58 protein-coding genes and 1 tRNA gene (2 of these 59 cut by a window edge) are annotated in these 56490 nt (G+C 43.9%); 24 read left to right on the top strand and 35 right to left on the bottom strand.

What is annotated here, in order from left to right:
• The 5 genes from FGL37_RS21920 to FGL37_RS21900 all read right to left on the bottom strand — a co-directional run.
• On the bottom strand, positions 1-879 hold the 5' portion of the coding sequence (locus FGL37_RS21920) for a flavin reductase family protein (protein WP_160169495.1). The gene continues 189 nt to the left of window position 1, outside the view; 879 of the gene's 1068 nt are visible here — the first part of the coding sequence; it begins with the start codon at positions 877-879; its stop codon lies beyond the left edge, outside the window.
• A gap of 535 nt (positions 880-1414) precedes the next feature.
• Positions 1415-1660 (bottom strand): heavy-metal-associated domain-containing protein, encoded by a 246-nt coding sequence (locus tag FGL37_RS21915; protein ID WP_051606962.1) that lies wholly within the window; start codon positions 1658-1660, stop codon positions 1415-1417.
• A 98-nt stretch (positions 1661-1758) separates the two neighbouring features.
• A complete protein-coding gene (locus FGL37_RS21910; protein WP_037533505.1) occupies positions 1759-2265 on the bottom strand; it encodes a plastocyanin/azurin family copper-binding protein in 507 nt (168 codons plus the stop codon).
• Positions 2266-2301: 36 nt separating this feature from the next.
• Positions 2302-2811, bottom strand: coding sequence for a hypothetical protein (locus tag FGL37_RS21905; protein ID WP_028070250.1), 510 nt, complete (start codon positions 2809-2811; stop codon positions 2302-2304).
• A 127-nt stretch (positions 2812-2938) separates the two neighbouring features.
• Positions 2939-3343 (bottom strand): hypothetical protein, encoded by a 405-nt coding sequence (locus tag FGL37_RS21900; protein WP_028070251.1) that lies wholly within the window; start codon positions 3341-3343, stop codon positions 2939-2941.
• A 267-nt stretch (positions 3344-3610) separates the two neighbouring features.
• Here FGL37_RS21900 and FGL37_RS21895 point away from each other — a divergent pair, with 267 nt between their 5' ends.
• Entirely contained in the window at positions 3611-4123 is a 513-nt protein-coding gene (locus FGL37_RS21895; RefSeq protein WP_138097028.1) for a hypothetical protein, read from the top strand.
• On the opposite strand, the gene FGL37_RS21890 is transcribed toward FGL37_RS21895, so the two are convergent.
• Positions 4120-5322 carry a hypothetical protein gene (locus FGL37_RS21890; protein ID WP_028070253.1) on the bottom strand — a complete coding sequence of 401 codons (1203 nt, stop codon included), beginning with the start codon at positions 5320-5322 and terminating at the stop codon, positions 4120-4122. The two genes, FGL37_RS21895 and FGL37_RS21890, sit on opposite strands and share 4 nt — an antisense overlap.
• A gap of 122 nt (positions 5323-5444) precedes the next feature.
• On the opposite strand from FGL37_RS21890, the gene xth reads away from it, so the two are divergent.
• On the top strand, positions 5445-6215 hold the full coding sequence (gene xth / locus FGL37_RS21885; RefSeq protein WP_028070254.1) for an exodeoxyribonuclease III: 771 nt from the start codon (positions 5445-5447) through the stop codon (positions 6213-6215).
• 179 nt (positions 6216-6394) lie between these two features.
• On the opposite strand, the gene FGL37_RS21880 is transcribed toward xth, so the two are convergent.
• Positions 6395-8596 carry a hypothetical protein gene (locus tag FGL37_RS21880; protein ID WP_037533508.1) on the bottom strand — a complete coding sequence of 734 codons (2202 nt, stop codon included), beginning with the start codon at positions 8594-8596 and terminating at the stop codon, positions 6395-6397.
• A gap of 224 nt (positions 8597-8820) precedes the next feature.
• Here FGL37_RS21880 and FGL37_RS21875 point away from each other — a divergent pair, with 224 nt between their 5' ends.
• Complete coding sequence (locus FGL37_RS21875; protein WP_037533511.1) at positions 8821-9264, top strand: hypothetical protein; 444 nt, start codon at positions 8821-8823, stop codon at positions 9262-9264.
• 260 nt (positions 9265-9524) lie between these two features.
• On the opposite strand, the gene FGL37_RS21870 is transcribed toward FGL37_RS21875, so the two are convergent.
• On the bottom strand, positions 9525-10043 hold the full coding sequence (locus tag FGL37_RS21870; protein ID WP_081817886.1) for a YciE/YciF ferroxidase family protein: 519 nt from the start codon (positions 10041-10043) through the stop codon (positions 9525-9527).
• 123 nt (positions 10044-10166) lie between these two features.
• Positions 10167-10240 (bottom strand) — tRNA-His (locus FGL37_RS21865).
• A gap of 201 nt (positions 10241-10441) precedes the next feature.
• Between FGL37_RS21865 and FGL37_RS21860 the strand changes: the two genes are divergently transcribed.
• Complete coding sequence (locus FGL37_RS21860) at positions 10442-11002, top strand: DUF4230 domain-containing protein (protein WP_028070257.1); 561 nt, start codon at positions 10442-10444, stop codon at positions 11000-11002.
• A 235-nt stretch (positions 11003-11237) separates the two neighbouring features.
• Here FGL37_RS21860 and FGL37_RS21855 read toward each other — a convergent pair whose 3' ends face one another.
• Entirely contained in the window at positions 11238-11459 is a 222-nt protein-coding gene (locus tag FGL37_RS21855) for a hypothetical protein (RefSeq protein ID WP_138097026.1), read from the bottom strand.
• 229 nt (positions 11460-11688) lie between these two features.
• On the opposite strand from FGL37_RS21855, the gene FGL37_RS21850 reads away from it, so the two are divergent.
• Both FGL37_RS21850 and FGL37_RS21845 read left to right on the top strand, forming a co-directional pair.
• Entirely contained in the window at positions 11689-12345 is a 657-nt protein-coding gene (locus tag FGL37_RS21850) for a response regulator transcription factor (protein WP_028070258.1), read from the top strand.
• Positions 12346-12358: 13 nt separating this feature from the next.
• Positions 12359-12562 carry a hypothetical protein gene (locus FGL37_RS21845; RefSeq protein WP_028070259.1) on the top strand — a complete coding sequence of 68 codons (204 nt, stop codon included), beginning with the start codon at positions 12359-12361 and terminating at the stop codon, positions 12560-12562.
• Between the two features lie 66 nt (positions 12563-12628).
• Here FGL37_RS21845 and FGL37_RS21840 read toward each other — a convergent pair whose 3' ends face one another.
• Positions 12629-12868 (bottom strand): Rho termination factor N-terminal domain-containing protein, encoded by a 240-nt coding sequence (locus FGL37_RS21840; RefSeq protein WP_197734501.1) that lies wholly within the window; start codon positions 12866-12868, stop codon positions 12629-12631.
• 104 nt (positions 12869-12972) lie between these two features.
• Positions 12973-13512: a type 1 glutamine amidotransferase domain-containing protein gene (locus FGL37_RS21835; protein ID WP_028070260.1), complete on the bottom strand. Its 540-nt coding sequence runs from the start codon at positions 13510-13512 to the stop codon at positions 12973-12975.
• 132 nt (positions 13513-13644) lie between these two features.
• Here FGL37_RS21835 and FGL37_RS21830 point away from each other — a divergent pair, with 132 nt between their 5' ends.
• On the top strand, positions 13645-14643 hold the full coding sequence (locus FGL37_RS21830) for a glycosyltransferase family 9 protein (protein WP_081817887.1): 999 nt from the start codon (positions 13645-13647) through the stop codon (positions 14641-14643).
• Here the strand turns inward: FGL37_RS21830 and FGL37_RS21825 are convergent.
• From FGL37_RS21825 to FGL37_RS21805, 5 genes are read right to left on the bottom strand one after another with little or no spacing between them, the layout of a single operon-like run.
• Positions 14573-15664 (bottom strand): glycosyltransferase family 9 protein, encoded by a 1092-nt coding sequence (locus FGL37_RS21825; RefSeq protein WP_051606965.1) that lies wholly within the window; start codon positions 15662-15664, stop codon positions 14573-14575. The two genes, FGL37_RS21830 and FGL37_RS21825, sit on opposite strands and share 71 nt — an antisense overlap.
• A gap of 1 nt (position 15665) precedes the next feature.
• Positions 15666-17159 (bottom strand): PfkB family carbohydrate kinase, encoded by a 1494-nt coding sequence (locus FGL37_RS21820; RefSeq protein WP_028070261.1) that lies wholly within the window; start codon positions 17157-17159, stop codon positions 15666-15668.
• Entirely contained in the window at positions 17137-17718 is a 582-nt protein-coding gene (locus FGL37_RS21815) for a D-glycero-alpha-D-manno-heptose-1,7-bisphosphate 7-phosphatase (protein ID WP_028070262.1), read from the bottom strand. Before FGL37_RS21815 ends, FGL37_RS21820 begins: the two co-directional genes overlap by 23 nt.
• 3 nt (positions 17719-17721) lie before the next feature.
• Positions 17722-19578 (bottom strand): glycosyltransferase, encoded by a 1857-nt coding sequence (locus FGL37_RS21810; RefSeq protein WP_081817888.1) that lies wholly within the window; start codon positions 19576-19578, stop codon positions 17722-17724.
• A gap of 12 nt (positions 19579-19590) precedes the next feature.
• Positions 19591-20532 (bottom strand): glycosyltransferase, encoded by a 942-nt coding sequence (locus FGL37_RS21805; protein WP_028070263.1) that lies wholly within the window; start codon positions 20530-20532, stop codon positions 19591-19593.
• Between the two features lie 182 nt (positions 20533-20714).
• On the opposite strand from FGL37_RS21805, the gene FGL37_RS21800 reads away from it, so the two are divergent.
• A complete protein-coding gene (locus FGL37_RS21800; protein ID WP_028070264.1) occupies positions 20715-22208 on the top strand; it encodes an MFS transporter in 1494 nt (497 codons plus the stop codon).
• 31 nt (positions 22209-22239) lie between these two features.
• Here the strand turns inward: FGL37_RS21800 and FGL37_RS21795 are convergent, their stop codons facing one another.
• Positions 22240-22974: a metallophosphoesterase family protein gene (locus tag FGL37_RS21795; protein WP_028070265.1), complete on the bottom strand. Its 735-nt coding sequence runs from the start codon at positions 22972-22974 to the stop codon at positions 22240-22242.
• A 2-nt stretch (positions 22975-22976) separates the two neighbouring features.
• The gene (locus FGL37_RS21790; RefSeq protein WP_232048759.1) at positions 22977-23798 is read right to left on the bottom strand and encodes a nucleotidyltransferase; all 822 of its coding nucleotides are present in this window, start codon (positions 23796-23798) and stop codon (positions 22977-22979) included.
• Between the two features lie 199 nt (positions 23799-23997).
• On the opposite strand from FGL37_RS21790, the gene FGL37_RS21785 reads away from it, so the two are divergent.
• The 3 genes from FGL37_RS21785 to FGL37_RS21775 are packed head-to-tail and all read left to right on the top strand — an operon-like array spanning position 23998 to position 25461.
• Positions 23998-24480 carry a DUF421 domain-containing protein gene (locus FGL37_RS21785; protein WP_028070267.1) on the top strand — a complete coding sequence of 161 codons (483 nt, stop codon included), beginning with the start codon at positions 23998-24000 and terminating at the stop codon, positions 24478-24480.
• A gap of 33 nt (positions 24481-24513) precedes the next feature.
• Positions 24514-25185 carry a DUF6766 family protein gene (locus tag FGL37_RS21780; RefSeq protein ID WP_028070268.1) on the top strand — a complete coding sequence of 224 codons (672 nt, stop codon included), beginning with the start codon at positions 24514-24516 and terminating at the stop codon, positions 25183-25185.
• Positions 25186-25218: 33 nt separating this feature from the next.
• Positions 25219-25461 carry a hypothetical protein gene (locus FGL37_RS21775; RefSeq protein ID WP_138097024.1) on the top strand — a complete coding sequence of 81 codons (243 nt, stop codon included), beginning with the start codon at positions 25219-25221 and terminating at the stop codon, positions 25459-25461.
• A 25-nt stretch (positions 25462-25486) separates the two neighbouring features.
• Here the strand turns inward: FGL37_RS21775 and FGL37_RS21770 are convergent, their stop codons facing one another.
• The gene (locus FGL37_RS21770; RefSeq protein WP_028070270.1) at positions 25487-26560 is read right to left on the bottom strand and encodes a glycosyltransferase family 9 protein; all 1074 of its coding nucleotides are present in this window, start codon (positions 26558-26560) and stop codon (positions 25487-25489) included.
• Positions 26561-26808: 248 nt separating this feature from the next.
• Here FGL37_RS21770 and FGL37_RS21765 point away from each other — a divergent pair, with 248 nt between their 5' ends.
• Together FGL37_RS21765 and FGL37_RS21760 are read left to right on the top strand one after the other, a co-directional pair.
• The gene (locus FGL37_RS21765) at positions 26809-27030 is read left to right on the top strand and encodes a hypothetical protein (RefSeq protein WP_138097022.1); all 222 of its coding nucleotides are present in this window, start codon (positions 26809-26811) and stop codon (positions 27028-27030) included.
• A 17-nt stretch (positions 27031-27047) separates the two neighbouring features.
• Positions 27048-29192 (top strand): mechanosensitive ion channel family protein, encoded by a 2145-nt coding sequence (locus tag FGL37_RS21760; protein ID WP_081817889.1) that lies wholly within the window; start codon positions 27048-27050, stop codon positions 29190-29192.
• Between the two features lie 18 nt (positions 29193-29210).
• Here FGL37_RS21760 and FGL37_RS21755 read toward each other — a convergent pair whose 3' ends face one another.
• Together FGL37_RS21755 and FGL37_RS21750 are read right to left on the bottom strand one after the other, a co-directional pair.
• A complete protein-coding gene (locus tag FGL37_RS21755; RefSeq protein WP_028070273.1) occupies positions 29211-29708 on the bottom strand; it encodes a hypothetical protein in 498 nt (165 codons plus the stop codon).
• 77 nt (positions 29709-29785) lie between these two features.
• Positions 29786-30406, bottom strand: coding sequence for a DUF4142 domain-containing protein (locus tag FGL37_RS21750; RefSeq protein WP_081817890.1), 621 nt, complete (start codon positions 30404-30406; stop codon positions 29786-29788).
• Between the two features lie 376 nt (positions 30407-30782).
• Here FGL37_RS21750 and FGL37_RS21745 point away from each other — a divergent pair, with 376 nt between their 5' ends.
• Positions 30783-31439 (top strand): response regulator transcription factor, encoded by a 657-nt coding sequence (locus FGL37_RS21745; protein ID WP_028070275.1) that lies wholly within the window; start codon positions 30783-30785, stop codon positions 31437-31439.
• 84 nt (positions 31440-31523) lie between these two features.
• Here FGL37_RS21745 and FGL37_RS21740 read toward each other — a convergent pair whose 3' ends face one another.
• The gene (locus FGL37_RS21740; RefSeq protein ID WP_028070276.1) at positions 31524-31847 is read right to left on the bottom strand and encodes a hypothetical protein; all 324 of its coding nucleotides are present in this window, start codon (positions 31845-31847) and stop codon (positions 31524-31526) included.
• A 322-nt stretch (positions 31848-32169) separates the two neighbouring features.
• Between FGL37_RS21740 and FGL37_RS21735 the strand changes: the two genes are divergently transcribed.
• Positions 32170-32400, top strand: a complete 231-nt coding sequence (locus tag FGL37_RS21735; protein ID WP_028070277.1) for a hypothetical protein — start codon at positions 32170-32172, stop codon at positions 32398-32400.
• Positions 32401-32498: 98 nt separating this feature from the next.
• On the opposite strand, the gene FGL37_RS21730 is transcribed toward FGL37_RS21735, so the two are convergent.
• The gene (locus FGL37_RS21730; RefSeq protein ID WP_028070278.1) at positions 32499-33023 is read right to left on the bottom strand and encodes a low affinity iron permease family protein; all 525 of its coding nucleotides are present in this window, start codon (positions 33021-33023) and stop codon (positions 32499-32501) included.
• A gap of 125 nt (positions 33024-33148) precedes the next feature.
• Positions 33149-33922 (bottom strand): SDR family oxidoreductase, encoded by a 774-nt coding sequence (locus FGL37_RS21725; protein ID WP_028070279.1) that lies wholly within the window; start codon positions 33920-33922, stop codon positions 33149-33151.
• Between the two features lie 216 nt (positions 33923-34138).
• On the opposite strand from FGL37_RS21725, the gene FGL37_RS21720 reads away from it, so the two are divergent.
• Positions 34139-35662 (top strand): FAD-dependent oxidoreductase, encoded by a 1524-nt coding sequence (locus FGL37_RS21720; protein WP_028070280.1) that lies wholly within the window; start codon positions 34139-34141, stop codon positions 35660-35662.
• Here FGL37_RS21720 and FGL37_RS21715 read toward each other — a convergent pair.
• Positions 35647-36513: an AraC family transcriptional regulator gene (locus tag FGL37_RS21715; RefSeq protein WP_028070281.1), complete on the bottom strand. Its 867-nt coding sequence runs from the start codon at positions 36511-36513 to the stop codon at positions 35647-35649. The two genes, FGL37_RS21720 and FGL37_RS21715, sit on opposite strands and share 16 nt — an antisense overlap.
• A gap of 297 nt (positions 36514-36810) precedes the next feature.
• Here FGL37_RS21715 and FGL37_RS21710 point away from each other — a divergent pair, with 297 nt between their 5' ends.
• The 4 genes from FGL37_RS21710 (at position 36811) to FGL37_RS21695 (ending at position 44272) form a co-directional block, all read left to right on the top strand.
• Positions 36811-37980, top strand: a complete 1170-nt coding sequence (locus FGL37_RS21710; RefSeq protein WP_028070282.1) for an alpha-hydroxy acid oxidase — start codon at positions 36811-36813, stop codon at positions 37978-37980.
• Between the two features lie 175 nt (positions 37981-38155).
• On the top strand, positions 38156-38479 hold the full coding sequence (locus FGL37_RS21705; RefSeq protein WP_028070283.1) for a DUF6660 family protein: 324 nt from the start codon (positions 38156-38158) through the stop codon (positions 38477-38479).
• A gap of 142 nt (positions 38480-38621) precedes the next feature.
• Entirely contained in the window at positions 38622-42953 is a 4332-nt protein-coding gene (locus FGL37_RS21700) for a CusA/CzcA family heavy metal efflux RND transporter (protein WP_028070284.1), read from the top strand.
• Between the two features lie 8 nt (positions 42954-42961).
• Complete coding sequence (locus tag FGL37_RS21695; protein ID WP_028070285.1) at positions 42962-44272, top strand: efflux RND transporter periplasmic adaptor subunit; 1311 nt, start codon at positions 42962-42964, stop codon at positions 44270-44272.
• 147 nt (positions 44273-44419) lie between these two features.
• Here the strand turns inward: FGL37_RS21695 and FGL37_RS21690 are convergent, their stop codons facing one another.
• The 3 genes from FGL37_RS21690 to FGL37_RS21680 are packed head-to-tail and all read right to left on the bottom strand — an operon-like array spanning position 44420 to position 46781.
• The gene (locus tag FGL37_RS21690) at positions 44420-44704 is read right to left on the bottom strand and encodes a hypothetical protein (RefSeq protein ID WP_028070286.1); all 285 of its coding nucleotides are present in this window, start codon (positions 44702-44704) and stop codon (positions 44420-44422) included.
• Positions 44705-44739: 35 nt separating this feature from the next.
• The gene (locus tag FGL37_RS21685) at positions 44740-45534 is read right to left on the bottom strand and encodes a TIGR03915 family putative DNA repair protein (protein WP_028070287.1); all 795 of its coding nucleotides are present in this window, start codon (positions 45532-45534) and stop codon (positions 44740-44742) included.
• Complete coding sequence (locus FGL37_RS21680; RefSeq protein ID WP_028070288.1) at positions 45534-46781, bottom strand: putative DNA modification/repair radical SAM protein; 1248 nt, start codon at positions 46779-46781, stop codon at positions 45534-45536. Before FGL37_RS21680 ends, FGL37_RS21685 begins: the two co-directional genes overlap by 1 nt.
• A gap of 144 nt (positions 46782-46925) precedes the next feature.
• Here FGL37_RS21680 and FGL37_RS21675 point away from each other — a divergent pair, with 144 nt between their 5' ends.
• Positions 46926-47975, top strand: coding sequence for a sensor histidine kinase (locus FGL37_RS21675; protein WP_051606968.1), 1050 nt, complete (start codon positions 46926-46928; stop codon positions 47973-47975).
• Positions 47976-47992: 17 nt separating this feature from the next.
• Positions 47993-48697, top strand: a complete 705-nt coding sequence (locus tag FGL37_RS21670) for a LytR/AlgR family response regulator transcription factor (protein ID WP_028070289.1) — start codon at positions 47993-47995, stop codon at positions 48695-48697.
• 12 nt (positions 48698-48709) lie between these two features.
• Here the strand turns inward: FGL37_RS21670 and FGL37_RS21665 are convergent, their stop codons facing one another.
• From FGL37_RS21665 to FGL37_RS21645, 5 genes are all read right to left on the bottom strand, one after another.
• The gene (locus FGL37_RS21665) at positions 48710-49429 is read right to left on the bottom strand and encodes a phosphatase PAP2 family protein (protein ID WP_051606970.1); all 720 of its coding nucleotides are present in this window, start codon (positions 49427-49429) and stop codon (positions 48710-48712) included.
• Positions 49430-49618: 189 nt separating this feature from the next.
• A complete protein-coding gene (locus FGL37_RS21660) occupies positions 49619-51226 on the bottom strand; it encodes a sulfatase family protein (RefSeq protein WP_211253636.1) in 1608 nt (535 codons plus the stop codon).
• A gap of 99 nt (positions 51227-51325) precedes the next feature.
• On the bottom strand, positions 51326-52561 hold the full coding sequence (locus FGL37_RS21655; protein WP_322784020.1) for a TCR/Tet family MFS transporter: 1236 nt from the start codon (positions 52559-52561) through the stop codon (positions 51326-51328).
• 86 nt (positions 52562-52647) lie between these two features.
• Positions 52648-53118 carry an OsmC family protein gene (locus FGL37_RS21650; protein ID WP_171019316.1) on the bottom strand — a complete coding sequence of 157 codons (471 nt, stop codon included), beginning with the start codon at positions 53116-53118 and terminating at the stop codon, positions 52648-52650.
• Positions 53119-53162: 44 nt separating this feature from the next.
• Positions 53163-53636, bottom strand: coding sequence for a DinB family protein (locus FGL37_RS21645; protein WP_028070293.1), 474 nt, complete (start codon positions 53634-53636; stop codon positions 53163-53165).
• A 478-nt stretch (positions 53637-54114) separates the two neighbouring features.
• Between FGL37_RS21645 and FGL37_RS21640 the strand changes: the two genes are divergently transcribed.
• Entirely contained in the window at positions 54115-54765 is a 651-nt protein-coding gene (locus tag FGL37_RS21640) for a DedA family protein (protein WP_028070295.1), read from the top strand.
• Positions 54766-54838: 73 nt separating this feature from the next.
• Here the strand turns inward: FGL37_RS21640 and FGL37_RS21635 are convergent, their stop codons facing one another.
• On the bottom strand, positions 54839-55249 hold the full coding sequence (locus FGL37_RS21635; RefSeq protein WP_028070296.1) for a DUF6157 family protein: 411 nt from the start codon (positions 55247-55249) through the stop codon (positions 54839-54841).
• 980 nt (positions 55250-56229) lie between these two features.
• On the opposite strand from FGL37_RS21635, the gene FGL37_RS21630 reads away from it, so the two are divergent.
• Positions 56230-56490 carry the 5' end (the start) of an aminotransferase class I/II-fold pyridoxal phosphate-dependent enzyme gene (locus FGL37_RS21630; protein ID WP_028070297.1) on the top strand. It continues 1014 nt past the right edge of the window, so 261 of the gene's 1275 nt are visible here — the first part of the coding sequence; the start codon lies at positions 56230-56232; its stop codon lies off the right edge, out of view.

Genomic DNA, 56490 nt, shown 5'->3' with positions numbered 1-56490 from the left:
CCGAAGAGCATCTAATAGCGACTCCCCGGGTTTTACGGAAATGAGTGAAGTACATTCAAAAGTAACTATTTTATCATTATGACAGACTTGGTCATAATATCGTACAAGTACATCTTTGATCGTGTCGCCTGTTTGTTGTAAGGCCGCATTTTGAGGGGCTGGATGGAAGTGCTCAAAATGGATATTTTTCTCAGGAATTCTGAGGTTTTTGAGCACATTCTGGTATAACTCCATTAAAGCCATTGGGCCGCATATATAGAAATGTGCTTTAAGTGTTGGCACAAATTTTTTGATGAGTGATTGCAGAATGGGTACCGAAAATCTACCGCCAAGCTGATTGTTTTTTTGGGGAACATATTCCGGCGCTGTAAAAGAATAATACGTTTGTAGTTCTCGTGCCTCCTCCAAATCCGTAAGCTCATTGAAAAAAATGGTATCCTCCGGCGTTTTATTGCTGTAAAACAGTATCGGAATACTCGTTTTAGTATATGCGCTGCGCAACATGGCAAATAGTGGGGAAATGCCACTTCCACCCGCTAACAGAACAATAGGCTGCTGATCGATAACATGGCTATCTAAAACGAAATTTCCAAATGGCCCTTCGATGGCCCAATATTCAATGATGGAGGCGTTATCTACTATGTAGTTGCTCACGACGCCACCTTCAACCCGTTTGACGGTAATGGCGGGGTAGGGATCTGACGGGACTGAACAGAAAGAATATGGGCGGATAATGATTTCACTTCTTATGGTCAGTTTGATGTTTAAATATTGCCCCGGCAGATAGTGTATCTTATGCTGTCCAACATCAAAGTAGATGGTTAGTGCGTCTTTTGTCTGTCTGACAAGCTTGCGCGTGCGCCAGATATATTTCTTCATATACATTCGATTCATTGTGGCGGCAGTTAGCAACGAAGATTTCCTATCAACGCTTGTCCTTCCGTGTTACTGTTTTTGCCGTTTTTTAATCATATCAAGTTTGGCTTTTCGTATTCTCCTGAAGTGGCCAGATGGTAATCCCGTATAATTTAGAAGGAGCTTCGATAGTTCGGTTGCTCTGTTATAGCCCAATACCTTCGCTATCTGTACTATGGAATGTTCTGTGTACACAAGCAATTCTTTCGCTTTTTCGAGATTTTGTTGAATTTGGACAATCTCGAAGTCTGTTTGCTCTTTGTCTGGCGAAAACGGACGCCAGTTGGGACCACTATTTTTGAATTCATTTGATAACTGTACAGCACATCTGATGCACTTTCTAGAATCAAGCCGGATTTCCATTAGTCTGTCCGTTGTATGAGATAATTTTGTCATGACATCCAAAGATTATTTATGGGCTTATTCTCCGTTTAGTTTGGTTATATTCCTTTTTGCCGGAGATGGGTAAAACCTTGTAGAGTTCCGTCTCCGGCAAAAATTATCCGCAGCAACCGGTTGAACAGGTAGATGTTTTTGAACCGTTTCCACCATCAACTTTGTACCCAGCTTCTTCTATTGCAGCTATGACTTCGGCTTCGATCTCGTCGTTTTCAGGTGAAATAGTAAGGAAGCCCGCTTCTAGCTTTTCGATCCTGACGTTCTGAAGTTGTTGAATTACATTGCTGACCCTGGTCTGGCAATGTGTGCTTTGCATATCTGGTATGCTTAAAATTATATTTTTCATGTTAAATTTAATTTGTTATGCAAATATGTCTCTTTAATAGGATTGTGGTATTACGACATTCCGGTTAAATTTTGCGAAATTTCTATTCAGACAACACCTCATCGATGAACGACTAGCTTGCCTCGCATGTAGAGGTAATGGCCGGGGAATGAGCAAAGGAAATCATACGAGCCTGTTGGCGGAGCGACAAATTCCATTACGGTCGTCTCTCCGCCTCCGATCATGCCTGTCTTGGCGATCACGGCGTGTTCCATGGCCTTGGGGATATAATTATTGTCTTCCGCGTCTATTGCTGCATGTGCGAATGCATTAAAATCTGTTCCGCTTGCGAGAATGACTAGGTTATGCCCCATTGCGTCGACTGTAGCTTTCCCCACGTGCTTAAGAATAACCTTCACATGCTGCCCTTGTGCTACACCGATTTCCGTTTTGTCAAAACGCATGTTGTCATCAGCATGAATGATGATTTCCACTTCTTCATTGTTTGGAGCCTGCTTTACTGGATCTTCCATTTGGCCGGTGATCTTTTTGACTTTTTTCGTATCTGGAGAATAGTTACAGGCTGTAAAGATTATTGCTGGTAGCAGGAATAACAAGTTCTTCATTGGATAAACTGGTTTAATTTGCTTGAAAAGGGTTAATTAGTGCTTTGCAAAACTTTTAGAAATATTCAACCGTTTATTATCTGGAGTTTCAGGTCGTTTTATAAAGCCGCGATCTTGATGGTTATGATATTTTCCCAGCAATGCATCATAGAGTTGTTTGTCTTTTACGCTGATTGAATCTATCAACGATTTGTATCTCAGCGGCAGCGATTGAATACAGCTATAGTAATTGTTTAATATAAGATTCTTCTTGAAATAGATGATTCGAAGCAGATTGATCTCGGCCAGTGCATAGTTTTTATTTACATCTGGGGAAAGACTATTTGCCATTAAGTCATAACTTTTTTCTAATTCCTCGGAGACCACAAGCTCCAAAATCGTGTTTATTGTACCGAAAAAGCGAAAAAACCTGCTCTTCGAAAGCTTAGTCGCTACTAGGATATCGGAGACTTTCAGATGTTGAAGTCTTATTGACAGCAGCATACATCTTGTTACTTGCATAGACTTCCGTACAAGATTAGCGTTTTTATTATCATTTTTATTCATAAATTACCTATTCTAATTATTAGAAAACCGGATTGCTTGTCCTCTTATCGATACTTAAGAAAGGCATACTGCGACCGACGCGATAAAACAAGTGATCCGGAAGCACCGATTCGTGTTTATTGGAGAATTAACGCGCTTTACGTTTGTCTCCGGGCGGATTATAGTCGGGTAAGCTGGTCACGCGTACTGTATCAACGCCAGTAATATCCCATGTAATTGGAATCATAGTCATATATCCGCATTTTGGACACATATCGCCCTTTGTGCCTATCATTTCTTTATGGGAGGGACAGCCCATGATAAGGTTACCGGCCGCATCTATTAATTCGCCCTTGTCGTTTCTTTGAGCATTCTTTTTTGAGTTTATCTGGTGTGCATGATCATGTGTATGCGCATGGACGTCTGGACTAGTGTCTGTTTTCGTTGATGTATGTTGTTCCTGATTTTTGTGGGATTCGGAACTGTTGGAGCAGGAACTGACGATAAGGGCCAGCCAACCGAGTAAACAGATAGAGAATTTGTTTGTTTTCATTTCTTTGATCAAATTAGTTGAATATCAGTAGACCTTATATGTAATCTGATACCCAAAGTTCGCCAAAGCGGTAAAAATAGCCACTACATAATTATCGCTGAAAGTTGTAATATTTTATAGAGTGATATAATAAAAGTAGGCTTGGGGCAAATGGTTTTGGCATCTTTGCGAGAAATTGCTAACTTTAGACAAGCGCTTTATAGCTCATCTGGAAAATGGCAGCAGTGTGCCTGGGCTAAGGTGTAAAGCCAAGCCATTCTTGAATAAGTGAAAAATATAGTTAAATATTACCTTGCCTTAACTGCATTCTTATATGTACTATTGACCTCTTGTGACAACACGAGGTCAGATAAGTTGGCTGTTGAACAGACGTTTCAGCAGCAAGCTGCACCGATGGTAACAAAATCATATTTTCTGCATCACGAGATAAGGGACGTTGATTACAAAATATTTGTTAATGACGTTCTGATTGGACAATCGCATGAGAATAGAGGAATACCTGGCCCCTATAAATTGACTCCTTATCTTAAGCCTCAGGACATCCAAACGGTCAAAATCGTACTTGCCGCCAATACGATCCAGCCTGAACTGACAAATGCCGTGCTGCAAGAAATTAGCAAAAATGCAGGGGTGTATATGTTGCAAAACGATGATTACGCGAATATTACTGCTGTTGCAAGGTTTTTGTTTCCCAGCATTAAAAAACCAGTGACAACCTATGAGACGCAGTGGGAATTTAACACTGGATACAAGGCTAGCACTAGACCACCAGCTGATTAATGCCCAGCTTTCCGTTTGAATACTTTTAAATCAGAAAAACTTCCATCCTTAATATTCCATACATATTCGAATGCTATCGAGTAACTCTTGGACTGAACTCGCCAGCAGTACTTGCCTGCCTTGCCCATACTATAGTTAAAGAAGCCCAGCATAGCATTTTTTCCTATTTCCTGATAATCGCTGTTAAAAAGAGGCATTGCGTTAGCGCTGGAGAACAGGTGAAAGGCAACTTCATTAGGATGGATAATATAGGGCATCAGGGCGCGCTTTGTCGCTGGGTACTCGTGCAGCATCATATCTTTACATTGCTGCCATGTAGAATCCAATGGAACACCAGTTTCCAGATCGTCGAGTAGCTCGCGTTGTACCTTTAGGAAGCGGAACTGATTTTTTTGATAAAAATCGGCCAAGCTTTGTGCTACTGAATCTTGCGAAATATAGTATGGGAATCGTACGGGAAAATGTTCGGAATAGCTGTTCCAGCGGATCCTATCCATTTCCTGATAAAGTTTATCCAATTCGTATTTGCGCTTTTGGATAATATAAGGAAGCTTCAGAGGTAAATGTCCCGATTTGCTGGGTTTACTATATGCAATAGATCCCACCTGCATAGTGTTGAGATCTAAGTTGAACCGTAGACCGTATAACCTATTTATCGCCCAAATTTCCCAGACGTTTTTGCCGAGGTCATTTACAAATACTTGACTGCCAAAAGTATGTACGATCCCTGCTTGGCTTATTTCTACATTGTTCTGCTGATAAATCAAAGGCTGTGTTAAACCCATGATTACGCTGGTTATTTCCATCGGCTGGTAACATTGTAATAAGGATATCGTCGTGAACTTCCTGTCCTGTAACATGGCTGTTACCTCATTTTTTGCTAATGTGTCAAAGTTTAGGTTATGAAGGAAAGCTGGAGGGCTAGCTATATTCTGAAAATATGCCCTTCTAAGTCGTGTAAACTCTGCTTTTTCCCGATCAGCGTAGTCAATTATAGGGTCGAGTAAACTATAATGCTTTTCTACGGTTAATGTGGTATCGGTCAATTGATTTGACACCTCGGACAACAGGCGGAGGAAAGCGATCTTTGTATTTTTCCTATGCATTTCTAAAGCCTGATCGTAAATCTGTGCTTTCACATGTAGGGTAATAAAGAGCAGTAGGAGAACGAAGCTTGCGGCCGCTTTGTAATTATTCATAACACATTGCTAACAAAAATTGGGCCCATTCAGGTGGTTTTTCCATCATGCCAAAACAATTATCCGCCTGTCGGGGTTTTGTACAAAGACATCCTTATCGAAAACTTGAATGTATAGGCTTCATGAAAATTGCAACGTATAATATCAACGGCATAGGTAGCCGCCTCCCTGTATTGCTGCGCTGGCTCGAGGAAGAATCGCCAGATGTCGTTTGCCTTCAGGAACTGAAGGCACCACAACAGCGTTTCCCACTGGCAGAGATCAATAAGGCAGGATATCATGCGGTCTGGCATGGCCAGAAGAGCTGGAACGGCGTGGCCGTCTTGTCAAAAAGTGCCATTACGGAAGTATCACGGGAGCTGCCCGGGGATCCTGAGGACAGCCATAGCCGCTATCTGGAGGTCATGGTCGCAGGAGTTGTTGTCTGCTGCCTGTATCTTCCTAATGGGAATCCTTATCCGGGGCCTAAATTTGATTACAAGATGGCGTGGATAAAGCGTTTAACCGATCGCGCAAAAGTACTTCTTGAAATGAATGCACCTGCTATACTCATAGGCGACTTTAATATTATCCCGACGGCATTGGATACCTATAAACCCGAGAAATATGTGAATGATGCATTGTATAGGGTAGAGGTTAGGGAAGCCTTCGAGCAGCTTTTGGCGCAGGGCTGGCTGGATGCAATCCGGAAGCTCTTTCCCGGACAGGATGTCTATACATTTTGGGACTACTTCAGGCAGGCTTATAGCCGCAATGCGGGGCTGCGCATCGATCATATTTTACTAAGCCCTTTGTTGCAGCATAGATTAGCTGAAGGGGGAATTGACCGCAATGTGCGTAGTTGGGAGAAAACCAGTGATCATGCTCCTGTTTGGGTCCGGTTGACGAACTAAATTCTAGATAAATACTATAATTCCTTCGGGTAGCGTCCGGGAGAAGTTTCAACACGGTTCGAGACAGCTTCGGGACTGCCGAAGCTGTCTCGAAGCTGTCTCGAAGAGCGCTCGAAGGCGCAATTTTAAATATTAGTTTTTTACAAGAGCCGTTCAGGAACGAATAAGTGGAAGGGACTTTACGATCTATCATCCCACCTTATCCGGATGGTACCAGACCCTTTCACGATGAACTCCCCAGGAGACGTTGCCTTCACTTTTTGATAACTTGATGCAGTTTTCTGCTCAACTTGCAGGTTCCTTTTTCGCGCCGATAATTGGATTACTTTTATGTTGGAAGTCAGGCGGGGATCACCTTCGATGCGAAATGTTATCGTATTTTTACCATTTCTGATGGTACTGACCGGGTAATCAACAAATAGGATAAGGTCAGAGTTCTTGGTCCGGATATACTGCCTTGGAATAATTCCAAAAGCGAGGCCTGCACCATATACTTCCTGCCCCACCTCGCCGCTCTTTTCCCATCCATCGTGTATATCCTCCAACGGAATCCACAGGTCTTTTTGGACTTCTCCCGTTTTAGCCTTTTCAGCAATCATTTCTTTGGGGAGAAGTGCTGGGTAGTAGTATGCCAGCCGACCTAGGGCATATTTGATAAATTCAGGGATTAGAACTTTTAAAGAAGCTGGGATCTCCATATCTTTTGTGACTTCAAGGTAATGATGGAGGGCAGCGAACACCTCCAGCTCTTCATAAGCAGCTGTATACGGAGCATCATTTAGTGGAAATACAGAAAAAAAATAGGGGAAATGATGGCCATATCCATAATTGCAGTCCCATAGCTGACAATTTTTGAAAATGCCGGCAAGGCAGCGGTAACTAAGGTCCAGGTAATGTTGTTCATTGGTTACTTTGTAAAGTTCTGCTAGTGCACCTGCGGCAAAAGCGGTATTATTGGCTTGATAGAAGATGTCAAAAACAAGTCCATCCAAACTTTTCAGTGCTTTCCTTGCTTCGTTTAGATATTGTTTTTCACGAGTAAGCTGCCATGCCATTAACATTACATGTGCATAGGATCCGGGTACGTCTTTTTCACCGCCCTCGCCGGGAGAAGTTTCCGCTTTGAGGGCTTCGAGGGTTGTCATTTTATAGAAGACAGGCCAATGATAATCGAAGTGCTGAGCCACTTTAATCGCATAATCTATAGAATTGAGAAAAAGATCTTTTGCTGTGCTGTCGCCCCGCAATGCGAGACGGGCAAGGTTCAACAAAGGGTGGTGCAAATACCAGGAGTCCATGACCATTTCACGCTTCTGCTCCTCGGATTTGTCGAGCTGATCTTCCAACGCCGGCAACCAACGGACTATACTCTTAACTGTCTTGTCATAAAACGCGCTTAAACCCCGGTTGAGGTCATTATATAGGTGGTGCTCTCTGTCCTCCCAGATAAGATACTCCTGGAGGGGCAATAATACCGCAAGTTGTACCATGATTTCTGAAAGAGTCGCGTAATCGGCAACATAAGCATTGAGATACGGCACGCCGTCGGTCTGCGTCCAGCAGCCTTTGTTCGTGTATAGGTCTTCTAGTACTTTTTCTGCCGTTGGAAGCCAGTCGTGTTGCGCTGGAGCAGGTTTGGGAATTAGCAGGTATATGATAGCTAAGAAGTCTAAAAAATTAGCGGTAATCTGCTCCTCGCTATCTGGTATATCGGCGTCGAGCAAAACGAAGGCGTCAGAGATAATAAATTCTTTATCCTCGGGGAGCGCCGTCTGGGCATTGACAGGGAACTGGAACCCTATTTCGGGCCACTTACCGCCTACGGTCTCGCGAAGGGAAACCTCCGTTGCCTCGCAATAAGGCGACATCGCCGTAAGATTTTGTAAGTAAAAAACAGAACCCGTACGCGGCTTTGTCATACTGAAATAAAGCTGTCCGGATCTCGAACCTATTTGTTTGGCGTAAATGGTGCCACTTGTGTTTTCTACCCGACCGCCTTTGGTTAGGGGGACAATATCCCGGGGCCAAAAAGGAATCAGCATTGGAAATTTGGCCCGAAATGAGGTTGTATAACGAAAGACTGTTTCTGTGCTTTCCGGTAGAAAGAGTACAACACGGTAAGCGCCTAACCTGGTTGAGACGGTCAGCAGCGTCTCGCGCCCCGCTTCGGTAACAGAGACCTTTCCAAACTGGCTATTCATGCCGAAAGCGAGTCGGAACGCTATTTGGCCCCCATCGGGCCATTCAGCTACCAGCCATAGCGAATCACCTGTGTTGTATAGTTTGAGCACATAAGCATTTAGCCTTATCATAAAAAACGGTTCGCTGGAAGCGATATCCTCTTGGACAGTTGTTGTCCACGGTGTGACTGTGGTTATCATGGTTTTGTGACTGAAATATTGTTATACAATGAATGACTGTGTCGGGTTGTTGGTTTTAAATTTTTAAGGGATTTGTCATTAGTACGGTGAGATCAAGTATTAATCCTTAATATATCTGATACAAGGTTTAATCAAACTTTTCAAAAACAGGTTTTGTTCTCCCATCAGTAGAGCTGATATACACTGGTATATAAGTTATTTGTGAATAAAATAGAGTTTTGACTATGAATTTAATAAGTAAAAACATGCTTGGCGGACTCGTCGGCGCCGCTGCACTCAATCTTATACATTCAGTTGCAAAGAGGCTGGACCCGCAAGCACCTGAGGTTGATAAAGTCGGAGAAGAGGCAATGGTGAAAACCGTTCGTGCTGCCGGTTACGTTGCTCCAAAAGGAAATGCACTTATTGCTGCTACCTTTGGTGCCGATGTAGCGTCAAATGCAATGCTTTATACGCTGATTGGCTATGGCGGGGAAAGGCATATTTTACTGCGGGGAGCTCTTTTGGGGGCTGTCGTTGGCCTGGCTACATTAACTGTTCCCGGGCAAGCGGGGTTGGACGATCATCCAATTAAAAAGAGTCCACGCACAAGATTTATGACGGTGGCCTGGTACGTCATGGGTGGACTTGCTGCAGCGGGTGCTATCAAAGTGCTGAAAAATAGATAAATCGAATTGCCGTTATGATCCAAAAAATTCAAGGGATATATTATTGCCTCACGGGAATATGGCCAGTGATTCATATCAGTAGTTTTATGGCAGTTACAGGACCTAAAACGGATCTATGGCTTGTGAAGATGGTGGGCCTGTTATCGTTAGCTATCGGTCTTAGCCGTCACTAAATTAATTTAAGCTTCACTTTCCATAGAACCTACGGATTATCAAATAAGTGAATACACAAAAATGCCCGGCAGGCCGGGCATTTTTGTTTAAGATGCGGACTCGTTCACGCCTGACATGGCGATTTCCGTCAATAAGGTATCGGTTTGTTTTTCTTCGTCCAGTGTTTGCTGTAGCAGCTGTTCAGCTTCGGTATGTTCCATCAGCTTCGCGTAGGTGACTAAGCAGCCATAGCTTGCTATTTCGTAGTGTTCTACTTTCTGTGCAGCAGAGATAAGCGCAGCATCCAATGCAGGGTCGCCCTCGAAGCTCTCGATAATCTCGTCCGCTTCACTTAATAAGCCTTCCATCGCTTTACATTTTTTACCTCGAGCTGTCATGCCTAAGGACTGAAACACCTCTTTTAGGCGGTCGATCTGTCCTTCAGTTTGAGCGAGATGCTCCTGGAAAGCCTGTTTAAGTTCGTCGGTTTCCGCAGCTTTGCTCATTTTCTTTAGCCCTTGCAGTAGCTGTTTTTCGGCACCAAGGATATCTTTTAGTTCGTCCACGAATAACTCATGTAGATGCGCATTAGGCATCTCTTGGTTGTTTTGATTTGATGTTGCCATAACTTTGATTTTTCTAAAAGAACAGTGCTGAAAAGTCGATCGTTTGAACTTTATGAAATTAAAAATACGACAGGGAAAGAGATCAAATAGAAAAGGCAGACCGTTCTTTGATCTGCCTTTTCGGGTAAGTAATCGGGCTCGAACCGACGACCCCTAGAACCACAATCTAGTGCTCTAACCAACTGAGCTATACCTACCGTGATTTTGATGTCACAAAAGTAGTATTATACGCCATATGTTCCAAATGTTTTTTAAACTTTTTAACTAAACGATTGTCTATCAAATGGTATATTTTTTGTCAGTGTAGGCAAGGAGGGGGCATTTGGATCTTACGTAATATTTATAAGACTAAAACTGCTGAAACCTGACCTTGGTCTACAATTTGTATCGTATTGTTTATGGGAAAATTTTTAAAATTTGTAATCGTTGTGGCCATTTTGGCAGTAGGTGGTTGGTTTGTATATCAAAAATATGCGAGTGGGCCACGGGTAGAAAGTAAACATCAGCTACTTGTTGACCGCATTGAGGCCATGGGAAAGCTGGAATTGGTTAAGTATCGGTATAGTGATGTAGTGGAGCATAAAAATATCAGCACGTTTCTGCCCGAAGCAAGCGTGTTACTGATTGTCAAAGCGGACGCAGTCGGCTGTATTAATTTGAGCAAGGTAGCTCCGGAAGACATACAGGTAACAGGGGATTCGGTTTCCATTAAATTACCTGCTCCGGAGATTTGTTACATCAAAATAGACCATGAAGCCTCCAAAGTTTACGACACGAAAATGGCATTTCTTAGGGAAGCTGAACTCGTAGATGAAGCGTATAAAGCTGCCGAGAAAGCAGTGGCTGATGATGTTAAAAAGTCCGATATCTTGTCTCAGACCAGAGCTAATGCAATTACTGTATTTCGTCCGCTTTTACAGGGGCTTGGCTTTCCGAAAGTACATTTGACTTTCGAGTAGTAGCAGCTGTGAAAGTCCTCGGCACAAATAGTTTACAGAGACGTAGAGCAGGCTTAGAAAATCTAACCAATCGAATTGGCCTGTTTAAAGTAGATAAAAGGAAATTGCGAAAATCAAAAATAGGGCTGCCCATTAGTTGGACAGCCCTTTTCTACAATAAATCTAATCTCTGCCATCTCACGACGCGAGAGAATCATAATTATGCTATTATCAAGTGGTGAACATTGGTCGAAGGCTATTCGTTTGATTTATTTGACGATGTATCGGGCTGTGGAGTCGGAGGGATTTCTCCCCGGGATTCACTGGATGTAGTATCCCGATATTGTATGGTAGTAGTATCATTTTCAACAGAATCGCGCATTAACTCCCTTGATTTCTCGTCCTCGGACTGTGTTCCGTTGCATGCCGACGCCATCAGGGCGGCACACGTCAAAATTGTCATTAGTTTCCTGTTCATAGTTTCGTTATTTTATTATTAAGTGTGCTTAATTGCAGCTATATCTTGGGTAGAACGCCGCATAAGGCAAAACTGTTGTTATTTTTTGACTTTTTCGCTGCCGCTTAATGTTCTTGAATAAGCATAATACTTGTACTTTATTGACAGTTACCTTTTTGTAAAAAACTTTTTACCTGTGGGGGCTGTTCCTAGAGGGATAGACGATTAAGTACATAAAAACGAAGAAGATATGATTCAGTTAATGCTCGTAGACGATCATCATTTGGTCCGGAATGGTTTCCGCCTGATTTTGGAGTCGCAGCCTGATATGGCAGTACTGGCTGATGTGGAAAGTGGTGACGCAGCGCTGCATTTATTGGCACAGCATCAGCAGCCGGATGTACTACTGACAGATATTCATATGGATGAGATGAACGGAATTAAGCTTATCGAACTTGTAAGAGAAAAGTATCCGGGCATCAAAGTTATGGCTCTGTCAATGGTAGATGATATTCATACTGTATTCGAAGTGCTTCATGTCGGCGGACGCGGTTATCTCGTGAAGGACAGTTCCTGCGACGAGGTGCTCTTCGGAATCCGGCAGGTCGCCAATGGAGAGAAGTACATCAGTGTGTCTTTGGGGATTTCTTGTATCAACAATTATAAGCAGTATACCGACAGTATACCCGACCGAAATTATATCCTCTCAAAATATGATATTTCTGAGCGTGAACTGTCCGTACTTGAACTCATTGCCGAAGGTTATACTAACGCGGAAATTGCGGACAGGATATTTCTGAGCAAACGCACTGTTGAGGGACATAGACAGCGTTTAATAGAGAAAACTCGTACCAAAAATACCGCAGGTCTTGTCCGCTTTGGTTTTCATAACATGCTTTTACACTAATAAATAATAAGATATGGCAACAAAGAACGAAAATAGACTGGTCGGACGAGAGATGGAAAAAAAGAAGAAGACCAAATTAGGTGTCGACGGCGAAAGCCTCCGGGATGTCGACCAAAAAGACAAGGGAGATGCCGAGGCTGGGGTAGATCCTCAAGCAGAGCAATTGAATGATATGCCAAATGATCCCACTGATCGTCCAAAAGAAAAAAGAGAATAAACAAAAATGACCCGCATTTTGCGGGCCATTCTTTTCAGCCTATTTTTGATTACTGTAGCACATAACTTATTTTTTTTCCTGTTTTCCGATCGCTTTAATCAATTCATCTTTCGTCATGTCATGCCGCCCAGTAATCTGTAGTTTTTTTGCCACCTCCAGGAGCTCAGTTTTTGTCTTATCGGCATGTGCTTCCTGCATGCCCTTACGGGACGAGGTATTGTTTCCATTTCCTTTTTCTTTGTTCATGCTACCTCCGCCTGACTGGCTTTTGTTGGCGGTGCTGGATTTACTTTTTGTTGTGTTCATAGTATGTTGATTTATCATGTTATTGATTAGTGAACCTTATATATCTCTCAAAAGTTGACCGTCTAAATACGGGAATCAATTGTAGTATTACGTGCGATAACAACTTAGAGTTTCGAGAATACTTTAATAATTGCCTTGTTAAAGGCCGGCAGGTCCTCCGGTGTACGGCTGGTGATCAGCCCATCGTCCACGACGACCTCGCTATCTTCCCAATTTGCTCCCGCGTTTATTAGATCCACTTTAATGGCTTCCACGGATGTCATCTTCTTGTCGCGCACTAGATCGGCATTGATCAGTAACTGCGGCCCATGGCATATTGCAGCAATAGGTTTGTCGCGTTCCCAGAACGCATTGACCAACGCAATGGCTGTCTTGTTGGTCCGAAGTTTATCAGGATTAATAACACCGCCAGGCAGCAACAGCGCATCATATTTATCTTCCTCTGCTTCTTGCAGGTCCACATCTACTGAATAGTTTTTGGACCATTCGTCACCGTTTTTGGACCGTACCTGTCCTTTTGAGGGTGAAATAATTGCTGTTTTGGCGCCGGCGTGTTCAAGCGCTTCTTTAGGACTGCTGAGCTCTATTTCTTCAAATCCGTCTGCCACTAATATGGCGATCCGTTTGTTTTTCAATTTTTCCATATTACGATTATGTTTGTGTCGGCTATGAGTTGAACTGTTCTGTGGATATTATCGTTTGAAGGAATATGAAATTTGGGTCAAAGCGCGCAAACTCTTTGGGATTGAGCGCTGTCCCCTTCATAAAACGAATATATGTTTAAAATCGCTGTTTTCAGGGCGCTACAACTAGGGGATATACTTTGCTCGATGCCCGCAGTTGCCGCATTAAAATATAATTATCCACAGGCGCAGCTTTACTTTATCGGGCTTCCTCATATGCGCCCGTTGATCGAACGTTTTGGTTTTATCGACTTCTTTGTTGATTTTCCAGGGCATCCCGCGCTTCCCGAAATTGCCTGTGACGAGCAGGAGCTTGAAAAATTTGTTTGCCAGATGCAAATTGAGCAATTTGATCTATTGCTGCAAATGCACGGCAATGGTACAGTCGTTAATGATTTTCTGACAGGTTTGCGTGCAAAGCGTCTGGTCGGCTTTCAGCCCTCTGACCATAGCAGTCAGGACTGGTTAGCCTATCCAACGCATCTTCATGAAGTGGACCGGCATCTGGAGCTGATACGTTTTTTGGGTTTGGAGATCCAAAATTGTTCCCTATTCTATCCGCTTTTTGAAAGCGACTGGAATGCGTATCACAGCATAAGGTCACGAATATCGCCTCCATTTGTTATTGTACATGTAGGCAGCCGCGATGCCCGGCGGCGCTGGCCTATAGCCAATTTTGCTTATTTGGCGAAATTGTTACTGGAAAAGAAATATCAGGTGGTTCTCACAGGAGTCGCTATTGAGCAGCCGCTTGTGGACGAATTGCTTGATCATTTAGATGGAAGGGCCGTTTCGCTATGTGGTCAACTTGGACTTGGAACTCTTGGCTGTCTAGTGAAGGAGGCGAGTCTGTTATTATGCAATTGCACGGGCATTTCCCATATTGCTGCAGGCTTAGCCACGAAAAGCATTGTGCTGAGCATGGACGGTGAGCCCCAGCGTTGGGGCCCTAAGAATAAAGCTCTTCACAAAACCTATGATGCCCGTGGGGCTATTAATCTTGAAATGCTTTCAAGGGAAATCAATTTACTGCTAGAGCACCGTCCGCCCGCCGATTCTGCTGTTCAAGCAGGAAGCCAAGCTTCTTCATAATCACGGAGACACGCAGTGCGGCCGTCTTGGCCGGACTATGCTTTTTATCGACAAAGATGTTAATTGTGTTTTTCGATTGCATCGTCGCTGGTATCGGATATAATATAAAGTCCGAATTTTGAGACCAGGGGATATGCTGAGGATTGGTCTGCGCATACAATACCAGAATTGTTTTTTTCAGCGCGCAAGCGATATGTGCCACGCCAGTATTCACACTGACCACGGCATCGCTGTCTGAGATCAGAAGCAGCAACTGTTTTATATCCGTAACGCCAATGAGATTAATAAGCTGTTCTGAGCGGATGTCGCTACGGCAGGACCGTAAGTAATCATTATCTTCTTTTCCGGCCATGACGACCTGATGCCCTTGGTTTAGTAGTTCTTGAATCAGCTCTTTTCCGACGTTAGCAGGAATGCGTCGCTTTTCTTCGGAGACATCAAGATTCAGCAAGATACGTTGGTTGAACGCAGCTGGAAGTGTCAATGTTTCGCTTTTAGAAGGCAGTATCAGTTCAGGAAGCCGGTTCAGATTATGTGATATGCCGACATGTCCCAAAAGGGCGAGGTCGCGACTGATTTGGTGCTGTACATAAAATAGCGGCTCTTTGTCCGGTATCCAATCCGTTAAGAGCGTGTAGGGGTTTTCCCTTAAGTATGCCGCGCGTTTTGGTATTCCCGCCAGGTATGCCAGCATAATAGCTGGCATGGGGTTTTGTGAGTAGACATTAAAGATTAAGCAACCATCGAATTTGCGTCTTCTGAGCTCGGCAACCAGCGATTCGGTATGGGAAACGTCAGCACGGTCAAGCAACTTCATCCATGGAGCATCGTATTGAATAGATTCGTCCACAGTACCAAGATACGGGACTATGGGTAGCGCCATGGCTGAAGTTAGCAGTGTGATTTTGCATTGAGGCATCTGTAGCTTGATTTCCTGAAGTGCAGCGTTGGTCATGATGAGGTCGCCCATATTATCAAGCCGTATGACCAATAAATTTTTACAGTCCTTCCATTTGCTCATATCAGCCAATCTTTTTTAGCACCTGATCACTATTTTGCTGTACTCTCTGTATAATTTTTGTCGTGGACTGTTGGTGAACATGGGGTACAAAGACCATTTGGGTACCTAGGATGTGGAGCAAGCCCTCTTCTGGGAGCGGTTCATGCTGATAAGCCTCACCTTTAACAAAAACGTGGGGTTTTACAATTTCCAGAATCGGGATGGGGTTATCGGAAAGATTATCCCCGAATGGTACGATATAATCTACTGCTTCCAGTGCCCTGAGTACCTCGATGCGGTCGGCGAGTTTGTTTACGGGGCGTGAAGACCCTTTGAGGCGCCTGATACTTTCGTCTGTATTGATACCGACAATAAGGATGTCGCCCTTCGATTTTGCCTCACCGAGATAGTGTGCATGGCCAGCATGGAAGATATCAAAACAGCCATTTGTGAATACAATTTTATGATCTTTCCGTAACCTATTGCATAGCATTTCCAGTGCACCCAGGTCAGTCAGGATTTTGCCTTCCCGCTGGCCCAGATGTTCTGCCAGCTCCTGATTGCTGCAGCATGCTGTACCGCTTTTCTGGATACCAATCTGTGCTGCTTTTATACTTAAGTCAATAGCACTATCCTCATCCACGCGATTAAAGTAAGCGAGGGTAAGTGCAGTGAGGAAGGTATCGCCGGCGCCGGAGAAGTTTCCTTCTTTTAATGCGGTTACGGGAAAGTGTTTGGACGGCTGTTCTCTTTTATGTAGAACAACACCGTCTTTATCGAGCGTAAGAGCAACCCAGCGCGCACTTGATATTACGCAGAGACTCTCGGACCACTGCATGGCCTGTGCTACACGGTCTTCTTCTTCTTCTTGCCCCAGTATTTTGCGGGCTTCTTCGTAGTTTGGTTTGATCAGATCGGGTCTTAGCTCACGGTACCGGTAGTAATCTTTACTGTCCACGACGATTACTTTGCGATCCCGCAGCTGCTCTTCCACGAGCAGCTGGATTAGCTCGCTGGGTATATTACCTTTGTCATAGTCTGAGATAAAAACGATGTCAACTGTTTCCAGGGCCGCCTTCACATCATTCAGATAACGTTTAAGCAAGGTGTCGCTCAAAGTATATTTTTTGCCGATGTCGTACCGCAACAGACATTGCTGATCTCTGCGCAATCGGGTTTTTGTCAGTGTTTGACAGTCACTGTTATAGATGACTCTACTGGTATCCACATGCTGTCTTCGCAACTCGCGTGCAATGACCTGAGCACTGGGGTCGTCACCAAGTACAGTCACCACCTTCACATCTGCTCCCATATGGACTAGATTTGTGATCACGTTGCCGGCGCCACCGAGACAATGCTTTACACTTTGAACATCCAGCACCGGTACGGCGACATCAGGCGCGAGACGCTTGCATTCGCCGTCAAGGTAGATATCCAACATGCAGTCGCCGATCACAAGCACCCTGGGCCTGTTAAATCCATTCTTGACTAATTCATTTAATGCTAAATCCTTCATAATGTCTTTTCTTTAACGCAATGATTTGGTTTATTTCATGAAAATCGTCCACAATAAAATCCGGGGTAAATTTGGGATCGGCGATCCTGTGCAGGATTCGTTCTTCTCCCGTACGGTCGACAAGAATAGTTTTACATCCCGCAGCTCTACCTGCAGCAACATCATTGAGAATGTCACCTATCATCCACGATTGAGACAGGTCGATGTGATGTTCTTCTGCTGCCCGTAAAAGCATGCCGGGTAGTGGCTTACGACAGTTACATAAGGGTTCATCGGTGATATCGCCATGGGGACAATAATATATTTCATCGATAAAAATATGTTCGGACTTGAGTTGGTCGCGAAGTTCCGACAATGCAATTTCAAGATCGTCCACTGTGAAATAACGCTTAGCAATGCCCGATTGGTTGCTGACGATAATTAGTTTATATCCTCTTTTTTGCAACAGCCGTAATGCAGCAAACACATCTGGATAAAATTTGACGCGGGCTGGGTCTACATTATAAGGGACATCCTTGATGAGCGTGCCATCTTTGTCCAAAAAAACAGCTTTTTCCATGAATTATGCAATTAATTTTTTGTGTACCAACACATGTTCCCGTGTTACCGACGACAGCGTTATCTGTTGTTCGACTAAGGCACACAACTGATGAATGATATGTAGCTGTACTTCCTGAATGCGTGCGGTATCATCGGAAGGCACGATCAGGTTATGATCTCCATATTGCGAAGCCTCCCCGCCGTCTTTCCCAAGAAGGTTTACGCATGTGATTCCCATTTTACCAGCTTGTTGTAATGCAGAAACGATGTTGGCTGAATTGCCGCTGGTACTTAGGCAGATCAACATATCACCTTTTTGACCAAGCGCCTGTACCTGCCGGGAAAATATACTATCATAACCAAAATCGTTTGCCCAGGCTGTCAACACAGACGAATCTGTATTGAGTGACAATACAGGGTAACCGGGTCGCTCGGGTATTTCAAACCGGCCGACCAGTTCCGCGGCAAAATGCTGGCTTTCGGCAGCGCTGCCGCCGTTACCGCAGATCATAATTTTCTTGCCGCTGCGCAGCGTCTCGACCATTTTACGGGACAACCTGGCAATATCTATTGCCAGGACTTCCGACGCCCGCGCAAAAGTGTCTGAAGAACTTAAAAATCGCTGTTTGATCTGCATGACGATATCCTTTTCCCTTCCTTGAGGCATGCAATGCTCATAAAGCTGCGCAATGCTTTCACTGATTGCTTTCCAAGTGAAAGATCGCACATGTCTTAGTGCGTTCACGGAAAACTTCGTCCGTTTTTTCTCATTTTTTATCAGATCAATAATAACGGACGACAGCTGTTGGGGTTGTTGGGGTGGCACTAAGGCTCCTGTCTCTCCGTTACGTACAGTAAACGAAATTCCGCCTACATCAGCGCCGATTACAGGAGTGCCACATGCCATGGATTCCAATGGAGTGATACCAAAAGGCTCGTACCAAGGGGTAGTAATAAATAGCTCACTGGCAGCGTAATAATATTTGAGCAGATCACGCTCTTTCTGCCCGGTAAAGATAACCTTATCTTGTATATGGAGCGCTTCACACAACTGCCCAAGACGTTGAAACTCACTTTTATCATCGCTGGAATCGAAGTTTCCACCCACGACGAGCAGTCGTAGCTCGGGAATGACGTGCTGTGCGTGAGAGAACGCTTCAATGACATTATCGATGCCTTTCCGCTTAACCATGCGGCCCAGCTGCAATATATAGGTATATGTAGGATCAAGATCCAGTCTTTCCTTCGCTTCCGTCCGATCTAAGGGATAGAAATCTGCCGGGTTATAGCCACATGGAATGATTTCGATTTTATCCTGCGGAGCCTGGTAATGCTGAATCAAATCTTTTAAGTCGTTTGGACATTCAGCAATCACACGCTCGGCCTGCCAAATAATTTCTTTTTCGATCTTTTCCCTAATCTTAGGAAATTTGTCGGAACAACCCTGATGCAATCTACGGACAGCGCCGAGTGCGTGAAAAGTGATTACGAATGGGATATGCAGCTGTCTTTTGATTTCCATGGCCACCATGCCTGACAGCCAGAAGTGCGCATGAACCAGCTGGTAACTAAGAGCATTTGACTGCATAAATGCAATCATATTTTTTGTGAATTCGTCCATGTAATCATAGAGTTCTTCCTTCGGAACGACAGTTTCGGGACCTGCTTTAATATGGATGACCCGGACATTGGGTTTCCAATGAACAAGCTGCTGTTGAGATGTGTTTTCTAAACGTGTATAAATATCGACCTGATAGCCCATCAGGGCAAGCTGTTGAGCTACTTCCGCTACATAGACATTCTGACCGCCGCTATCCTTGCCGCCCAAAGTCGCCAGCGGCGAGGCATGGTCACTTATAAAAGCTATTTTCTTTTGCATGATATAAGAGTGTTAGTTAATTTTTTCGTGTATTAAATATTCCCATTGTTTTACAAAGCGCCTGATATCGAACAACTCCTGTGCCTTTTGTTGGGCTTGAGCGCCGAGCTTTTGCGCGTGCATCGGACTGTCAATAAGCATTTTCATTTTCTCGACAAGCTCATCGATATCCAGTCCGAGATAACCTGTTTTCCCATTCTCGATTACTGTCGAAAGTTCGGTCGTCGCAAGCCCAACGATTGGTAAACCGACCATCATGGCCTCACAAATAGAAAGGCCAAGACTGGTATACCGGATTGGATTAAAAAAGAAACGATAGTCCTTGATAAAATCAGGCAGGCGAGGATGCAGCACTTCTTGGAGACCTATCGGCTCGTTGCCCATGCCTATCAGGTCTAGTGGAACTTGTTTGCTTACATGTTCAAAAATGTCACTTCCGAGCATGCGTCCCCGCGCTGGCAAGTTGTTAATAACAACGATCCCTTTCTCAAGCCGCCCATTGTACACTGCTCCATGGACATCTACGCCGTGGGAAATAATACGGACGTCAGGGACTAAAGACTTCCACATTAAATTATTGAAATGGGTTACATGTACCAATGTTACGGCCGGATTGGTTACCGGGTGAACCTCGTCGCACGGGTGTTTCCAAGGAGGGTCATGTTCAATATATATTCTCGGCAGTTGCTGCTGTGAAGCTGAAAGGATAGCATATTGATCTTCCAGATAGTTTTCGTCGCATTGAAAAAGAATGAGATCAAGCTCGAGGTTGCGCACCTCATTGGCTGGAACCTCGATAACGTTTTCGCCGAAAGGAAATGTATTGCCCCTGCCCACAAACCGGGGACCGCGTTCAGGCGTATACGGAATGTAAATAACGTAATCTCCCTGAGATAAATAATACAAGTAAGAACCATGTATATGCCATGTTAATATGCGCGGTTTGTGTGTCATAGTTGTGCTTTTTTGTTCAACCTGTGGTGATACGGCTTTTGACGACCGTGTCAGACCTTTGCCTGATGAACGGTTATAAATGTAACTTGGTTGAATGGACTAATACTCAATTGAAGGAAAGAAATACCCTTGAAGACGTATTAAAACCTATAATTGCGTCCAATAACAACCAAACCCAATTAATGGACGTTACATCAGAAAACGCTATGGATATCAGACCGAAGCATCATCTTGAGCCACAAGAAATAGAGAGAAGCCTCCGGATGGTTATCATTGATGGGCTATGTTCAGAGATCGTTGTCTGCCTGAGCAGCGGGGCAATCTTGATGGGAGCAGCCTTATTGCTCGGGGCGAGCAATTTTCAGATTGGATTGCTCGCTTCTTTTCCAACATTGTGCAATCTAGCACAGTTGCTGACCATCGTATTAATCCAACGTTATCCTAACCGTAAGGTGATTACGGTGCTTTCCGTATTTATTGCGAAGTTGCCACTTTTGTTGATCGGCTTTGTTATGTGGAGCAATGCCAATCTTTCTTTCAATATACTGCTCGGCTTTATGTTTATTCATTATTTTCTGAGTGCGGTCGGCGGTGCAGGCTGGAACTCGTGGATCAAGGATCTTGTACCCGAACAACGTCTGGGAAGCTACTTTTCAAAGCGAACTAGGGTGATGCAAGTGACGAATATCGCGGTCAGCCTGATTGTGGCAGCATTGGTCGATTATTATGGTAACCGGGCTCCGGAGACACTTTCGGATCTCTATGGTGTATATTTTTTTTCCGCAGGCTTGATAGGGGCGGCAGGTGCTTTTTTTCTCGTGCAGGCCTGTGAACCGAAACAGCACATGTCAGGCGGCAATCTTGGGCCATTACTGCTTGAACCGCTTAAAAATCCGAATTTTAAAAACCTGTTGCTGTTCAACGCCGCTTGGTTACTGGCGATCAATCTTGCGATTCCGTTTTTCACCGTGTTTATGCTGAAGACACTTGGGCTGTCCATGAAGGTGGTCATTTTGCTGACGGTGGTCAGTCAGATCGCTAGTGTGGCCGGACTGCGATTGTGGGGGAATTTGTCGGATAGATACAGTAATAAAAGTATTATTTACCTAACAGCTCCAATTTATATTAGCTGTATTTTACTCTGGATATTTGTCGGTATATATTCGCGTGCTCTGCCCAATCTGGTGCTGTTAGTGCTCCTTCACATCATGACGGGCGTATCTACCGGAGGGATTAATCTAGCACTCACCAATATCGGCCTTAAGCTTGCCCCGAAAACAGATGCGATTATTTATATCACTGTCAAAAATATGGTCGCTTCATTTTTTACAGCTCTTGGTCCGATCTTCGGCGGCTTACTAGTGGATTACTTCTCCACCCGCGAGCTCCAGATCAGTATCTCCTGGAAAAGCCCCGGTCTACAGTCGATGGCCAAACTGATTTACCTGCATGAGTGGAACTTTCTATTTCTGCTGGCTTCCGTATTAGCATTTATCTCGCTTCGACTGCTAGCTAAAGTGCAGGAAAATGGAGAGGTAAGCCACCAACTGGTGAAGAGAATTATGAAAAAGCGCTTCCGTGCAGGCCTCAAAGAAACCCTGCTTGTCGGCAATATTATCACCTTACATGCTCAGCTAAAACAGATATTAAAGCGAAAAACCACGTCGAGCGACTAGCGACGTCAGTCGCTCGACGTGGTTTTTGTGATTAAATATCAATCAACGCGTAGCAGGTATCGTTTTTATGATGGCTCTTAAGCACTGGAACCGCCACATTGTAAATAGGTATACCGGCAGGCGACAGCGCATTAAATTTCCCTGCGTGAGCATGGCCGTGGAATGCGGCCGTTACCTTGCGGCGTTGTAACGGTTCCACTAAGTGTGAAGAACCCAAAAACGGGTAGATTTCCTTAGGTTCGCCCTCGACGGTCTCAGAAATAGGGGCATAATGAAGCAGGGCGACCTTTTTGATTGACGCATGCTCCTGTTCGAGGCGTGCCAGTGCACGATCAAGCAGCAATGACTCATTGACGGCTTCCTGGACAAAGCTCTTCATGGCATCCTCTCCAAACATCGAAAGCATATAGCGTTCAAACCCTCCGCCAAAACCCTTGACCCCTGCGAAGCCTATGTCTTCGATGACAATGGCCTCGCCGTCCAAAACGGTGATCTTATGATCTACCAGAATCTGACGGATCTGCTTCTGTCGGCCCTTTTCATAGTCATGATTACCCAGTACCGCGACGATGGGTAGTTTGATCGCTTGCAGTTCACTTACCAGAAGCTGAGCCTCCTCCTCATCACCAGTATCAGTTAAATCTCCACAAAGTAGCAGTACTTTTGCTTTTTGCGAAATCTCCTCAAATATGGGTTTCCATTTCCCAGCCTGATTGACGTTGATATGAATATCGCCCATGGCGGCGATTGTTGTTTTTGTTGGCATAGTTAAACTGTTTTTATAGTGTATGATTTATAGTCCCATTCCTTGATGTCGATCTGATATTGGGTTTGATCAATCAATGGACCCATACAGACTTTCTCCAAGCAAGCTGGGAGGTCATATTGCTGTTGTGCTCTTTTGATAAGTTCGTCAAATAGCGCTCTTGGGATAATCTCTTTGTAGTCATGGGGATACGTAAACTGAAAAATGATCAGCTGAGCTAAGAGCAGATGCCAATGCTGGTCCATACGCATGAGCAGCTGATCCCAGTTAAATTTTCGTCCATACCGTAGCCAGATATGGTTGATGTCTGCACTGTCGTGGCGTTCTCTGTTTTGAACATAAAGCTTACACCAGACAAGTTCTTCAGCAGGAATATAGCGCACTTTGGTATCGAACAGCACTGCTTCAGGACCGCGGTCGTACCAATCCTGTTCGACCGTGCAGTTGTGATTAACGCTGTCAAAAATGATATCGATAAAGTAAGGCTCTTGATATATTTTCGCCAGCCACCTTACGTCGGTAAGCTCGGTTTCATAACCGTGGGCTGCAAAATGTTTTAAAATGTTGGGGTACTCGCTGCTTTTGCAGAAGATGTCCAGATCTTTGGTGGGCCTTGTGATTCCGGTGTAGTGAAACATAGCTAGAGCTCCGCCGACCATAAATTGGCTTCCGCTTGCATGAAGCAGTTGAAGAGTATCCCGAAAGAACGATAAACAATCTTCAGGTAGATTATCGAGGTGTATCATGTTTTCTTTTTCTGTAAAACAGCCTGCCGATACCTGTGGTTTGGCATACTGCCTGAAAGCGTATTTGAACGTGAGCATGCAGTATAATTACTTATTTTTTACATTTGAACAACCGCGGTGCATAGCTATTGTTCTTTTCCTGAACATGCCGCAGTATAGCCGTTTTGATTTCAGAAGCGATTAAGGTAACTCTGATGAACTTTAACGGTCTAATCATCTGACCGATAGCAGGTGGCATAGTATATTGTTTAATACGTGAATAAACGCAATAGTATCCATGGAAACATTGTTTGGCTCGGGTGAAGAACTGACAGTTGTTCAGATGGCATTGCGGGCGCTGATCATGTTTATTGTAGCCCTGTTTTTAGTACGCTTAGGAGGTATGAGAATACTGGGCCGAAAATCGGGTGTCGATTTTGTTATCATTATCATGCTGGGATCCGTATTGGCCAGGGGTATCGTAGGAGCCTCACCTTTCGTGCCGACAGTGGCAGCAGGTTTTGTGATGATTATTACGAATAAACTGCTGGCACAGCTGGCTACGCGTTTTCCCCTTTTAGGCGATTTAATCAAAGGGAAGCCTGCGGTATTATATAAAGAAGGTAGGATACAATGGGATCAGATGCAACGACTTGGCGTGAGTAGGACGGATCTGCTGACTAGTCTACGGCTGGAAACGCTTAGTACACAGCTAGATGAAGTTGAAGTAGCCCTTATGGAACCCAATGGCCGGATTAGTTTTACATTGAAAAAGAAGTGACCACACTGCAATCTTATCGTTAACACTATGAATATGAAAGAAAAAAAAGCATATTCTTACTTTTATCGCAATGGCTTGAGCCCTGTGTTTTTGGGTCTTTTTATATGTACTTTGTGCATGCAGCTACTCACTGGCTGGAAAGTGTATAATGAAGAGTTGCAGCAGGCTCATTACCCGGCTATGCCTTTATTTAGCTACCTGAAGACAGGACATTGTATATCGGCCACCTTTGAGAACTTTGAAAGTGAATTCTTGCAAATGGCCATGTACGTATTGCTGACAGTAGGTCTCCGCCAATGGGCGTCTGCTGAATCGAAAAAATTCGACGAACCCGAGGCGGTGGACCGGGACCCTCAGCCAAATGCAGATGCTCCATATCCTGTGCGCAGGGGTGGCTGGATGTTGCGTCTTTATAGTTCATCTCTATTTATCTGTTTTGCCGTACTTTTTCTTGTGAGCTGGGCGGTACATTTCTATGGCAGCTGGCGGCACCATAATGCAGAACAGCTCCTTGACGGATTGCCGACGGACGGTGCTCTGGCTTACCTCATCATGCCGGAATTCTGGTTCGAAACTTTTCAGAACTGGCAAAGTGAGTTTCTATCTGTGCTAGCCATTGTCTTTTTCACCATATTCCTACGTCAAAAGGGGTCACCGGAATCGAAACCGGTGGATGCTCCACATAGTCAGACCGGTAAGGATTAAAAATCAGCAAGTGATACCAATTAATATATGTATATGAAGACAGCAACAATACTTGTTACCCTGATATTTAGTTGCTCTACCTTGGTTGGTTGCGGCAGCGGGGAGCAGAAAATGGAAGCGAATTCGAACGGTCCGGCGGATACCGTTGGTAAAAAAAATGGCCTACCCCTAGACAATTTGCAGCGCAGCCGAGGTAAGGATACAACGACGGAACAGGAAAATGATCGTTCTGGCGTTCCTTTGGACAATCTAGACCGCGATAAAAAGAAGGATTGATTACGAACGAACCTTATAATTGCGCTTATGCAAGCCGCAGAAGTTTGAGTGCTTCGTCCAGTACTTCACTTACAGGGATATGATCAACAAACGAATAGAGGTGTTCGCACTGCGCTGTTTTGGGTTCAAAAGGATACGGATTATTCGGCATGATGCCACATTTTGGACAACGTAGCTCCCAATCTATCAATATACGATGCCGGTGGCCGCTGAGAGGCCCCCAGTTAATCACATTTGGCGCCCAGAGTAAACCTATCGTACTGGCGCCTACCGCTCGGGCTAGGTGCAAAGGGCCGGTGTCATTTGAAATGACTAATGAACTTTTAGACTGCAAAGCCGCCAGCACCCCTAAGGAGATTCCCCTATAGAGAGCCACTGCTGAACAGGACATCTGCTCCCGAATGTGGTCAATAATATGCTTTTCATACACGTCGCCGGCGAGCACAATTTTATAGTTGTGCTCGGAAAGCCGATCGCCTAATCGTATAAATTTTTCGGCCGGCCAGCGTCTGCGTGGATCAGTAGCGCCTGGATGAAACACGATGAATCGCCCTTTTATATCTGCCTCCTCCAGTAATATATTAGCTTGTACAGACTCTTGGTCTTTTAAACAGATCACAGGATCGAGTGGACATGGACGTTTGGTAACCAGACTCACCAGTTCACAATAGCGTAGTACCTCGTTCTGGTAATATGTATATGGAACCTGAAGGTCATATCGATAGGGCGTAGGAGGGGTATGGCCTACTGTAAGGCGAGCTCCTAAATGTTGGATAAATGCTGCTGAACGTGGGTGGCAACCCTGAAAATTGAAAACGATATCAAAGCTTTCGTTATCGAGCAACGACCAGAATTCCGTATTTGGCTCCTCAGGATCGGAGAGTGAAGATACACGGTAACATTGCGGTACCGGAATGACGCGGTCAAATGCACAGCGTCCCGGAGTAATGAACTGCTGATGCCAGGGTAGTCCGAACAGGATGATTTCTGCGGCCGGATAAATTTCTTTAAGAGCCTTAACTGCCGGAAGACAGACCAATAGGTCACCCAGTCCATTAGTGGCCCGCAGGACAGCGATCTTTTGAATACTATTTTGCATAAAGAGTTTCTGAAAAGAACTTTGTAAGTATGGCTAGGGTTCTGCCAAAGGCTATAATCCAAGTTAATACGCATTATGTCGTAGTAGTACGTGTGGGCCAGTGTTTACATCATGATGCATTCGACGGCCTTATAAGGACCGATACTACTCCACGTAGTTGTACGACTTTGATCTGTTAACTACTTAAAATGCCTCTTGATACAACTTTTCGAGCTGTATTACTGTTCAACTTTCGAATAAATTTAAAAATGAACGATAGACTTATGAAAAAAGTTTTTTTCACTCTGTTAGCACTCCTCGGATTGTGGGGCTGCGGCAACAACAGCAATAAAGGAGCTGACTCCAATGCTACGTATGATTCATCCATGACACCTGACGTGGATACCACGGGTATGTCCACTAACGACTCATTAGGGAACGATAGGACTGACAGTTTGCAGCGGCAGCCATCGCCTGCACGACCTGAATAGATACGGAGAAAAGAAGTATGCGCAACATATGGATTTCAGTATTACTGTTTACGAGGCTAGGATGCATATTGTACCTTAGCCTCTTTTTTGCGTCAGTGCGTGCACAAGACAGCAGTCGGCTTTCGGCGGATACGACTACTCTCAAAGATTCGCTTCCCGAGAATCCGCTCGCCACGGCACGCGGATATCTACAGCAATGGCGACAGCAGCTAGATAAGTACTACGCGGGGCTAGATAGCGTCAAGCGCAATGTAGCGTGGCAAAGGCAGCAGCAGGATCAATCAACACCGAGGCAAGCGGGGGAGTACATCGACCGTATGCTGCCGAATCTTAATAGACTGCAACATAAGATCAAGTTATTTCGTAACCAGACCATACCCCAAGATTCGACAGCCACAGTCTGGCGGGCTGTCCAAGACAGCGCTACGGTATTGGATCAGGAAGCAGAAGCATTGCAGATGGATTTAGCTGAACTAGCTATGAGAGTGCGGCAGCAACAGCAGCTGCTTCAATCTGAGCGTAGTGATCCGTTCTGGGGGCGGTGGCTCGCGCTTATGCATAAAAATCTTGAGCAGGATGGCCTCTCCATGCCTTATGTTGATCAAGCTTGGGACGGCCGCTTTTTACTACTTTTGGTTAGCCTGGCATACCTTTATTGGCTTTATCGGATGCGCCGGCAGGATGTTGGACGGAGCGAGCGGCTACCGCTTCATCGCAATCAGCCCTGGTGGATTCCGATCCTAAAATTGGGTGTCTTTTTCCTGATTGCACTGCCGTTGACCTCTTTCCGGATTCCAGTACTTGTACTGGAACTGAGCTACCTCTTGATCTTTAGTTTCTTGTATCTTTTGACGCGCTCCGAGCTGCCGACGTTTAAGATCAGGGTGATGCGCCTGGTCTTCTTGTATTATATCGCACTTCTGATAGTCAACTTGTTGCTTGGGACGGATCTGTTCACGAGAAGTTTATCCGTCATTGTTAATATTTTTGGGATCGGCCTGATATGGGCGTTGGGGCGGAAGACCGCAAATCAGAATCCGCTTGATCATCTGAATCGTTTATCCCGATGGGCATTGTTGGTAATCATATCGCTATCTGTGATATTTCATATTGCGGGCTTTATGAATCTTGCACGGACATGTGCTATTGCTGGTGGAATCGGACTGCTGCAAGCGTTGTCTTTGCGTGGCTTCCGGGATATGCTGGCGCATGATGTGCTCAATTCTTACGAAAATGCCGAGGCAGACCGATTTGTACGCAGATTGGACAAATTTCGGCTTATTGCCACAGTTCGTCGGATAACGCACCTTTTTACCATTATCCTAGTCATTATTGTGTGGACAAATTCCCTGCATCTGACCAGCGAAGTACGTCGCGTAGTGGAGCATCTGCTAAACACCAGCCATCATATCGGGAGCATTACCTATACCTATGGCGATGTTTTGCTAGCCGTTGCTGTTGTGGCCATGGCAAACTGGATCCAAAAAAATCTTAAAGAGTTGCTGGATCAGCCTGGGGCGCAAAACAACCAACGTCGAATAGCTCTTTTGCCGTTGGTACGGGTACTTGTTTTTATCATAGGTTTTTTGATCGGAATCCGAATTTTGGGCCTTGGCATAGATAAGCTGACCGTCATTGTAGGGGCACTCAGTGTCGGAATCGGGCTGGGACTGCAGAATATCATTAATAATTTTGTTTCGGGCGTTATCCTGGTGTTTGAACGCCCGTTTAAAGTCGGGGACTATATCGAGTTGGCAGATAAAAAAGGACAAGTCAAACAAGTGGGCATCCGATCCAGTACCTTGCTTACTGATCAAGGCGCTCAGGTCATCATTCCAAATGGGGACCTGCTTTCAGGCAGGCTCGTGAACTGGACGTTTGAAGAGTCCGATATCCGTTTAAATTTGCAGCTAACATTCACGACCGCGCGGCACATTGAAAAATGGAAAAGTTGGCTCGAAAGCTGTATTCATACATTTCCGGAAATAGATCGTACCGTACCGATTAAAATACTTACAAAAGATATCGCCGGCGATGCTTACGTACTGTTCGTGCAGGTCGGCATTCACAATGTAGAGCAAATAGAAAATTTCAGGAGCAAGTTTTTGGAACAGATCAAAGCAGAAGCTGCGGTGGATGATTCCAAAGTAAGCTCTGCTTAAAGATCTTTACGGCATTGATCACTCTTCTGATCGGTAGTAAGCCCAGCCTTGTAGCTGTTCGACTTCATTTGCTTGCCTGAGGTCCACCACGGTATTGAGACCGAGCTCAAAAGACTGGAGGCTGGCAGCATTCAGTTCGTGAATTGGGTAGAAGATAGCATTTTCGTTAGGCATGTCTACATTTCCCTGTAACCATTTGTAACCTTCGGCGTGAAAGTTATCGATCAATGTATCCGTAATGGCATTCAGGTAACGCATCATCTTTTTAATCCAGATGCGCTCGTCCTCTACGCGGTCGGGATAGTGTTCGTTGGTGAAATCAAGTATTAACTGTTCGCCCTCATCGCCAAAACCATCGCGGATCATGGCGAGCCCCATACTTCTGGCTTCTTCCTGATAGTAATCGTTGTTATACGACAATTCTAGCTCACCAGCAATAGGGCTGGCTTCAATTTTTGCGCGGAGCGCCATTTGTCTGTTGAGGAGCTCATGAATATAGTCAAATGTCTGTTCCATACCAAATATATTTAATAAGTTGGAGGACAAAGCTATTGGCTTTGTCCCCGAATTGGAAAGGTGGAGTAATTATGATATTATTTCAATGTGGGCTTTGGAATCTTGGTTTTTCCTGGCGTCGGTATGCCTGGGATACTGCTGTTAGACGTACCCCCGTTGGGCATTGTGCTGGATGTCGGTTTTATAGTTTTTATCTGATCTAGATGTTTTTCGAACCTAGGCACCTTATCGCCGGCAAATTTTCGTAAGTCGGCATCGGTAGTAGCCGTGCCTGTGTTGGCATCTTTAAAAAGATTAATGGCATCCTGATGGCTTTTTACCATCATGTCAGTATATACACTGTCAAAAGTTGCGGCGTCAGCATTATTCAGCTTATCGATCATATCTTTATAATTCTGATCGTCAGCTGTATTCAACTGCCAGTTTTTGTTTTTTACCAACGTGGATAATTCATTGCTGGCGGCGGTATGATCATCAACGATCATCTGTGCATACTGCTTTATATTCTGATTCTGGGATTTGCTCAGTGCAATATTGGCTGCCTGTAATTCAAAATTGTTGCTGGCGGTAGCCTTGCTTGCAAAATCCAGATCACCTTGTTGTGCGCCGGTGGTCGCTGCAGTGTCCTGCGCCTTGGCAACCATGGCCCAGGCGAAAATGGCCATGCATAAGCCGAGAGTTTTTAAAATGGTTTTCATGATACTAATTATTAATTATTAACGATTTCTTTTAGTTCGCGTGTCATTCCCTTTGCGCCTATAATGGATTATGATATAGGTCGCCACCAGGATAAATACGATGCCAATTACAATGGATGTAAACATATGCTTCTGTTTTGTTTGTCTATTCGCAATAGGAACAAGCATCAAGAAAGTTGTGTTTGAGGAAGCGGAATTTTGCGTATTTCAAGCAGTATTCGCCATGGATACGTTTTCGATGCGTAGAAATTCTTAATGCGGCCGATGAATTGTCATTGAAACTCATGAATAACGAAGTTGCTTTTTCCAAAACTATTTTTAACCGAAGGCAGTTTTTGTTGAAAAATCCACTTATTATATAAAAGTATAGCAAACTATGACGCAATTAGTTTTGGTAGATGACCATAGGCTGGTACGGTCCGGTTTCCGATTGATTTTAGAAGCTCAAAAAGATATAACTGTGATTGCAGAAGCAGAAAATGGGCAAGCTGCTTTAGCCTATTTGGCTCAAGGTGTACATCCGGATGTGATCTTGACCGATATTCATATGGACGGTATGAGCAGCATCCAGTTTATTCAGCAAGTGAAGCAGCAATATGCTGAAGTAAAGTTAATTGTGTTGTCAATGGATGATAAGTTCTTTACCGTACAGGAAGCCCTAAGTAGCGGTGCTGACGGCTATTTGCTTAAAAGTTCGCATGCCGAAGAAATTTTATTTGGTATCCAGCAAGTACAACGCGGCATCCGTTACATCAGTTCGGCTTTAAGCATCAATCTGATCAGTAATTCCGTGCAGTTTACACCTACAGAAGCTGACAGAGCGCAAGTGATGGCCAGATACGACATTTCAGAACGCGACATGCTGGTTTTAGAGCTGATCGCCCAAGGATATACAAATGCAGAGATTGCAGATCAGATCTTTTTAAGCAAGCGCACGGTAGAAGGACACCGGCAGCAGCTCATTGAAAAAACCAAATCAAAGAACACAGCCGGTTTAGTTCGTTTTGGCTTCCAGAACAAGCTATTGGTTTAGAAAAATAACTGGACAATTGAATGCTGGCAAGCCGGAACGGGTTATGACGAGATCCGTCATAACCCATTACATGTCGTCAATCCCTTAAATAGTAGTTTCGTCTAAGTCTGACGGTGGGGACATCGGTTCAGAAGGTAGTCCCTCAGCATCATTAGCGCTCTGATCCCATTCTTCTTGGTCGATTTCAGGAAATGCATTCTCACCTTCAATTCCTACCTCCTCATCAAATCCCAAGTCATCCTCATCAGGTATTTCGGGCTGTTTGTTGGGGTCGTTTTCTGGCAGTTCCTCTTCAGGCTGGTTGGGTATTTCGCCGGGAAAGTCTTCCGGTCCAGGCTGAGATACAATAGCTGCTGCAATAACAGGCACTCCTTGGTGCTTTTGTTGTTCGATCTCTGTTTTATTCATGGTTCTTGACATTTGGTTCTACCTATTGAACGAAAGTAACCAACATATGGTTAAGCGAATAAGTACGCATTCCAATTTGATTTATACGAAAAAAAAGCTGCAGCGAAGAGGTATACTTGCCTTTAGAACGTGTTTTTACTTTGCGAAAGCGAAATATGCGTGATCTGAATCATTATAGTGAATTCAGTAAACCAAAACAGTAAACTTATTGTTCAACTCACAGAGCTTAACGCAAGAAGCGCAATGATCGGAGACCGCTGCGCTTCCAGAATTAAATAGATCATAGAATAAACAATATTTTTAAACTTTAAACATCGATATTATGGCATTAACTACAGGAAATGAAGGTGAAATTACCAAAAAAATAGAACAGCAGACTTCGAAGGTACCGTCCACGTTATTTTTGGGCGCAGCATTGGTTGCCATGGGCGTGTCAGCAGCGCTCAAATGCATGGCTAATGACAAGACTGCATTATTCGTCGGCCAATGGGCAGCGCCATTTTTATTGTTAGGAATTTACAATAAAATTGTGAAAACTGAAGGGCACGATTAAAATTTAAGTCACCACTTTGGTAAGTAAAATGGAAAATGAAGGGACCGTCCTACGTTACGGATGGTCCCTTTCTAAACTACTCATCTAATACAGGCACCTCAGCCATTTTTTCTGGTCGATGTACCGGACTTATCTGCTTTTGATACTACATCCATATCTTGACTAGCGCCTTGTCTTCTTTTCCTTTTGGAATCGTGATTTTCACGTGCTGCATCGATGGAGTGCGTGCAGGTTAGGTCGTTTTCCTTTAATGCTAATTCCGCGATATGCGAATAGAATTTTGCAAGTTGGTCCAGTTCGTCTTCGCTTAGATCTTCGAGGTTAACCATACGATTACTGGTCCCCTGGTGCGAAGCAATCAGCTCATTAAGTTTTAAATGGATTGCTTTGGAGTCCTTATTCTGCGATTTCTGTATTAGAAAAACCATTAAAAAGGTGACAATAGTTGTCCCTGTGTTGATGACGAGCTGCCAAGTTTCGGAATAATTGAATACGGGACCACTTATTGCCCAGATAATCACGGTAGAGGTCGCCAAAATAAAGGCGGCGGAACTACCAGTGGCATGAGTTGCCCAATTTGAAAATCGCTCGAACAAGTTTTTCTTATTTTTGTTCTTTTTCATTATTTACATTGTTTAGCCTGTAGACAGTGATGGGACGTCTATAACACAAGTTATAGGTTCAAAATTCCTATTAAATATCCAATAGTCATTGACAACAGCGCGTTGATGTGCAGTAATAAAACTGGTTATATAATCTGCAACAGTGGTTTTACCTGCATGGCTACAACTCCTGTCCGTATAGGCTGCGACACGATAAAAGCTATTGCGCGCGCGATATCTTCGGCGTACAGCATGTCCATATCGTCAATCTTTTGTTGTTGCTCTTCCGGTGGATAAGGTTGCATATCAGTACCGACCGCGCCGGGTTCAATTAGCGACACCTGGATTCCCTTCGGATTGACTTCTTTACGAAGAGATTCGGTAAATGCCTGAATAGCACCTTTGGAGCAGACGTATACGGAACTTTGCGCCTCCCGAACGTCCGCACTCATCGAACCTACGTTTACGATATGCCCAGCACCGCGAGGTTCCATCCGAATTAATGCTGAACGGGCACAGGCGAGATACCCGAGAATATTTGTCCGAAGCAAATAATCCTGGTCCGTATAGCTACCGTCTTTTACAGACTGAAAAGCAATTGCCGCATTGTTAATCAATATATCCAGCTGGTCATATTGATCGTCAAATTCCTTAAAAAGCTTTTCAATCCCTTCTTGAGTGGCGAGATCTACCACAATCCCGCGCAGCGATCCCGCCATCTCAAACTTTTCATAGTCGCGCAATGTGTCTTCCAGCTGTTGCTCGTGATGTCCGCAGACGAATATATCATTGCCGAGCGCAGCGAGCAGAAGTGCTGTTGCTCGCCCAATTCCAGTTGTGCCACCTGTGACCAATATTTTTTTACCCTTCACCCACGTAGGAGTGATTGCATCGAGGTAGTCTTTCGCGTCGCTTTTCATGATTATCGTTCTAAGTCTATTCTTATTTTTTATAGGAACATGATTTGAAATAGGAAGGTTTTGACCGGCAAGCGAAGGCGTATTTCTTGTTTTTTTTACGTATTTATTCGGCAAACTATAGTATCGCAGTATGGGTTCAATTTCCGCAAACCATAATGAATTATACCACGAAAGGCTGGGGTTCCATTTTCCCGGCCTTTTAAAATTGATTAGTCTATGAAACGTGACGGCTTTAACAGTAGCTTCTGGCAGAAAGCTCCAGAATATGATTTTCGTTATCATGCAAAAGAATCGGCATACGATACTATTATCGTCGGCGCAGGCATTACAGGTGTGACGCTGGCGTTAGAACTGCAAAATAAAGGTATTCACTGTCTTCTGATCGAGAAAGAAACTCCGGGTTTTGGTACGACAGGAGGGACCACTGCCCACATTAATAACTTTTTCGATGCTTCCTATGACGAAATTATCAACAATTTTGGACAGCAGGGAGCGCAGTTACTTGCCGATAGCGCGCAGAATACGTTAACGTATATCCACGACAATGTCCGAACCTACGCTATAGACTGTGATTTTGCCGAATGCGATTTTTTTTTATTTAGTGCCGAGAAACAGCAAAACGAGCAATTGGACAAAATACTGAAAGCACATCGAAACTTGGGCGTAAAAACTGTTGAAACAAGTAATATTCCATTCAATCTACCGTTTGAAAAAGCAATTCGCATTGAGGGACAGGCACAGTTTCATCCATTAAAGTATCTTAATGGTATGTTGCATGCATATATCAAGGCTGGGGGAGCGCTGTTGGTTCAGCAGCGTGTCAAAGACTTTAATAACAGCAACGGGCTGATCACATTAAAAGCGGAAGATGGACGTACATTTACTGCAAAAGATCTAATTTGGGCCACCCATATTCCTCCTGGGAAAAATCGCTTTAGTATTTTGCTGGCGCCCTACCGAAGCTACGCACTCGCGTTAAAACTCCGAAATCAGCCCCAGCAGCTTGGTCAGGCTGCTGACCTTTATGATCCATATCATTATTGTCGCTACCACCGATCAGGAGAGGATTACTACCTTATTGCCGGCGGATTCGACCACAAGACAGGTGATGACCAGGACACCGAAAAACACTTCGACGAACTGCAGCAATATGTGAGTACACATTTCCCCGATGGGGAATTCGTAGCAAAATGGTCGTCACAATATTACGTCTCTGCCGACGGACTGCCTTATATTGGACGGATGCCGCACGAGAGCAATATCTACATATCGACGGGCTACGGTGGCAATGGAATGACCTTTGGCTCCATGGCAGCACTGATCATTCCTGACCTTATCGCTGGCAAAGAAACCGCTTTGAGTAAAGTGCTATCGCCAGGACGGATCAAGCCCATAGCCAGTGCAAAAAGCGTAATTTCAGAAGGCATCAATGCTTCCGGCCACTTTATCAAAGATAAGCTGTCGGCAGAGGAATTAGACCATTTCAAAGATATACAGCTCAATGAAGGTAAAGTGGTGTCCTATCATAATGAGCAAATAGCCGTATACCGGGACCAAACGGGAATGTTACATCTATTGTCGCCCACTTGCCCCCATATGGGCTGTATGGTAAACTGGAACCCCGCAGAAAAATCATGGGATTGCCCTTGCCACGGTTCTCGCTTTGATATTGACGGTAAATTGCTGAATGGACCTGCCGTGAGTGATTTATCATCGGCAACGATTTATTCGCTTAAGTGAGTTCTATATTTGCTGGGCGTAATGCCTTTGATAGATTTGAAAATTTTGTTGAAGTTGGACAAACTGTTGAATCCACAGGTATATGCGATATTGGTGATCTGTAATCCGTCTTCAGCGATCAGACGACACGCTTCGCTTATACGGACTTCATTCACAAATTGCACGAAGGTCTTTTGTGTGCGTGTTCTGAAATACCGGCAAAACGAATGCTTTGACATACTGGACATCTTCGCAACTTGGTCCAAGGTGATTTCTCTGCTAAAGTTATTAAATACATATTTAAATATCCGGTCTATCTTTTCATTGTCCACAGGATTGTATCGGTGCGTATAACCGGGGCTGCAAATATATTCGAATTCCCCCGAATGGACCATTATTTCAATCATCTCTAAAAGTAAAATGGTTTTTTCGAACCCGTAATCCAACTTAGCAATCTGCTCGAGTTTTTCCTTCAGGAGTTCTTTGGTCTTGCCATGGAAGAGAATGCCTCTTTTTGATGAAGCCAAAAAGGATTCAATTTTGTGTGTCTTGAAAAACTTGCCGAAGGCTTCAATGATGGGAGCCGGTTCGATATAAAGGGTCAAGGAGTGCGAACCGGCAACGATCGCGTGCTGGTTTTGTCCGTTATGCCATACATGCGGCAGATCGGGACCTACAAAAGTCAGTTCACCGCTTGCAAAACGGTCTATACTGTCGCCAATAATTCGTGTCCCTTCACTTTGCACAATATACGTCATCTGACAGGCACTATGGAAATGGAATTCCGTGGAAAAGAAAGGCCTGCACACCTCTTTTGTAGCAAAGGTTGCTATTTCTCCGCCATCTAGTATCTTCGCGAAAATGGGTTTCATACAAGCAGTAATGTTACACTTAAGTCGTGTTTAAATATAGCTTATTTTGGCGCCAAAATAAAAGAAAGGATAAAAATCTGTTAATATAGTGTGTAAATTGAGCAATGTAGGCGTAGCAATCCAATGAACTGAACAGTAAATTAGCTGCCGTGGGAGATGGGTAACCGGTAGGTAGGTGAGTGCAGGATGCGGCCTTCCGCCGAAAAGGTTAAATTAGCCAGCTGAATAACAACATTTAAAGTTTAACTATATTAAGCGAGCAGAGAAACGACTGCCAAATTAAATAACACAATTATCATGAGCCAGAAGTTTACGTATGATACACGATTCCCTTCCGTAGAAGATTTAAGAAAACGGGCAAAGAAGAGGATTCCCAAGTTTGCATTTGACTATTTGATCGGAGGGGCCAATGAAGAACTTAACCTTGCACGCAATGAAAACGATTTTGACCAGATATTGCTAAAGCCTCAGTATTTGCGGGCTAGTGGTGATATTGATCTGTCTGTCGAGCTTTTCGGCCGTCGTTACAGTGCACCATTTGGCGTCTCGCCGATTGGACTGCAGGGACTGATGTGGCCTAATGCACCAGAGATTTTGGCGAAAGCAGCTGCCAGAAATGATATACCGTATATTTTGAGCACGGTATCGACAAGCAGTATCGAAAGGATTGCGGAGGTGTCAGAGGGAAAGGCCTGGTTTCAGCTGTACCATCCGACCGAGAACACGCTGCGCGACGATATTTTGCGTCGTTTGAAGGAGGTGGAATGTCCTGTGCTTGTGGTGCTGGTAGATGTCCCTGCTTTTGGGCTCCGTTATAAGGAAATCAAAAGCGGACTTTCGATGCCACCGAAGATGAATATTACGAATATTCTACAAGCTTTTGCGTGCCCCACCTGGGGCATCGAAACACTCCGCAATGGTATTCCTTCTTTTGCAACATTGAAGCCTTATATGGATAAAGGACTAGATCTTGCGCAATTGGGACAATTTATGAACCGGACTTTTACAGGTAAAGTGGATGTGGAAAAGATTCGAGCCATACGAGATCTTTGGAAAGGCCCCCTAGTATTGAAAGGTATCGCTACAGATGAAGATATGCAAGCTGCAATAGCCTTGGGAGTGGACGGAGTAATTGTATCCAATCACGGCGGCCGGCAGCTGGATGCCAGCGAGTCGTCCATCAACTCACTGATCCATTTAGCTGCTAATCCGGAGTACAGGAGCAAGTTAAAGATCATGCTGGATGGAGGGATCCGTTCGGGAGTGGATTTAGCCCGGGCGCATGCTGTGGGGTCTGAATTTAATTTTATGGGAAGGCCATTTATGTATGGCGTTGGTGCTTTGGGCAATGCAGGCGGAGATCATACGATCAATATGTTTAAGGCGCACCTTTTTCAGGTAATGAAGCAACTGAGCATTTCCAGAATAGATGAATTCCCGCAGCGTCTTCAGAAAGTGTTAGCGTAGATGTCTTTGGATATAAAGGCGTTTGTCTATTTCGACAAGCGCCTTTTTTGGGAGCGCCATAGTAATTATCTTGCAAACAAGCCTATAACTTAGTGACAGATTTCCGGCATGAATAAATGAAGAAAAGCGATCGAAGGACGAATTTTTAAAATATTTTTATACATTTGTCTTTACGATGAGGCTAATAGTTTTCATACTGATCACCTATATTCTGGGACTTTCTTTTGTTCCGTGTAGCGATACGAGCCCAGGTATCGAGGAAAGTCTGGAAATGCAGGTAAGCCATTCACATACCCATGAAGAGGATAATGACGCCTGTTCCATTTTTTGTTACTGCAATTGCTGTAGTGGAAATATAACGGTTTTCGAATATCAGCTTCCCCGAATTGACGGCATCCCGGTCACCATCTATTTTGACAACCGCATGCCTGTCTTCAATAGCACTGTTGTTTCCAACTACTTCGGAACGATTTGGCAGCCGCCTAAAATTAATACTTAATTTATTCTTGACTATTGCAAATGGCGAAGCCTGTCGGAAAGTTTTCTTCCGATTCGCTTTTTGTTTGTGCCGTTTCGCAGTCTACTTATTACAAGAAATGAGATTTTTACGGTCTCATAATTAAGCATTAATCAGATAAATCGTGTTAGATAGTATAATTAAATTTAGTATCCGCAATAAGATCGTCATTGGTATGATGACCTTATTACTTATTATATGGGGTGCATGGAGTGCCAGCAAATTACCTATAGATGCTGTGCCTGACATCACAAACAATCAAGTACAGATTTTTACTTCTTGCCCCACTCTTGCCGGTCAGGAAGTCGAACAGCTTGTTACGTTTCCTATTGAACAACGCATCGCCACCGTTCCGAAGATAGAAGAGATCAGGAGTATCTCCCGTTTTGGACTCTCGGTTATCACCGTGGTCTTCCAGGAAGAGGTGGATGTTTATTTTGCCAGGCAACTTATTGATGTGAGGTTAAAAGAAGCAGTTGATGAAATCCCGCCCGGAATCGGAAAGCCTGAACTAGCCCCGGTGAGCACGGGACTAGGTGAGGTCTATCAGTATATCATCCATCCCAAAAAAGGGAGCGAGCATAAGTACGATGCCAAAGATCTCCGGACGATGCAGGATTGGATCGTGGCTAGGCAGTTGTACGGCACGCCGGGTATAGCGGAGGTGAATAGTTTTGGAGGTGAACTGAAGCAATATGAAGTAGCCGTTGATCCTAACCGCCTTAAAGCTATGAATATCACAATCCCTGAGATCTTTACAGCATTAGAAAAGAACAATCAGAATACGGGCGGCGCATATATTGACAAGAAGCCAAATGCCTATTTTATCCGCGGTATCGGTCTAGCAACCTCATTGGAAGATGTTCGGAATATCGCGGTTAAAAAGTCGGGTGCAGTTCCCGTATATATTAAAGATGTCGCTGAAGTCCGATTCGGACATGCCGTACGTTATGGCGCATTGACCTATAATGGCGAGGTTGATGCGGTTGGTGGAGTCGTCATGATGCTGAAAGGTGAGAATAGCAATGAGGTGGTTAAACGAGTAAAAGAAAAATTGCCAACAATTCAAAAATCGCTGCCCGAGGATATCGTCATCGAACCATATCTCGACCGAACGGATCTCGTTAACCGTGCTATTGGTACAGTCGAGAAAAATCTAATCGAAGGTGCCTTGATTGTGATATTCGTTCTGGTGCTGTTTTTGGGAAATCTTCGCGCAGGCCTCATTGTAGCATCCGCGATTCCCCTGTCATTGCTGTTTGCACTAGGACTAATGAACGTTTTTGGTGTGAGCGCCAATTTAATGAGTTTGGGCGCCATTGATTTTGGGCTTATTGTAGACGGAGCAGTGATCGTCGTGGAGGCCACCCTTCATCACCTGGGGTTACGGAAGTCGACCGAAAAACTGACACAGGCCCAAATGGACCATGAGGTGCTTGAGTCGGCGTCCAAGATCCGTACCAGTGCCGCTTTCGGCGAGATAATTATTCTGATCGTTTATATACCCATACTGACGCTCGTGGGTGTAGAAGGAAAAATGTTCCGTCCGATGGCGCAGACGGTCAGCTTCGCGATTTTGGGGGCACTGATACTCTCGCTTACCTATATTCCAATGATGTGTGCATTATTTCTGCCGAAACGACACCATGATAAGAAAACGTTGAGCGACAAACTGGTCGGGAGCCTCCAGCGGGTCTACGAACCCTTGCTCCAGCAAGCTATTCGGTTCAAGTATATAATCGTTGGTCTGACGGTTGGTCTGTTTGCGATATGCCTATTTTTTTTCAAGAATATGGGGGGCGAATTTATCCCGCAGCTTCAGGAAGGAGATTACGCCTTCCACTGCATATTACCTCAGGGAAGTTCATTGTCGCAAAGTATCGAAACTTCCATGCAGGCTTCCCGAATTATTAAAAGCTTTGATGAAGTAAAAATGGTGGTGGGAAAAACAGGCGCAGCGGAGGTTCCCACAGACCCTATGCCACCGGAGGCAACTGATCTAATGGTAGTGCTCAAACCTCAGAAAGAATGGAAGTCAGGCCGTAGCTATGATGAGCTGGGGGGCGACATCCTTGAAAAGCTGGGAGTTATACCGGGTGTCTTTTTTGAAAAGAACCAGCCAATACAGATGCGTTTTAACGAGCTCATGACTGGAATCCGGCAGGATGTGGCGGTCAAAATTTTTGGAGAGAACATCGACTCGTTGGCTTCTTATGCTGATGAGGTCGCGGCACAGATCCAAGTCGTGCGCGGAGCAACATCGCCGCAGGTCGAACGTGTATCTGGTCTGCCACAGATCAATATTGTCTATGACCGTACGCGTATCGCCAACTACGGTTTGACTATACAGGATGTCAACGACGTGGTCAGTACCGCGTTTGCGGGTAAAAGTGCGGGGCAGATCTATGAAAATGAACGTCGCTATGATCTCGTGGTACGTCTTGATTCGACGCATAGGAGCAGTATCGACGATGTGCGTAGTCTGATGATTCCAACGGATACAGGTATCCAGATCCCGCTGTCACAGGTAGCGTTAATAGACTATAAGCTTGGGCCCGCACAGATCAGCAGAGAAGCAGGAAAAAGAAGGATCGTTATCGGGTTTAACGTAGCCGGGAGGGACGTGGAAAGTGTCGTCAAAGATATTCAGCAACGGCTGTCCACTCAAGTGAGGCTGCCGGCAGGATACTACATTACATATGGCGGTCAGTTTGAGAACCTCCAGAAAGCCAGCGCCCGGTTGATGATTGCTGTCCCGGTGTCACTGTTGCTGATCTTTATGCTCTTATATTTCACTTTTCATTCTTTTAAGCAAGCGATGCTGATATTTACTGCAATTCCAATGAGTGCCATCGGAGGTGTTTTTGCACTGCTGCTTCGAGGGATGCCATTCAGTATCAGTGCCGGAATCGGTTTTATCGCCCTGTTCGGCGTAGCCGTTCTGAACGGTATTGTGTTGATCGGCACTTTCAATCAATTGAAGAAGGAGGGGATGGATGATATTCTTCAGCGGATCAAAGAAGGCACGCGGACGAGGCTGCGGCCGGTGCTGATGACAGCCACCGTGGCTTCACTGGGTTTTTTGCCCATGGCGGTGAGCACGGGAGCAGGTGCCGAAGTGCAGAAGCCATTAGCTACAGTAGTGATTGGAGGGCTTGTGTCAGCGACTTTTCTGACACTCTTTGTGCTGCCCTTGTTGTATCTAATTTTTAATTCCGCAAGACATATGAAAAAAAGAAATATAGGCAGCAGCATGGGAATCGTGTTGATTTTTATGTTGTGTGCTAACAGTTTTAATGCAATTTCCCAGGAACGGATCGACCTTCAAAACGCGATCGAGATCGCGCTCAAAAGTAACCGACAATATCAGGTCAACCAAGCAGAGATCGAAGGTGCAGGTTATACTGTCAAAACGGCAAACGAAATTCCAAAGACAGGCATTTTTGTAGAAAATGAGGATTATCGTCCCAGCGACAAAGCTGGAATTATGAAAATAGGGGTTACGCAGAGCATTGCCTGGCCCGGTCTGTATGCGGCGCGGAAAGCCTATTTCAGGCAGCAGCTAGAATACGCGAAGCTCAATACTGCTGTGCTTGACGCCAATATCAAGAAAGAGGTACGTAATGCGTATTTCCAACTCTGGTATTTGCAGGACAGGCAAAAGCTGTATGTGGAACTGGATAGCATTTATTCCGCCATGTTCAAAGCGACGGAGCTCCGCTTCAGAACTGGCGATGTTGCAGCATTGGATAAAATGGCTGCCGAGGTGCGCTTGAGAGAATTGCAAGCACAAATTATTCAAAATAAGAAGGATATGGTCGTTCAGCAACAGCAATTGATGATGTTGCTCAACCGAAATGAATGGTTGCTTCCTGTAAATCGATCTCTGGAAAAAATCAACGTGGAAAAGGATGAACAGAATAGCCTAGAGGGTATGACACATCCCGTTGTAGCCCGGCAACAGCAAAACGTAGCTATCGCTTCGGCTAACATCGCGGTTCAAAAAAATACAAATAAACCCGAGTTTTCCGGACGTTTTTTTTCGCAGCGACTTTGGGGGGCAAAAGATCCATTTACGGGGTTCTCGGTTGCCGCATCCTTTCCGGTATTTGGTCAAGGAGCCAACCGCAACAAGATAAAGGCTGCCACGGCAGAAATGGAGGCGCAGCAAAGACAACTTGAATACGACAGGCAGCTGTTTGAGACAAATAAGATAAACGCTTGGGCAGAAATCGAGAAGAATGCTGCTGTGCTGAAATTTTATGAAACTTCGGGTCTCAAACAGGCCGATGCTATTATAAAGGCCGCGAGTCTAGGTTATAGAACTGGTGAAATAAGTTTTGGGGAGATGAGCCAGTTTCTGAGTCAGGCCATCGGGATTAGACAAAATTACTTAGACGTGCTCAATCAATATAATCAATCAGCAATTCAGTACAATTACATCAACAATAAATAAAAGGTACAATGAAAGGTATAATCAGTATATTTTTTGCAATTATGGTCAGCAGTCTTTTGTTTAGCTGCGGGCCATCGCGTCCGGGGGGCGAGGGTCATACACAGGACAACGCGACTGAAGCAGGTGGAGGTGAAGGCCATGAAGAAGGGACGGAGACGGTTACAGCTCTCAACGAACAGCAGATAGAATCTGTGGGCATCACCTTTGGAAATATTGAACAAAAACAACTTGAAACGACCATTAAAGCCAACGGCCTGCTGAGTGTGCCAAATAATAACAAGGCAAATGCGACTTCCTTATATGGCGGAGTGATAAAAACGTTAAACGTTCAACTGGGTGATATTGTTCGCAAAGGGCAGGTGATCGCCACGATCATCAACCCACAATTTGTACAGCTTCAGGAAGAGTATGTTGCTTTAGAAAGTAAAATTACACTTGCGGCGCAGGAGATGGCCCGTCAAGAAGAATTAAACGCAGGGAATGCAGGTGCGAGAAAAAATTTACAGGCAGCGACAGCTGAATTCAATAGCCTGCGTGCGAGAAAGGCCTCGTTGCAGCAACAAATTCAGCTGATGGGTATTAACCCAAGCCATGTCAACTTGTCAAATCTGAAGACTTCTTTGGTGGTAACCAGTCCGATTAGTGGGACAGTAAGCAATGTGTTTGCTAAGATCGGTAGTTATGTTGATGTGTCGTCCCCTGTTATCGAGATTGTGGACAATAGTTTGTTGCATTTGGATCTTCAAGTCTTTGAAAAGGATCTCCCTTTAATCAAAGTCGGCCAGATCATCCACTTTCAGCTGACCAACAATCCGGACAAAACCTATTCAGCCAAGGTATTTACCATAGGTTCGTCGTTTGAGAACGAGAGTAAGACCATTGCTGTGCATAGCACGGTGATCGGCAGTAAAGTCGGTCTGATCGACGGGATGAACATCACGGGGATAATTGGTATTAACGAGGTGACAACACCGGCGGTACCCAATAGCGCTATCGTCGAGGCGGACGGCAAATATTATATTTTTATCGAAACCAGTAAGCCGGCCGGAGCCCATGAAGACCATGATGAACATGCCCATAGCCATGATGAAGGGGAATCAAAACATGCACATAAAAACGAAATGGAAGCAGCAAAGCATGCAGCTGCACAAGGAAAAAGTATAAACTTTGAAAAAATTGAAGTGCAGAAGGGTGTTTCTGCAATCGGATACACGGCGATTACTCCCATGCGGGAAATTCCGCAGCAAACAAGGATCGTAGTTAACGGGGGCTTTTTCATCAATGCCAAGATGAGCAATACCGGAGGGCATGAACATTAGCAGTCACAAAAGCTAAAAATGAATTTTCGTATATGCTGGACGCTATGATCCGCAGCGTCCAGCATATATGAAAACATAGTACGGTAATATTTGAGCTTCCAATGATTGCCAAAAAGCAATACAACGCAGAGTAAAGAGTGGTACTGACTATCTGACCAGTTTTTCATAGAGCGGCCATAGTGTGGCGAGGTCGTCGTCTGACTGCGCCTCAGGGTAATGCTCATCATGCAAATTCCGGATTTCTACGCCTTGGCCCTGTTCGTTTGCTACGACCGCTGCCCGAAGTTCGTCCGAACCATCATAATATATGCCGACGCCAACAAGCTGCCCATTAAGAGTAATTTCACTGACTACATATTGCCTGCTGTTTCTACCTTTAGGGTCGCTATGGCCGGTAGAAATCGTGTTTCCTTTCAAATAATGTCTTTCCATATCCTTAGAACATAGAAACGGCCAATTTGTTGTATTTATGTTTTGTTATTGCCTTTAACGAATAAGGACTTTCTTTTTTCGGGGAGATATCTCCAATAACGTTTAGGCACATGTTTTATATGTAAGCTGAGGTTTTTTCTGGCCTCGATATTAGTGCTTTCAAAATAGCTGCACCATAAATTTTCGTAATTTGCATCTTGCGGATCAACAAAAATACTTTCCGAAGATTTTTGCAGCGTTTTGGTCTCTTGCACATCCAGCGTGACTTCTGTGACGGTTTGCAGATTATAGTAGATGCCATAACGTCTTTTCTTGTCATAAATAAGCCATACCTGATCTGCATAACGCTGTCTAAAAAAATCTATGATTAGGGGAAGGACATTAAAGTCAGGTTCGATTACAGCTACGTAATGGCTGTTTGAGCTTTTCTGAAACCGAATGAATGCCTTCATCCGATGACGTTCGCGGTTTACCTTTTGTAGTGCCTGATTAAATTGGAGTACCTTCTCATCTCCAAAGTTATGAAGGATATCGCCGGCGCCCCGGAAAATAGAAATGATCAGGTCAAAGATAGTCTGGCTAACTTTCGGATTTTCGCATAGAAAGGCCCGCCAAAAATCTGCCGCTATTTTGGGAGTAAGCTGTTTAGTCAGGCCTCGATATACGCGTGCTGCTTTTTCGCTATCTGACTGTATCTCCCTTCGCGAACCAAACAATTGTTCCTGCTGGCCTCTATTGGTTATTAGTTTAACCATAAATTCTCTGTATTCGAAGGCGGTGAACGTAGCAGTAAGGAGCCCTTTGAAAGTAGCGTCGTAGATATATACCATTAGAAGAGTGTTAATTGTGAAGAAAACGTTGTTTTACCGCTGGGCCGGCCTACGATCTGTTGGCGGACCTTTTGCATGTCTGGATAGCCCAGACCGATGGCGGAGTCTGCACAGGTCATAAAGTGCCGGGCCCGATGAAAAGCAATCCCCATTTTTTTTACCTGATACTCATGCAGTCGGCCAAATTTGCGCGCCTGAATGATTTTCGATGCAGACTGCCGGCCTATTCCCGGAATACGGATAATCATTCGGTAGTCGGCAGTATTGATATCTACCGGAAATAGCTGCGGATTTCGCAGTGCCCAGCTTAGCTTAGGATCGATATCAAGTTCTAGGTCTGTATGTCCGGGATGCAAAATCTCCTGAATGTCAAAACCATAAAAACGCATCAGCCAATCCGTCTGATAAAGTCTATTTTCTCGCACTAAGGGAGGAGGTGTTCCGATTTGTGGCAGTATAGAGTGGTTGTTGGAAATCGGAACATAGCCCGAGTAGTAAACACGCTTTAGTTGGTAGTGTTTGTAAAAATTAGCAGCAACCTGCATAATTTCATAGTCGTTTTCAGGTGTAGCACCGATTACCATCTGTGTACTCTGTCCAGCGGGGACAAATGAAGGTACGCTCTTGATGAGTTTCTTTTCCTCGCGATACTGTATCAACTTGCTGTTGACAAATTCGAGCGGTTTCTTTACGGATTCATGGTCTTTTTCCGGAGCCATCAATTTCAATCCAGCCTCTGTGGGTAACTCGAGGTTGATGCTCATGCGGTCGACATATAATCCGGCCTCCTGGATAAGTTGCTCGTTGGCACCCGGAATGGTTTTGAGATGGATGTAGCCATTGTAACGTTGTTCATTACGGAGCTTTTTTACGATGCTCAGTAGCCTTTCCATTGTATAGTCGGCATTTTTGAAAATGCCTGAACTTAGAAAAAGACCTTCAATAAAGTTTCTGCGGTAAAAATTCATGGTCAACGAGACCACCTCATCCACTGTAAATGCAGCGCGCTGCACATCGTTGCTCCGCCGGCTGACACAGAAAGCGCAGTCATAGATACAATGGTTGGTCAATAGTATTTTGAGTAAGGATACACAACGTCCATCCTCTGTATAACTATGGCATATACCCGAATAAGATGCGTCACCGACACCGCCCTTGTTTTTTCGTGTCGATCCTGAAGAACTACAGCTCACATCATATTTTGCAGCATCGGCGAGGATACGCAATTTTTCTTCCAATCTATCCATGCTAAATATTTTAGTTCAAATATACTAATATTATTAGTAGTATCAAGTGTTTGGCTTTAGTAATGACGATGTTCGGTACTGATTAAAAGCGAGCTTCAAAGTTTGTTTTCATAACTACTCCTTAAATTTTGTTACTTTAGGAGTATGAAATGGTTGGTAGGCAAACAGTTTAATGTCTTGTTTTTTTTAGTATGGTTCATTATTTGTGCTGTTATATGGGGCGTAAGCGATTATCATCCAAATGATTTATTTTCAAAAATTGTTTTTTTAGGCATGCCGCTGGGTGTGTTGATCGCTACTACTTTTGTACTATGTCATTACTTTCTGCCGAAGACAATTGTGCGTAATCGAGGCTATATTTTTGTCATCATTTTGGTGAGTCTATCCTTGCTGCAGGCGGTTCTGCTATATTGTTGCGATGAGCTGCTATTTCTTCTTGGAAATAGAGGAATCATCGCGCAGATTCCGGAAGGAACACCGGATAAATTTAGCATTTCGGTAGCTAGTTTTGTGCCCGTAGCCTTATTGTTGAATCTCGGATTTGGCGGATTGAGATTTTTGTATGCCCATTCGAAGTTATCGGAGCAGCATAGCCACTTACAGAGGGATCTGATTGAAAGTCAGCTGGTCGGGCTGCAGGCTCAGATCAACCCGCATTTTACCTTCAATATACTGAATCATATCCATATATTGATGCAGACGGATAAGGAAAGGGCGTCTATGTTATTGTTAAGATATGCTGATGTGTTGCGTTATCAACTTTACGAAGGCAATAAAGAGCGGATCGATCTCCATGTAGAAATCGCTTTTCTAAAAGACTATGTTGCTATAGAGTGCATTCGCTGGGATAATAGGCTTACGGTAGATTGTTTTTGGCAAATTGTGAACCCGCAGGGGGACATTGCGCCCCATCTCTTTTTTATTTTGTTGGAAAATAGCTTTAAACATGTTTTCAAGCCATCTACAGAGCTGGGAAAAGTAGAGGTAAGGTTGTGGCAGGAAGCCGAGGATATATATTTTTATACAAAAAATTCCCGATCCGAAAAAAATAGAGCCGACAGACATGAACTACAGTCCGGACTTGGCCTGATTAATCTTCGAAAACGACTGAATTTAATCTACCCAGATCGATTTTTGCTTGAAATAAAGGAGACAGAGACTGATTATAGCGCATTGCTCGTAATTTATAGATAACCAAAATACACAAATTGATGAATAAAAAACCACTATCTTGTCTGATTGTCGATGATGAGCCCCTGGCGGCTCAAGGAATGAAATATTATTTGGGCAAAATAGCTGATGTTAGCGTTGTGGATATGTGTTTTTCAGCGTTTGAAGCTAGTGAAAAATTGAAACAGCATCAGATTGATCTTGTTTTTCTGGATATCAACATGCCTGATATCAGCGGACTGGAATGGTTAGAAAGTATACTGTCGCCACCTTTGGTGATATTGACGACTGCGTATTCGGAATATGCCTTAGAAGGGTATCGTCTTAATGTGGTTGACTATCTATTGAAACCAATTGGTTTACCACGGCTCTTGGCGGCGATAGAAAAGGCGCATTCACGCAAAAAAACAAGCCCTGTTGAGAGGGAACGACGAGTAACTGACCTATACGTCCGGCATAATGATGCATTGGTGAAAGTTAATTTGGACGATATTTTGTTCATAGAAGCAATGCAGAACTACATCAAAATATATACAGATAGCACAATATATATCGCTCATCAGACCATGGTCTCGATGAGCGAAAAGCTAAATGGGCAACAATTCTATAGAATCCACAAGTCGTATTTAATCAATATTGCGTATATCAGTAGCATTAAAGGAAACAGAATTTTTATATCAGGACATGAACTGCCCCTATCCAAACATCGCCGGGAGGATTTCCTGAAGCGAATCGTATCACTCTAGTATTTCTACCACTTAAAAACTAAAAGTGGCTTTTAGCATAGGGTGATCGCCAGACAGATCCGGTTTTATTATTTTTTTTATTTTTGGTGTCATCAGATAAGCCAGTTCAGTTGAAAGGATTCCGATTCCGGCTCCGGCCAAAACATCGCTTAGCCAATGTTTGTTATTTAAGATGCGCAATAAACCTGTGGTTCCTGCTACGACATAACCCGACGAAGCGATCCAGATATTCTGATGCCTATATTCTTTGAAAAGAATATGTGCGCCCATAAAAGCCGTCGCTGTATGTCCCGACGGAAACGACTTCCGGTTGGAGCGATCAGGCCTCCATATCGCTGTACTATTTTTTAGGATGTGTGTGGTGGAAGCAGTTAGTGCAGCCGCAGTAAATAGAACTGTCAGACGATGCGGTATCGTGTGCTTTGCTTTTAGGCCTGTGAGGTCAAGTGCAAACACAGCCAATGCTGGAGTATATTGGATCAAGTCATCCATATATGTCCGTCGCGGATAGAATCTGTTTGCTATTTCTTTTGTTGTTATGTCGATCTGTCTTAGTGGGTGGATGACTAGAGCGGAAAGTCCGTATCCAAGCATGCCTGTGGAGACAATGGCCGCGAGAGGTTTCTGCCTATTGTCACAGGTGCTGGTAGAGTCTTGAGGGTTAGCATGAAGTGGTATGCGGAACAGTAAGATAAGTATTGCCAGAATCAGATAGTTGTTTGTTTTTGCCATGATATTTTTTTGTGGCAAAGATGCCCCTAACGTCTATCAGTGCAAAAGTTGTTTGATCAAAGACCGGCTTTCGGTGATCAGTGGGAGTATCTGGTCCGTCAGCGGAATAATAAGATCGAAAACTGAAAACACAGACTCCATGCTATCGTAAGGTAACATGGAGTCTGGATACGAATATATTAAAAACGGCTAAAGATTTCTTTTCTTGGCAGTTGGCAGGTAACGATTGTTGTTTTCGTCCGAGTCTTTGTAATATGTACGTGCTGCTTCAAGTTTTTGGTGCATCTCTTTGCGTACCTTGCTATAGGCTGGATCATTATAGACGTTTATCATCTCCTGTGGGTCGTTCTCAAGGTCATACAATTCCCATTCGTCCACATCGTAATAGAAGTGCATCAATTTATAGCGTTCTGTCCTGATTCCGTAATGTCGCTTTACCATGTGGATGGAAGGATACTCGTAGTAGGTGTAATATACCGCTTCCCGCCATTTTTGTTCCTTCCCGTTTAATAAGTTCCTGAATGACTTGCCTTGCATGTCCTTCGGAATTTCGACGCCTGCGTAGTCCAATAGCGTCGGAGCAAAGTCCAGATTCTGGACGAGGGCATTTGATGACTGTCCTGCTTTTATTTCTCCCGGATAGCGGATTAGGAGGGGAGTTCGCAAGGATTCTTCGTACATAAATCGCTTGTCAAACCAACCGTGTTCGCCAAGGTAGAAGCCTTGGTCGGATGTATAAATCACTATGGTGTTATCGTCCAGGTTATTAGCTTTCAGGAAATCAAGTAATCTTCCTACACCTTCATCTACAGCAGCGACCGTTCCCAGATAATCTTGCATATATCGCTGATAACGCCAACGCATGAGATCTGTCGAGGACATGCCAGCGTATCGGCTTTTAAAATCTGCCATGATCGGATCATAGACCTTGTCCCAGGCGGCCCGCTCAGCACTTGTCATGCGACCTAGATTTCCATTGAAGGCAGCTTTATCCCAGCTGAGATATTCTTTAATGCCGAGCTCGTCCATCATTGCCGGTGGAACCTTGCTGTCTCCGGCCCAGTTCATGTGTTTTAGAATGTTCATTTCAGCAGTTTTTGCTGCTGTGCCTCTTCCTTCGTAATTGTCGAATAGATTTTGAGGCTCTTTATAGGTCCGGGATGTATATTCTTTTAAGTGCCGGAGTGCAGGAAGCCATTCTCGATGGGGTGCCTTTTGATGATATAGTACACAGAACGGTCTGCTCGTATCGCGTTTGGCTATCCAGTCCAATGTCATATCCGTGGTCAGGTCAGTCACATAGCCTTGGATCTGTTTTTTGACACCATTGACGATAAAATTCGGATTGTAGTATTCGCCCTGATCAATCAAAACTGCAGAATGATCGAAGCCCTGTGGCAGACCGTCCATATGGATTTTGCCAATTAATGCGGTTTGATAGCCGTTTTTTTGAAGGATTTTGGCAAAGTTATCTTGATTCCAGTCAAATTTTGCTTCATTGTCTATTTTGCCGTTGATGTAGCTATGCTTGCCTGTCAATAACACAGCACGACTAGGCGCACATAAAGAGTTGGTCACAGAGGCTCGTGTAAATATGACTCCTTCTTTGGCAAGACGATCAATATGCGGTGTATGGTTCAATCCAAATCCGTAAGCACTAACCGCTTGATACCCATGGTCGTCGCTCATGATATAGACAATATTGGGACGTTTAGTTTTGCCTGTTTTTTGGGCATTTGTAATCGCTGGCATCAATCCGACTAACGCCAGTAAGGTAATCTTCAATATTTTCATCATAACGTAGTTTCGTTCTGTTATGCGTCCTAATTGTTTGAGACCTATATAGCCGTTGTCGACTGTTAGGATATTCAATAGGACGTTTTAAATCATTTCTGCTTACCCCCCAATTTGCTGCTTCGCCTTCCGCTGAAACGCTGAATAGACGATGATTACGCTCAGTGTCATTAAGACAAAAGCAAGGAAGAACGGTGCTCCCGAAAATTTGAAAGGCGCCTTGTCATGGGTAAAATAATAAAAAAGGTTCGTCATCATCGGCGGGCCGATGATGGATGTCGCGCTCATTAGACTGGTTAATGCCCCCTGAAGCTCACCCTGTTCGTTCGATGGTACATTTTTAGTGATGACAGATTGGAGCGCAGGACCACAGATGCCTCCCAGACAGTAAGGGATGAGAAATACAAACATCATCCAACCTTGGTTAGCAAAAGCAAATAAGAGGAGTCCGAGCGCATAGAAGGTCAAACCATAATAGATACTCTTCTGTTCCCCCAGCTTGGGTGTTGTCCATCGAATCAGCACCCCTTGAACCAATCCAATCAGAAGACCGATTACGCCCAAAGAGATTCCGACCATCCGCTCGCTCCAATTGAACTCATACATGGTAAAGAAGTTCCAATTACTCTGCACCGCATGACCAGCAATATAAATCAGAATCAACGCAATGATCAAACCCGATATTTCAGGATGCTTTCCGAGGAATTTGAATGATCCGACTGGGTTTGCTCGTCTCCAGTCGAATGTTCGTCTTTTGCTCTTATCCAAACTTTCGGGTAAGATGAAATAACCATAAAGAAAGTTCAGCAAACACAATCCCGCAGCGGCATAAAAAGGCACTCGTGCGCCGTAATGTCCCAATAGACCGCCAATTACTGGTCCTATGATGAAGCCGAGTCCGAAAGCTGCTCCAATGAGCCCAAAGTTTTTGGCGCGGTCTTCGTCGGTTGAGATATCGGCTATGTAGGCACTTGCTGTAGTAAAACTCGCGCCTGTCAGTCCAGCGATAACGCGTCCCAAAAACAACCAGCCGATTGAAGGAGCCAATGCAAGAAAAATATAGTCCACGGCAAAACCGAAGAGCGAAATCAGGATAATAGGCCGACGTCCATACTTATCACTCAAATTACCTACAACGGGTGAAAATATAAACTGGGTGAACGCATAAGCAAAACCGAGCCAGCCGCCATATTTAGCAGCTTCACTGACATCACTATGGATCAATTCCTCGATGAGTTTGGGGACCACGGGAATAATAATGCCCCATCCAGTAATATCAATGAGCAAGGTGATAAATATAAAGCCAATAGCCGCTTTCTTTTTTGAATTTTCCATCATGCCCTAAAAATAAGACAAATCCCGAAAAAATCCGCCGAAAATTTACAAGCTTAATTTTCGGTCGATACGCTCGTATGTCTGCACCTTCAGATGGATGTGCATGTAGGATTGTGTATAATAGGAAAATTGCAGGAGTTTGCAATAAAACAAAGTTTGCTGGCTTCGGCATGTAAAGCAAGTGCCAACTGAATTTTGTTGGGATCGGTTACACAAACATGAGGATTTAAGGTGACTTTTATAAAACGGCCACTCCCGTCCGTATGGGTTTCCAGGGTAGCTTCAGCCTCATCGGTATAGGATACCAGTTCAATATGGTGTTTCGAACAAACATAATGATACGACATCATATGGCAGGAAACGAGACTACTAAGCAAAAGATCTTCCGGATTGTAAAGTGCAGGGTCACCTTTAAAGGCTTTGGCAGCAGAAACGTGTAAATCTACTTTGTCCTGAATCGATATTCTGTGGTTTTTGCTATAAATGCCTGAGGAGGAGGATAGTGGCGGGCTGTCCTTGGACCAGTCGAGACGGGCTCTGAAAACATGTTTAAATATCATTTGTTAATTAAAATCAATTGTGATGTTATTTATTGACTGTCCCGTTAAGTTAGTCTTGGACGTTCTCTGTTTCGTACAAAACTGATATAATCCGTGTTGATCGGTTCTATTCCATTATTTCTCATTTCTGTTGCAATCTGCGCGCGGTGATAGGTGCCGTGGTTTAAAACATGCAGCAACAGGTCTCCGTACAGATTCTGGAAATGCTCATGTTTGGTATTCTGGTAGCTAACGACCTCTGAAGCACGAGTATTATATTCTTTGATTTTAATGCCCAAACCCGTTGAAGCCAATTGATGATAATGTTCACATTTCACCAGGCTGTGCTCATCCCAGACACCCACAGGTGAAGGCTGTGAATTAAGCCGGTAAAGCCAGATCAGCTGAGCGTTCATGATATGGCTCAGCAGACGTAAACAGTTAGCCGGAAGCCGTTCAGCCTCTTTCTTCATTTTAGCGATGAGCAAGCCGTTTGCCCAGTCGTTATATAACCAGAGTTGCACAAGTGGATCGGACATGGATCTGACGGTTTAAAATGTCAAAAAGCATATATAATTGTTATTGATCTAGATTGCTAAATTTAGGAAATTGTTCTTAGAGCGTATACATAAATTGAATTATTTTTGTCTATTCCAATAAACTCTTTAATTGTTGGCCGTCATTTGTTCTAAATGCCGTAGGAAAGAGAAAGACAGCAGGCTGGACCTTAAGCAGCACGTATCAAGTTATGACTATCAAGCAGTACCTGCCAGAACGCCCACTGACTTTGCAAATAAAAATATGTCGGAAAAAATTGTGCCAATTGCGACTGATTTTCTATCTTGCGCCATCAAATTTTGGATCACTTTGGCTATAAAAAATCTGTGTGCAACGTATTTAGAAACAGATCGACTCTGATAAATATATACGATCAAAAAAATACGAAATTTATAGGTGTATATTTAACATGAAGATAGGCTGGTTAACTTTCTTTTGATTTTATTTTCGATTTACTGAATGGATATTTTTTTTGAGCTTCTAAATAACCTCTCCAATCCGGACTGGATTGTTTCTCACGGGGGGCTTTATCTTTTATTGTTTATTATCTTTGCCGAAACAGGTATATTGATTGGTTTTTTTCTTCCCGGGGATCCAATACTATTTATTGCCGGTATGATTGTTTCGAATATGACATTGGAGCCGGAGCAACAGGTGCCCACCTTGTTATACTGGATCTTTTTGGTTTCCCTCGCTGCGATTCTTGGTAATTTTGTTGGTTATTGGTGTGGAAAGATTTTCGGAAGAAGAATCATGAGAATGGAAGATGGCTGGTTTTTTAAAAAAAGTTATATTCTGAAGGCCCAGGAATTTTATGAAAAACGAGGCGGTGGCGCCATTGTCCTTGCCCGGTTTCTACCCGTTGTTCGTACGTTTGCACCTATAGTCGCAGGTATAGTGGATATGGAATTCAGGAAATTTGTTTTATATAATATACTTGGCGCTATTATCTGGGCGGGAAGCCTGGTGACCTTGGGTTATTTGTTGGGGGAGAATCCATGGGTGCAGGAGAACTTGGAACTGGTCATTCTTGCCATTGTTCTCATAGCAACGGCGCCCGTGATTGTGAAAGCCTTTACGGGAAAAAATAAAACGAAAATCGCGCATTAACAAGTAGCAGGTTTATTGGCCATTCTTTTACAATATATACGCATTGGGAGTGGCATCATAGCGATCTAACAACTTACTTGTTAGATCGCGTGGCTCTTACTTTTACTATATCTTTATTCTTCACCAAGGAACGGTACTCATCCGTTTCCACACCATAGAGTGCTAACTTTCCTTCGTTATTACAATGGATTCCGAAACCGTATTTTTTAGTCAGTGGAGAAGTACGCAGGCAGGGCTGTCCTTTAGAAAAAAATAGTGTCCGGGCTTCTGCGTAGCGTTCGGCCGGTAGCGCATTACGATCTGCATAAAGTTGAAATAGAAGGTCGTCAGAGGTTAGGCTATAAGGAGACTTTGTGAGGATTTCATATTGAAGGCATGCAATTGTTTTCTTTTCTTTAGCTGGAGGAATTGTTCCTCTGGTTGCTGCGCAGTCGTCAGCTACTTCTATAAATGTATTATAGTAATTAGTTGAGTAAACTTTCATATTTGCTCAGTTTATTGAAATTGAGATTAATGCCATTATTTTATTGAAGTTACTAAAAATTCTTACAATATAGGATGTTGAGAGTCTATGAACAGTCGGCTTTTATAAAGGGTATTTTGTGTTTTAAATATTTTTTTTCAACGAAAAAGAAACCTTTTGCTTTATTTTTTTTAGATTTACAGCATTATTACAATACACCCTACAGTATACCTATCATAAATGGCTGCAAATCAACAGATTAGTAGCCATTTTGTTTTTTTTGACCTTGTGGCTTAGATTTAAATTTTGTTGCTAAGTTAAAGTATATAGCAAAGGTCGTAACAAAAAGTTATTTTGACATGTCATTTGTCCGTGGTTATAATAATAAATCATAATATTCCTTCGGTAGGGAAAATTAATTTCTTAAACAGTGCGGTGTTTGTTTGAATTTTCTTGGTTTAAGGAAAATGTGTCTGCAGCTGCTGGGCTGATAAAGTATGGTTATTGTTTTGGTAACAAAAAAAGCGCGCTACTAAACTAAAGAATGCAATTTTATGGAGATTAGTAAGTTAGCTTACCGATGCTCATTACGGTCATATTTTTGATATTTTTTTAATTTTAACATTGGAGGGAAAATTTAATTGTATATCTTTGTGTGTCATTAGACGTTTACTTGTTTGGTTTGAAATGCGCAACCCGAATGAGGTGGATACTTGGTCGTTAGTTAAGTAGCCGGATGTTATTATGATAAGTATACTGGTAGATAGGTGTATAAATTAACAGGGATGGCTGTAGGGGCCATCCACTGTTTTTTTTTGTTGGATGCTATTTCAAAAATGTTGTTGTAATTGATGAAAAGGATCTAATCACTTGTCCGGCTTTCGTCTTAGTCTTGTAAATATCTTGTAAAAATTTTCCCGTAGGAGAGCAATTACGCTTATAAATTGTGTGTTTTTGAGTTATATTTAGGGTATTGTTATTAATACCTAAAAAACTAATCTATGAACATGATATCGCACATTGATTTCGCTAAAGCAAGTTTCAAGGAATTTGAGAATATTGCTGATCTGGATATGATGGATACCGCCAGATACTTCGATGAGTACATTGGCTACATGAAGGAAAATGAGCATCTTAATTTTCGGTTTGTTACGCAAGGTTGCGGACCGACGACCATTGTTAGTTCTCCATTTCTCTCTAAACCCACAGAGTGCATCAGTATGGTCTCGAACGATTATCTCAATTTTTCGCAACACCCGAAA

This window comes from Sphingobacterium thalpophilum (genome assembly GCF_901482695.1).
GTDB classification, from domain to species: Bacteria; Bacteroidota; Bacteroidia; order Sphingobacteriales; family Sphingobacteriaceae; genus Sphingobacterium; species Sphingobacterium thalpophilum.
The sequence above is the reverse complement of the archived record's forward strand: the minus strand, read 5'-3'. Positions and strand labels throughout refer to the sequence as shown.

Bases quoted from the DNA above. Each gene is read 5' to 3' on its own strand.
- FGL37_RS21915 (WP_051606962.1), bottom strand. From the start codon at position 1,660: ATGAAAAATATAATTTTAAGCATACCAGATATGCAAAGCACACATTGC.
- FGL37_RS21910 (WP_037533505.1), bottom strand. From the start codon at position 2,265: ATGAAGAACTTGTTATTCCTGCTACCAGCAATAATCTTTACAGCCTGT.
- FGL37_RS21905 (WP_028070250.1), bottom strand. From the start codon at position 2,811: ATGAATAAAAATGATAATAAAAACGCTAATCTTGTACGGAAGTCTATG.
- FGL37_RS21900 (WP_028070251.1), bottom strand. From the start codon at position 3,343: ATGAAAACAAACAAATTCTCTATCTGTTTACTCGGTTGGCTGGCCCTT.
- FGL37_RS21890 (WP_028070253.1), bottom strand. From the start codon at position 5,322: ATGAATAATTACAAAGCGGCCGCAAGCTTCGTTCTCCTACTGCTCTTT.
- xth (WP_028070254.1), top strand. From the start codon at position 5,445: ATGAAAATTGCAACGTATAATATCAACGGCATAGGTAGCCGCCTCCCT.
- FGL37_RS21880 (WP_037533508.1), bottom strand. From the start codon at position 8,596: ATGATAACCACAGTCACACCGTGGACAACAACTGTCCAAGAGGATATC.
- FGL37_RS21875 (WP_037533511.1), top strand. From the start codon at position 8,821: ATGAATTTAATAAGTAAAAACATGCTTGGCGGACTCGTCGGCGCCGCT.
- FGL37_RS21870 (WP_081817886.1), bottom strand. From the start codon at position 10,043: ATGGCAACATCAAATCAAAACAACCAAGAGATGCCTAATGCGCATCTA.
- FGL37_RS21860 (WP_028070257.1), top strand. From the start codon at position 10,442: ATGGGAAAATTTTTAAAATTTGTAATCGTTGTGGCCATTTTGGCAGTA.
- FGL37_RS21855 (WP_138097026.1), bottom strand. From the start codon at position 11,459: ATGAACAGGAAACTAATGACAATTTTGACGTGTGCCGCCCTGATGGCG.
- FGL37_RS21850 (WP_028070258.1), top strand. From the start codon at position 11,689: ATGATTCAGTTAATGCTCGTAGACGATCATCATTTGGTCCGGAATGGT.
- FGL37_RS21845 (WP_028070259.1), top strand. From the start codon at position 12,359: ATGGCAACAAAGAACGAAAATAGACTGGTCGGACGAGAGATGGAAAAA.
- FGL37_RS21840 (WP_197734501.1), bottom strand. From the start codon at position 12,868: ATGAACACAACAAAAAGTAAATCCAGCACCGCCAACAAAAGCCAGTCA.
- FGL37_RS21835 (WP_028070260.1), bottom strand. From the start codon at position 13,512: ATGGAAAAATTGAAAAACAAACGGATCGCCATATTAGTGGCAGACGGA.
- FGL37_RS21830 (WP_081817887.1), top strand. From the start codon at position 13,645: ATGTTTAAAATCGCTGTTTTCAGGGCGCTACAACTAGGGGATATACTT.
- FGL37_RS21825 (WP_051606965.1), bottom strand. From the start codon at position 15,664: ATGAGCAAATGGAAGGACTGTAAAAATTTATTGGTCATACGGCTTGAT.
- FGL37_RS21820 (WP_028070261.1), bottom strand. From the start codon at position 17,159: ATGAAGGATTTAGCATTAAATGAATTAGTCAAGAATGGATTTAACAGG.
- FGL37_RS21815 (WP_028070262.1), bottom strand. From the start codon at position 17,718: ATGGAAAAAGCTGTTTTTTTGGACAAAGATGGCACGCTCATCAAGGAT.
- FGL37_RS21810 (WP_081817888.1), bottom strand. From the start codon at position 19,578: ATGCAAAAGAAAATAGCTTTTATAAGTGACCATGCCTCGCCGCTGGCG.
- FGL37_RS21805 (WP_028070263.1), bottom strand. From the start codon at position 20,532: ATGACACACAAACCGCGCATATTAACATGGCATATACATGGTTCTTAC.
- FGL37_RS21800 (WP_028070264.1), top strand. From the start codon at position 20,715: ATGGACGTTACATCAGAAAACGCTATGGATATCAGACCGAAGCATCAT.
- FGL37_RS21795 (WP_028070265.1), bottom strand. From the start codon at position 22,974: ATGCCAACAAAAACAACAATCGCCGCCATGGGCGATATTCATATCAAC.
- FGL37_RS21790 (WP_232048759.1), bottom strand. From the start codon at position 23,798: ATGCTCACGTTCAAATACGCTTTCAGGCAGTATGCCAAACCACAGGTA.
- FGL37_RS21785 (WP_028070267.1), top strand. From the start codon at position 23,998: ATGGAAACATTGTTTGGCTCGGGTGAAGAACTGACAGTTGTTCAGATG.
- FGL37_RS21780 (WP_028070268.1), top strand. From the start codon at position 24,514: ATGAAAGAAAAAAAAGCATATTCTTACTTTTATCGCAATGGCTTGAGC.
- FGL37_RS21775 (WP_138097024.1), top strand. From the start codon at position 25,219: ATGAAGACAGCAACAATACTTGTTACCCTGATATTTAGTTGCTCTACC.
- FGL37_RS21770 (WP_028070270.1), bottom strand. From the start codon at position 26,560: ATGCAAAATAGTATTCAAAAGATCGCTGTCCTGCGGGCCACTAATGGA.
- FGL37_RS21765 (WP_138097022.1), top strand. From the start codon at position 26,809: ATGAACGATAGACTTATGAAAAAAGTTTTTTTCACTCTGTTAGCACTC.
- FGL37_RS21760 (WP_081817889.1), top strand. From the start codon at position 27,048: ATGCGCAACATATGGATTTCAGTATTACTGTTTACGAGGCTAGGATGC.
- FGL37_RS21755 (WP_028070273.1), bottom strand. From the start codon at position 29,708: ATGGAACAGACATTTGACTATATTCATGAGCTCCTCAACAGACAAATG.
- FGL37_RS21750 (WP_081817890.1), bottom strand. From the start codon at position 30,406: ATGAAAACCATTTTAAAAACTCTCGGCTTATGCATGGCCATTTTCGCC.
- FGL37_RS21745 (WP_028070275.1), top strand. From the start codon at position 30,783: ATGACGCAATTAGTTTTGGTAGATGACCATAGGCTGGTACGGTCCGGT.
- FGL37_RS21740 (WP_028070276.1), bottom strand. From the start codon at position 31,847: ATGAATAAAACAGAGATCGAACAACAAAAGCACCAAGGAGTGCCTGTT.
- FGL37_RS21735 (WP_028070277.1), top strand. From the start codon at position 32,170: ATGGCATTAACTACAGGAAATGAAGGTGAAATTACCAAAAAAATAGAA.
- FGL37_RS21730 (WP_028070278.1), bottom strand. From the start codon at position 33,023: ATGAAAAAGAACAAAAATAAGAAAAACTTGTTCGAGCGATTTTCAAAT.
- FGL37_RS21725 (WP_028070279.1), bottom strand. From the start codon at position 33,922: ATGAAAAGCGACGCGAAAGACTACCTCGATGCAATCACTCCTACGTGG.
- FGL37_RS21720 (WP_028070280.1), top strand. From the start codon at position 34,139: ATGAAACGTGACGGCTTTAACAGTAGCTTCTGGCAGAAAGCTCCAGAA.
- FGL37_RS21715 (WP_028070281.1), bottom strand. From the start codon at position 36,513: ATGAAACCCATTTTCGCGAAGATACTAGATGGCGGAGAAATAGCAACC.
- FGL37_RS21710 (WP_028070282.1), top strand. From the start codon at position 36,811: ATGAGCCAGAAGTTTACGTATGATACACGATTCCCTTCCGTAGAAGAT.
- FGL37_RS21705 (WP_028070283.1), top strand. From the start codon at position 38,156: ATGAGGCTAATAGTTTTCATACTGATCACCTATATTCTGGGACTTTCT.
- FGL37_RS21695 (WP_028070285.1), top strand. From the start codon at position 42,962: ATGAAAGGTATAATCAGTATATTTTTTGCAATTATGGTCAGCAGTCTT.
- FGL37_RS21690 (WP_028070286.1), bottom strand. From the start codon at position 44,704: ATGGAAAGACATTATTTGAAAGGAAACACGATTTCTACCGGCCATAGC.
- FGL37_RS21685 (WP_028070287.1), bottom strand. From the start codon at position 45,534: ATGGTATATATCTACGACGCTACTTTCAAAGGGCTCCTTACTGCTACG.
- FGL37_RS21680 (WP_028070288.1), bottom strand. From the start codon at position 46,781: ATGGATAGATTGGAAGAAAAATTGCGTATCCTCGCCGATGCTGCAAAA.
- FGL37_RS21675 (WP_051606968.1), top strand. From the start codon at position 46,926: ATGAAATGGTTGGTAGGCAAACAGTTTAATGTCTTGTTTTTTTTAGTA.
- FGL37_RS21670 (WP_028070289.1), top strand. From the start codon at position 47,993: ATGAATAAAAAACCACTATCTTGTCTGATTGTCGATGATGAGCCCCTG.
- FGL37_RS21665 (WP_051606970.1), bottom strand. From the start codon at position 49,429: ATGGCAAAAACAAACAACTATCTGATTCTGGCAATACTTATCTTACTG.
- FGL37_RS21660 (WP_211253636.1), bottom strand. From the start codon at position 51,226: ATGATGAAAATATTGAAGATTACCTTACTGGCGTTAGTCGGATTGATG.
- FGL37_RS21655 (WP_322784020.1), bottom strand. From the start codon at position 52,561: ATGATGGAAAATTCAAAAAAGAAAGCGGCTATTGGCTTTATATTTATC.
- FGL37_RS21650 (WP_171019316.1), bottom strand. From the start codon at position 53,118: ATGATATTTAAACATGTTTTCAGAGCCCGTCTCGACTGGTCCAAGGAC.
- FGL37_RS21645 (WP_028070293.1), bottom strand. From the start codon at position 53,636: ATGTCCGATCCACTTGTGCAACTCTGGTTATATAACGACTGGGCAAAC.
- FGL37_RS21640 (WP_028070295.1), top strand. From the start codon at position 54,115: ATGGATATTTTTTTTGAGCTTCTAAATAACCTCTCCAATCCGGACTGG.
- FGL37_RS21635 (WP_028070296.1), bottom strand. From the start codon at position 55,249: ATGAAAGTTTACTCAACTAATTACTATAATACATTTATAGAAGTAGCT.